General features: G+C 60.1%; 42 protein-coding genes. 20 read left to right on the plus strand and 22 right to left on the minus strand.

Going from position 1 to position 48,371, the window contains the following annotated elements:
* Positions 1-541: 541 nt before the first annotated feature.
* Genes entH through entC form a run of 5 tightly spaced genes read right to left on the minus strand, consistent with a single transcriptional unit; the run spans position 542 to position 5,374 of the window.
* Complete coding sequence (entH, locus tag RTX96_RS11545) at positions 542-955, minus strand: proofreading thioesterase EntH (RefSeq protein WP_103819904.1); 414 nt, start codon at positions 953-955, stop codon at positions 542-544.
* A gap of 2 nt (positions 956-957) precedes the next feature.
* Positions 958-1,713 (minus strand): 2,3-dihydro-2,3-dihydroxybenzoate dehydrogenase EntA, encoded by a 756-nt coding sequence (entA, locus tag RTX96_RS11550; RefSeq protein WP_312671030.1) that lies wholly within the window; start codon positions 1,711-1,713, stop codon positions 958-960.
* Positions 1,713-2,564 (minus strand): isochorismatase, encoded by an 852-nt coding sequence (locus tag RTX96_RS11555; protein ID WP_312671032.1) that lies wholly within the window; start codon positions 2,562-2,564, stop codon positions 1,713-1,715. Before RTX96_RS11555 ends, entA begins: the two co-directional genes overlap by 1 nt.
* Positions 2,565-2,578: 14 nt before the next feature.
* Positions 2,579-4,189, minus strand: coding sequence for a (2,3-dihydroxybenzoyl)adenylate synthase EntE (entE, locus tag RTX96_RS11560; RefSeq protein WP_312671034.1), 1,611 nt, complete (start codon positions 4,187-4,189; stop codon positions 2,579-2,581).
* A gap of 9 nt (positions 4,190-4,198) precedes the next feature.
* Positions 4,199-5,374 carry an isochorismate synthase EntC gene (entC, locus tag RTX96_RS11565; protein WP_312671036.1) on the minus strand — a complete coding sequence of 392 codons (1,176 nt, stop codon included), beginning with the start codon at positions 5,372-5,374 and terminating at the stop codon, positions 4,199-4,201.
* A 185-nt stretch (positions 5,375-5,559) separates the two neighbouring features.
* On the opposite strand from entC, the gene fepB reads away from it, so the two are divergent.
* Positions 5,560-6,519: a Fe2+-enterobactin ABC transporter substrate-binding protein gene (fepB, locus tag RTX96_RS11570; protein ID WP_312671038.1), complete on the plus strand. Its 960-nt coding sequence runs from the start codon at positions 5,560-5,562 to the stop codon at positions 6,517-6,519.
* On the opposite strand, the gene entS is transcribed toward fepB, so the two are convergent.
* Positions 6,512-7,753, minus strand: coding sequence for an enterobactin transporter EntS (gene entS, locus RTX96_RS11575; protein ID WP_103819910.1), 1,242 nt, complete (start codon positions 7,751-7,753; stop codon positions 6,512-6,514). The two genes, fepB and entS, sit on opposite strands and share 8 nt — an antisense overlap.
* Before the next feature lie 111 nt (positions 7,754-7,864).
* On the opposite strand from entS, the gene fepD reads away from it, so the two are divergent.
* Genes fepD through fepC form a run of 3 tightly spaced genes read left to right on the plus strand, consistent with a single transcriptional unit; the run spans position 7,865 to position 10,658 of the window.
* Positions 7,865-8,872 (plus strand): Fe(3+)-siderophore ABC transporter permease, encoded by a 1,008-nt coding sequence (gene fepD / locus RTX96_RS11580; protein ID WP_103819911.1) that lies wholly within the window; start codon positions 7,865-7,867, stop codon positions 8,870-8,872.
* A 56-nt stretch (positions 8,873-8,928) separates the two neighbouring features.
* Positions 8,929-9,861, plus strand: coding sequence for an iron-enterobactin ABC transporter permease (gene fepG / locus RTX96_RS11585; protein ID WP_409418565.1), 933 nt, complete (start codon positions 8,929-8,931; stop codon positions 9,859-9,861).
* Positions 9,858-10,658: an iron-enterobactin ABC transporter ATP-binding protein gene (gene fepC / locus RTX96_RS11590; protein WP_312671041.1), complete on the plus strand. Its 801-nt coding sequence runs from the start codon at positions 9,858-9,860 to the stop codon at positions 10,656-10,658. Before fepG ends, fepC begins: the two co-directional genes overlap by 4 nt.
* Before the next feature lie 226 nt (positions 10,659-10,884).
* On the opposite strand, the gene wzz(fepE) is transcribed toward fepC, so the two are convergent.
* From wzz(fepE) to fes, 4 genes are all read right to left on the minus strand, one after another.
* Positions 10,885-12,024, minus strand: coding sequence for an LPS O-antigen length regulator Wzz(fepE) (wzz(fepE), locus tag RTX96_RS11595; protein ID WP_312671043.1), 1,140 nt, complete (start codon positions 12,022-12,024; stop codon positions 10,885-10,887).
* Between the two features lie 138 nt (positions 12,025-12,162).
* A complete protein-coding gene (gene entF / locus RTX96_RS11600; protein ID WP_312671045.1) occupies positions 12,163-16,050 on the minus strand; it encodes an enterobactin non-ribosomal peptide synthetase EntF in 3,888 nt (1,295 codons plus the stop codon).
* Between the two features lie 10 nt (positions 16,051-16,060).
* Positions 16,061-16,264 (minus strand): MbtH family protein, encoded by a 204-nt coding sequence (locus RTX96_RS11605; protein WP_103821420.1) that lies wholly within the window; start codon positions 16,262-16,264, stop codon positions 16,061-16,063.
* A 27-nt stretch (positions 16,265-16,291) separates the two neighbouring features.
* Positions 16,292-17,521, minus strand: a complete 1,230-nt coding sequence (fes, locus tag RTX96_RS11610) for an enterochelin esterase (protein WP_312671048.1) — start codon at positions 17,519-17,521, stop codon at positions 16,292-16,294.
* 202 nt (positions 17,522-17,723) lie between these two features.
* Between fes and RTX96_RS11615 the strand changes: the two genes are divergently transcribed.
* The 8 genes from RTX96_RS11615 (at position 17,724) to RTX96_RS11650 (ending at position 26,790) form a co-directional block, all read left to right on the plus strand.
* Positions 17,724-19,946, plus strand: coding sequence for a TonB-dependent siderophore receptor (locus RTX96_RS11615; protein ID WP_312671050.1), 2,223 nt, complete (start codon positions 17,724-17,726; stop codon positions 19,944-19,946).
* Between the two features lie 348 nt (positions 19,947-20,294).
* On the plus strand, positions 20,295-21,179 hold the full coding sequence (locus RTX96_RS11620) for a transcriptional regulator (protein ID WP_312671052.1): 885 nt from the start codon (positions 20,295-20,297) through the stop codon (positions 21,177-21,179).
* Complete coding sequence (locus tag RTX96_RS11625) at positions 21,157-21,630, plus strand: hypothetical protein (RefSeq protein ID WP_312671054.1); 474 nt, start codon at positions 21,157-21,159, stop codon at positions 21,628-21,630. The genes RTX96_RS11620 and RTX96_RS11625 overlap by 23 nt, the downstream gene beginning before the upstream one ends.
* 163 nt (positions 21,631-21,793) lie before the next feature.
* A complete protein-coding gene (locus RTX96_RS11630; protein ID WP_103821425.1) occupies positions 21,794-23,362 on the plus strand; it encodes an ABC transporter substrate-binding protein in 1,569 nt (522 codons plus the stop codon).
* A gap of 62 nt (positions 23,363-23,424) precedes the next feature.
* Complete coding sequence (locus RTX96_RS11635; RefSeq protein WP_103821552.1) at positions 23,425-24,426, plus strand: ABC transporter permease; 1,002 nt, start codon at positions 23,425-23,427, stop codon at positions 24,424-24,426.
* Positions 24,427-25,260 carry an ABC transporter permease gene (locus RTX96_RS11640; protein ID WP_103821426.1) on the plus strand — a complete coding sequence of 278 codons (834 nt, stop codon included), beginning with the start codon at positions 24,427-24,429 and terminating at the stop codon, positions 25,258-25,260. It begins immediately after the preceding gene.
* Positions 25,253-26,080, plus strand: a complete 828-nt coding sequence (locus tag RTX96_RS11645) for an ABC transporter ATP-binding protein (protein ID WP_312671057.1) — start codon at positions 25,253-25,255, stop codon at positions 26,078-26,080. The genes RTX96_RS11640 and RTX96_RS11645 overlap by 8 nt, the downstream gene beginning before the upstream one ends.
* Complete coding sequence (locus RTX96_RS11650; RefSeq protein WP_312671059.1) at positions 26,077-26,790, plus strand: ABC transporter ATP-binding protein; 714 nt, start codon at positions 26,077-26,079, stop codon at positions 26,788-26,790. The genes RTX96_RS11645 and RTX96_RS11650 overlap by 4 nt, the downstream gene beginning before the upstream one ends.
* 4 nt (positions 26,791-26,794) lie before the next feature.
* Here the strand turns inward: RTX96_RS11650 and RTX96_RS11655 are convergent, their stop codons facing one another.
* Positions 26,795-28,132, minus strand: coding sequence for an aspartate aminotransferase family protein (locus RTX96_RS11655; RefSeq protein ID WP_312671061.1), 1,338 nt, complete (start codon positions 28,130-28,132; stop codon positions 26,795-26,797).
* A 181-nt stretch (positions 28,133-28,313) separates the two neighbouring features.
* On the opposite strand from RTX96_RS11655, the gene RTX96_RS11660 reads away from it, so the two are divergent.
* Positions 28,314-29,081, plus strand: coding sequence for an SDR family NAD(P)-dependent oxidoreductase (locus RTX96_RS11660; protein ID WP_103821430.1), 768 nt, complete (start codon positions 28,314-28,316; stop codon positions 29,079-29,081).
* Between the two features lie 48 nt (positions 29,082-29,129).
* Here the strand turns inward: RTX96_RS11660 and RTX96_RS11665 are convergent, their stop codons facing one another.
* Genes RTX96_RS11665 through RTX96_RS11680 form a run of 4 tightly spaced genes read right to left on the minus strand, consistent with a single transcriptional unit; the run spans position 29,130 to position 32,084 of the window.
* Positions 29,130-29,891, minus strand: a complete 762-nt coding sequence (locus RTX96_RS11665; protein ID WP_103821431.1) for an amino acid ABC transporter ATP-binding protein — start codon at positions 29,889-29,891, stop codon at positions 29,130-29,132.
* A complete protein-coding gene (locus tag RTX96_RS11670; RefSeq protein WP_312671063.1) occupies positions 29,884-30,549 on the minus strand; it encodes an amino acid ABC transporter permease in 666 nt (221 codons plus the stop codon). The genes RTX96_RS11665 and RTX96_RS11670 overlap by 8 nt, the downstream gene beginning before the upstream one ends.
* A 14-nt stretch (positions 30,550-30,563) precedes the next feature.
* The gene (locus RTX96_RS11675; protein ID WP_312671065.1) at positions 30,564-31,205 is read right to left on the minus strand and encodes an amino acid ABC transporter permease; all 642 of its coding nucleotides are present in this window, start codon (positions 31,203-31,205) and stop codon (positions 30,564-30,566) included.
* A gap of 27 nt (positions 31,206-31,232) precedes the next feature.
* Positions 31,233-32,084, minus strand: a complete 852-nt coding sequence (locus RTX96_RS11680) for a transporter substrate-binding domain-containing protein (RefSeq protein ID WP_312671067.1) — start codon at positions 32,082-32,084, stop codon at positions 31,233-31,235.
* A 225-nt stretch (positions 32,085-32,309) separates the two neighbouring features.
* On the opposite strand from RTX96_RS11680, the gene RTX96_RS11685 reads away from it, so the two are divergent.
* The 3 genes from RTX96_RS11685 to RTX96_RS11695 all read left to right on the plus strand — a co-directional run bounded on the left by RTX96_RS11685 (position 32,310) and on the right by RTX96_RS11695 (position 35,323).
* On the plus strand, positions 32,310-33,785 hold the full coding sequence (locus tag RTX96_RS11685; RefSeq protein ID WP_312671069.1) for a PLP-dependent aminotransferase family protein: 1,476 nt from the start codon (positions 32,310-32,312) through the stop codon (positions 33,783-33,785).
* A gap of 93 nt (positions 33,786-33,878) precedes the next feature.
* On the plus strand, positions 33,879-34,997 hold the full coding sequence (locus tag RTX96_RS11690) for a YbdK family carboxylate-amine ligase (RefSeq protein WP_312671071.1): 1,119 nt from the start codon (positions 33,879-33,881) through the stop codon (positions 34,995-34,997).
* Positions 34,998-35,065: 68 nt separating this feature from the next.
* The gene (locus tag RTX96_RS11695) at positions 35,066-35,323 is read left to right on the plus strand and encodes a DUF1158 domain-containing protein (protein ID WP_103821437.1); all 258 of its coding nucleotides are present in this window, start codon (positions 35,066-35,068) and stop codon (positions 35,321-35,323) included.
* Here the strand turns inward: RTX96_RS11695 and RTX96_RS11700 are convergent.
* On the minus strand, positions 35,300-36,868 hold the full coding sequence (locus RTX96_RS11700; RefSeq protein WP_312671073.1) for an alpha/beta hydrolase-fold protein: 1,569 nt from the start codon (positions 36,866-36,868) through the stop codon (positions 35,300-35,302). The genes RTX96_RS11695 and RTX96_RS11700 overlap by 24 nt on opposite strands.
* A gap of 136 nt (positions 36,869-37,004) precedes the next feature.
* Here RTX96_RS11700 and RTX96_RS11705 point away from each other — a divergent pair, with 136 nt between their 5' ends.
* The gene (locus RTX96_RS11705) at positions 37,005-39,152 is read left to right on the plus strand and encodes a TonB-dependent siderophore receptor (RefSeq protein WP_312671074.1); all 2,148 of its coding nucleotides are present in this window, start codon (positions 37,005-37,007) and stop codon (positions 39,150-39,152) included.
* 46 nt (positions 39,153-39,198) lie between these two features.
* Here RTX96_RS11705 and RTX96_RS11710 read toward each other — a convergent pair whose 3' ends face one another.
* Entirely contained in the window at positions 39,199-39,543 is a 345-nt protein-coding gene (locus RTX96_RS11710; protein ID WP_103821440.1) for a RamA family antibiotic efflux transcriptional regulator, read from the minus strand.
* A 174-nt stretch (positions 39,544-39,717) separates the two neighbouring features.
* Here RTX96_RS11710 and RTX96_RS11715 point away from each other — a divergent pair, with 174 nt between their 5' ends.
* Both RTX96_RS11715 and nfsB read left to right on the plus strand, forming a co-directional pair.
* Positions 39,718-40,302, plus strand: a complete 585-nt coding sequence (locus RTX96_RS11715; protein WP_103821441.1) for a TetR/AcrR family transcriptional regulator — start codon at positions 39,718-39,720, stop codon at positions 40,300-40,302.
* A gap of 88 nt (positions 40,303-40,390) precedes the next feature.
* Positions 40,391-41,044 carry an oxygen-insensitive NAD(P)H nitroreductase gene (gene nfsB / locus RTX96_RS11720; protein ID WP_312671077.1) on the plus strand — a complete coding sequence of 218 codons (654 nt, stop codon included), beginning with the start codon at positions 40,391-40,393 and terminating at the stop codon, positions 41,042-41,044.
* A 111-nt stretch (positions 41,045-41,155) separates the two neighbouring features.
* On the opposite strand, the gene RTX96_RS11725 is transcribed toward nfsB, so the two are convergent.
* Positions 41,156-42,010: a helix-turn-helix transcriptional regulator gene (locus RTX96_RS11725; RefSeq protein ID WP_103821553.1), complete on the minus strand. Its 855-nt coding sequence runs from the start codon at positions 42,008-42,010 to the stop codon at positions 41,156-41,158.
* Positions 42,011-42,137: 127 nt separating this feature from the next.
* Between RTX96_RS11725 and RTX96_RS11730 the strand changes: the two genes are divergently transcribed.
* A complete protein-coding gene (locus RTX96_RS11730) occupies positions 42,138-43,565 on the plus strand; it encodes an MFS transporter (protein WP_103821443.1) in 1,428 nt (475 codons plus the stop codon).
* A gap of 2 nt (positions 43,566-43,567) precedes the next feature.
* On the opposite strand, the gene RTX96_RS11735 is transcribed toward RTX96_RS11730, so the two are convergent.
* The 4 genes from RTX96_RS11735 to RTX96_RS11750 all read right to left on the minus strand — a co-directional run bounded on the left by RTX96_RS11735 (position 43,568) and on the right by RTX96_RS11750 (position 48,094).
* Positions 43,568-44,548: a LacI family DNA-binding transcriptional regulator gene (locus RTX96_RS11735; RefSeq protein ID WP_103821444.1), complete on the minus strand. Its 981-nt coding sequence runs from the start codon at positions 44,546-44,548 to the stop codon at positions 43,568-43,570.
* A 77-nt stretch (positions 44,549-44,625) separates the two neighbouring features.
* Entirely contained in the window at positions 44,626-45,777 is a 1,152-nt protein-coding gene (locus RTX96_RS11740) for a Gfo/Idh/MocA family oxidoreductase (RefSeq protein ID WP_312671079.1), read from the minus strand.
* A complete protein-coding gene (locus RTX96_RS11745; protein WP_312671081.1) occupies positions 45,774-46,838 on the minus strand; it encodes a sugar phosphate isomerase/epimerase in 1,065 nt (354 codons plus the stop codon). Before RTX96_RS11745 ends, RTX96_RS11740 begins: the two co-directional genes overlap by 4 nt.
* A gap of 14 nt (positions 46,839-46,852) precedes the next feature.
* Positions 46,853-48,094 carry an MFS transporter gene (locus tag RTX96_RS11750; RefSeq protein WP_103821447.1) on the minus strand — a complete coding sequence of 414 codons (1,242 nt, stop codon included), beginning with the start codon at positions 48,092-48,094 and terminating at the stop codon, positions 46,853-46,855.
* Positions 48,095-48,371 lie beyond the last annotated feature (277 nt).

Here is a 48,371-nt window from a genome sequence, read left to right on the forward strand (position 1 = left end):
AATGGAGATCACTTATGCGGGATGAAACACGTGCGGATTTGTAGGCCGGGCAAACGCAGTGCCGCCCGGCGTGGCAGCGTCAGCAGAGTCATGCCCGGTGGCGCTTCGCTTACGCGGGCCTACCAACCCGCACGGTGCCCACCGTAGGCCGGGCAAACGCAGTGCCGCCCGGCTTGGCAGCATCAGCACAGTCACGCCCGGTGGCGCTTCGCTTACGCGGGCCTACCAACCCGCACGGTGCCCACCGTAGGCCGGGCAAACGCAGTGCCGCCCGGCGTGGCAGCATCAGCAGAGTCACGCCCGGTGGCGCTACGCTTACGCGGGCCTACCAACCCGCACGATGCCCACCATAGGCCGGGCAAGCGCAGCGCCGCCCGGCATTACAACTTCAGCACAGTCATGCCCGGTGGCGCTTCGCTTACGCGGGCCGACCAACCCGCACGGTGCCCACCGTAGGCCGGGCAAACGCAGTGCCGCCCGGCTTGGCAGCGTCAGCAGAGTTATACCCGGTGGCGCTACGCTTACCGGGCCTACACGAGGATTAACCTAAAACTGCGGTACTCAGACGGCAGGTGCAGCAGCGCCGTCCCTGCTCGTCAAACACCACGATCTCCCAGCTCTGGCTCTGGCGGCTGAGGTGCAGCGGCTGGCAGACGCCACGCACTTTCCCCTGCGACACCGGGCGGTGGTGGGTGGCGTTCAGCTCGGTACCGACCACGCACTGGCCATCGCGGGTCATCAGGTAGCCCGCCATTGAGCCAAGGGTCTCAGCCAGCGCCGCCGATGCCCCACCGTGCAGCAGGCCAAACGGCTGATGGGTGCGGGCGTCGACGGGCATCTCCGCCTCAAGCAGATCGTCGTCCAGCCGGGTATAGACGATCCCCAGATGGGCCACCAGAGTGTTGCTGCTGGTGGCGTTAAGCTCATCAAGCGTGAGATGACGTTTCCAAATCATACTCAGGCTCCCAGCGTCGAGCCGCCATCCACCACGATGTCCTGCAACGTAATATGGCTGGCGAGATCGGAGGCGAGAAACAGAATGGTATTGGCGATCTCCTGCGGACGGGCAATTTTGCCCAGCGGGATCCCCAGCTTGAACTGCTCCCCAAAGCCGCGAATGCGCTGCTGCTCGGCGTCTGGGCTGGTCCACAGCGTTCGCTGCATATCGGTATCGGTGGAGCCCGGTGAAACGATGTTGCACCGCACGCCGCTGGTGGACAGCTCCAGCCCTACGGTCAGGGCAAGGCTCTTCAGCGCCGCCTTCGAAGCTCCATAGGCGCTCATGCCGATGCGCGGCGTATGGGCAGCGTCAGAGGCGACGGTGACAATCGCCCCGCCCCGCTGGGCGCGGAACTGAGCCATGGTCTGCTGGAAGAGATTAAACGCGCCGCCGACGTTGACCGCCAGCGTCTGCTGCCAGTCGTCAAGCGACAGCTGATCGGTGGCCCCCATGCGGAGGATCCCTGCCGCGTTTACCAGCACGTCGAGACGCGCAGTGGCTGCCAGCCGGCGCTGGCACACCGCCGCCACCTGGTCAGCGTTGGCGATATCCAGCGTCTCACAGGCGAAGGGATAGTCGGCCTGGCTGAAGTCACGATCGAAGCCGGTGACCTGCGCCCCCGCCTCGACAAAGGCCAGCGCCGTCGCGTAGCCGATGCCCTTCCCTGCACCGGTGACCCACACCGTCTTGCCGCTAAAATCCAGCCCGGCCACTATTTCACCTCGCGGGTGAGCAGCGCCCACCAGGCGTCGATGGTGGGATTTTTCGCCAGCATGACAAAATCGATATCGCCGTAGACTTTGCGCCAGCGCGCGGCCAGCGCCATCATCCGTACCGAATCGAGGCCGTAGTCAATCAGGTTCTCATCATCCATCGGCTCGTCGGACTCGTCGAGCAGGGGCAGCACCACGGCACGCAGCGCCGCCTTGCTGACCGGCACCGGAAGCAGATCCTCGGTCATCACTACCCGTCCGGAACGCCCGGCCACGTAGTTGAGGGCCATCAGGTGCTCGTCGCGGCTAAAGTCCGCCAGCGCGTCGGCCACCATAAAGGGCTTGATGTCGCGCATAAAGGCATCGGTGGCGGTGGTCATGCAGCCGATATGGGCATAGACGCCGGTGATGAGAAGCTGGTTGCGCCCGCTCTCTTTCAGCATCTGCTCCAGCGGCGAGCGGTGGAAGGCGCTATAGCGCCACTTCACCAGCACGGTGTCATCTTCGTCCGGGGCCAGGGCGGCAACCACCTGCTGCTCTTCCGGCTTGCGGGTCAGGCCCGGCCCCCACATGTCGTTCAGCAGGGCGCGATCTTCATCGCTCTGCTCTTTCGGCTGGGCGGTGTAGTAGACCGGGATATTGTGCTGCTTGCAGAATTCACGCAGGGCGACGATGTTCGCTATCACCTGGGCCATCATCGGGCAGTCTTCGCCCCAGAAGTTGATGAAATAGTCCTGCATATCATGGATTAACAGCGCGGCGCGCTCGGGTTCAAAGGCCCAGCTGACCTTATTCTGCGGGATCTCGGTGGCCGCAGGCAGCGCGTAGCCGGTTAATTTTGGGATTGCCATACTTCTCTCCTTTGTTACGCCTGAGACCGTTCGGCCAGCCGCAGGCGCAGCTCTCTCTTATCGACCTTGCCGACCGGCGTCAGCGGCAGCGCATCCACGCACTCCACGCGATCGGGCAGTTTAAATTCAGCGACGCCCTGCTCACGCAGGAAGCGGCGGATCTCCACGGCGCGCACCGGCTGGGAGACCACCAGAAATGCACAGCTCTTCTCGCCGAGCAGGCTGTCCTCCATGCTTACCAGTGCGGCATGGATAATAGAGGAGTGGCGCAGGAGCAGGTTCTCGACCTCTTCTGCAGCAATCTTCTCGCCCCCGCGGTTGATCTGATCCTTCTCGCGCCCCTGAACAGTGATGTAGCCCTGCTCATCGATAGCGATCAGATCCCCGGAGCAGTAAAAACCGTTCTCGTCGAAGGCACTGGCGTTGTGCTGCGGGCTGTTGAAATAACCCCGGAAGGTGTATGGCCCACGCGTCATCAGGCGACCCACCTCGCCGCGCGGAAGCGGATTGCCGTCGGCGTCCGCCACCCACACTTCGTCATCCGGGCACATCGGGCAGCCCTGAGTATTATTGATGCGCTCAATGCTGTCATCGAGGCGGGTGTAGTTCACCAGCCCCTCGGCCATGCCGAACACCTGCTGTAACTGACAGCCTATCTCGGCCGGAATGCGTGCGGCGAGGGTCGCGGAGAGCCGCGCTCCGCCTACCTGCAACAGCTTAAGAGAGGCCAGCTGGGCGTTGCTGCACCACTCCTGGATCGCCTGTAGCCAAAGGCTGACGGCGGGCGGCACCAGCGCGGTGACGTTGATCCGGTGCTTCTCAATCAGCGGGAAGCAGAGGGTGGCACTGGGATCGGCGGCCAGCACTACGCAGCCTTCGGCCAGAAAAACGCCAAGCGCGCCGGGGGAGCTCATCGGGTAGTTGTGCGCCGCTGGCAGCGCGCAGAGGTAGCGCGTCTGGTTATCGAAATGGCAGATCTCATTGCTGCGGCGGATGCTGTAGTAGTAGTCGTTATGCGTGCGCGGGATCAGCTTCGGCGTGCCGGTGCTGCCCCCGGAGAGCTGGAAGAACGCCACCTCATCGGCAGGCGTCGGTGCGTTCACCGCGTGCTCCGCTGGACGGTCGATGGCCGCCGCCAGAGCACGATCGCCGGTCTCATTACGCAGCAGCACGACCCGCAGCGAGCCGTGCTCCTCTACGAAACCAGTAAGAAACCGATCGTCGTTAAACAGGGGATGATCGCGGTCGGCCACCAGCAGCGCCGGTTTGATCTGGGCCGCGTAGGCGTTCAGCTCGCTGCGCTGATGGCTGAACAGGGCGTTCACCGGCGCAACGCCGATTTTCAGCAGGGCAAAGAGGGTGATGTAGAACTCCGCCACGTTGCCCAGCTGCACCAGCGCGGTGTCGCCTGCGCGCAGCCCTTTCGCCTGCAGTGAGGCGGCCAGGTTATCCGCCGCCTGATTCAGCTGGCGATAGCTCAGTTCGCGATCGCCGTCGATCACCGCCAGCGCATCGCTCTGGGCGTGACGGGTCAACACATCGCTCAGGGGCAGATCCTGCCAGTAGCCTTTCTCACGGTAGCGCCGGGCAAATTCATCGGGCCAGCGGGTAAAGGGAATTGTCATGACTGCTCCTTAATTCAAGCCAAAAACGTTGAGCATGGTGGTGAGTTTTACGCCGGTCTCACGCCATTCGGCTTCCGGCGACGAGGCCGGGACGATCCCGGCCCCGGCAAACAGGCGGACCTGATTTTCGTGCAGACGTGCGCAGCGGATAGTGACTACCCACTCGCCATTGCCGTCGGCGTCGCACCAGCCAACGATGCCGCCAAACAGATCGCGATTAAATGGCTCCAGTCCGGCAATCAGCTCTTTTGCGACCTGATGCGGGAAGCCGCTCAACGCTGGGGTCGGATGCAGCAAACAGGCCAGCGTCAGAGCGTTCTCCTCCGCCTGGGCTACCCCCTCAATGGGGGTTGCCAGATGCCAGAGCGTCGGGGTGTTGACCAGCTGCGGCGAGTCCGGCAGCGTCAGTTCACGGCTGCGGGGAGCCAGCACGGTTTTCATCGCCTGGGTCACCAGCTCATGCTCGTGGCGATCTTTCTCCGAGGCCAGCAGCTTGTTGCCCGCCTCGCGGTCCAGCATGTCATCCGGCTGGCGGCGAGCAGAGCCGGCCAGCGGCAGCGAGCTAAAGTGTGATGCCTCTTTGCGCAGCAGCAGCTCCGGGCTGGCCCCCAGCAGCACGCCACCGTCGGGCAGCGGCACGTGGAAGTTAAAGCTGGCCGGGTTCTGTGCAATCAGCCGCTCCAGCAGCGCTCCGCCGTCAATGCGTTTGTCGGTGGTGATATCGATCAGGCGCGAAAGCACCACTTTATCCACCTGCGGGGTGGCGGTCAGGGCGGCGGCGCGGGCCACCATATCGGTAAAGACCGGGTGATCGGGGATCGCCTTGCGGGTCAGCACGTTGAGGGCATCGCCCCCCTGGAAGTAGCGCGCGGAGTGCTGCTTCGCCGGACGAGAGAAGCTCTCCCAGGCGCGGGGGATAAACAGCGCGGAAGGCTGAGTGGTATCAAACGGAATAGCGCCCACTACAATCGGCTTCGCGATCCCCTGTTTTTTGGCCTCGCTGAACGCCTGAGCCAGCTTCTGCTGGAACGCGCCGTTGAGATCGTCCCCGCCGTTAGCCGGTTCGCTGATGCGCATAAAGCAGCCCGATGTGCTGAAGCTGCGATACGGCGACATAAAGAAAAATTGGTCTGATGCCAGCGTGTTCACGGTAAGCCGAGTCTCCTCCGCCATTGACGAATCCATATCCTTCTCCGAAAACGATAAAAGTAGTAAGAATTATTATCATTTATATTTTGGTCGGTAAGCTAAGAGTTATCCCGAGCGATGTCAACCTCAGAGGGCGCAGTTTTGTGCGGCTAAAAACTTGCATCCGGCGGCGCAATGATGAAAATGAGAAGCATTAGCCGCACAATAACAGGATGCACGCCGTGAGATTCTCCCCCCTTTCGCTTAGATCCCTGCTAACGCTGGGCCTTGTAGTTTTAGGAATTTCTGTAGCCCAGGCCGCTGACTGGCCCCGACAGGTTACCGACAGCCGGGGCGTGCATACGCTCGATCATAAACCCCTGCGCATTGTCTCGACCAGCGTCACGCTCACCGGCTCGCTGCTGGCGATTGACGCCCCGGTGGTGGCCAGCGGCGCAACCGCGCCGAACAACCGCGTTGCCGATGAGAATGGCTTCCTGCGCCAGTGGGGGGAGATCGCCAAAGCACGCAAGCTGGCCCGGCTCTATATTGGCGAGCCGAACGCCGAGGCCGTCGCTGCTCAAATGCCGGATTTGATCCTGATTAGCGCCACCGGGGGTGACTCTGCGCTGGCACTATACGATCAGCTTTCTGCTATTGCCCCGACCCTGATCATCAACTACGACGATAAGAGCTGGCAGACCCTGCTCACCCAGCTCGGGGAGATCACCGGCCAGGAGCAGCAGGCCAAAGCCCGCATTAGCGACTTTAATCAGCAGTTGGCGAAGGTGAAACAGCAGATGAAGCTGACGCCGCAGCCGGTGAGCGCCCTGGTCTATAATCCGGCGGCGCACAGCGCTAACCTGTGGACGGCTGATTCAGCCCAGGGGCAGCTGCTCTCGCAGTTGGGCTTTACCCTTGCCGCGCTGCCTGACGGGCTGCACGCCAGCCAGAGCCAGGGCAAGCGGCACGATATCGTCCAGCTGGGCGGGGAAAATCTTGCCGCCGGACTGAATGGCGAAGCGCTATTCCTCTTTGCGGGCAACGAGAAAGACGCCGAGGCTATCTATGCCAATCCGCTGCTGAGCCATCTCAGCGCGGTGCAGAACAAACGCGTCTACGCCCTTGGCACCGAAACCTTCCGCCTCGACTACTACAGCGCCACGCTGCTGCTTAAGCGCTTCGCCACGCTGTTTAGTTAGCGCCTGCCGGTGGGCTCTGGTGGAAACGCCGCAGCTCACCGAGAAGCAGGATCAGTACTGCCCCCGTCACCGCCAGCACCGCCCCGCCGACGCTGGCCGAGGCGGCGGGCGTCATCGCCACGCTCATCCCACCCAGCAGCGCCGCGCCTATTGCATCCCCGGTAACGTTCTGCGCCGTCCACAGGCCGTTGATCCTGCCCAGCATCGCCTCCGGCGTCTGGGTTTGCAGCAGCGTGTACTGGAGCAACGAGCTGATGGCGCTGAGCCAGCCCGCCAGGGCAAGGAAGAGTACGCCCAGCGGCCAGATTGGCATCAGGCTAAACAGGGCGATGGCGACAAAGGCCCCGAGGGTAGAGAAGAGGATAATCGCCCCGGGACGCGGACGCTGGACCAGGTTGCCGCTGGTGAGCGCCCCCAGCGCGGCACCGAGCGGCAGGGCCGCGTAGAGGATGCCGATCTCGGCGGCTGACATCTGCCAGTGGATCGCCAGCGCCGGATAGAGAACGCGCACGGCGCTAGCCATCGTCAGCAGGCCGCCCAGCAGGGCGATGCCGCCGATCAGCGGGCTGTGCAGCAGGAAGCGAAACGCCGCCAGCAGCGATTTAAGGGGATGCTCACGCGGCTGGGGCGGCGGAGGCAGCTGCGGCAGGCGCAGCAGGGTCAGGGTCGTAATAAAGGTCCCCGCCGCCGCCAGGGCATAGTTCCACACCACGCCTCCGGAGGCGAGCAGCAGGCCACCAAGCATTGGCGAGATAACCGATCCGAGGCGCACGGTAAGCATAGTGATCGCCCCGGCCTGCATCAGGTTCTCCCGCCCTACCAGCGCCGGGGTCGCAGCCAGCAGCGCCGTCACCCCCAGCGCGCCGAAAAAGCCGTCCCACAGGCCGAGCAGATAGATCGCCAGCAGCGAGGGCTCAGGCAGGGCAGCATTGAGGCAGAGGCCAATAAAGCCGATACCGCAGGTGCCGCGCGCCAGCAGGATCAGGCGCTTGCGCTCGTAGCGGTCCGCCAGCACGCCGCCGACCATCAGTCCAACAAACATCGCCCCGCCGGTAAGGGTCACCGCCAGCCCTACCAGCCAGCTGGAGTGGGTCATGGCCTGGATCTGCACCGGCACGGCGACGCCGAGCAGGCCCAGCGACACAATGGAGATAAAACGGGCAATAAAAACAGCGCGAAACGCGGGATGGGTTCTCAACAGGCTGACGTTGATCAGCCAGGATTGTCGGGTCATTACAGTGCCTTGTGCGAACTTTTGATACCAGTTTTCAAGCCGCACATGCTAACATACCGCAATAAGATCGATAACGATAATTACTATCATTATCACGTCAGGGACGTTGTTATGTCGCTTTCCGTTAATCCGGCGCGCCCGTGGGCCGTGGGCGGATTATTGCTACTGCTGCTGGTTGCAGGCGTGCTTAGCCTGCTGATCGGGGCCAAGCCGCTGCCCCTCTCCGTTGTGATGGATGCCCTCTCCGGCACCTGCCAAAGCGCCGACTGCACGATTGTGCTTGATGCCCGCCTGCCGCGTACGCTGGCTGGCCTGCTGGTTGGCGGCGCGCTGGGTCTCGCGGGAGCGCTGATGCAGACCCTGACCCGTAATCCCCTCGCCGATCCCGGCCTGCTCGGCGTTAACGCTGGGGCAAGCTTTGCCATCGTGCTCGGCGCGGCGCTGCTGGGCATCACCTCCCCCGGCGAGCAGCTAGGGCTGGCCTTCTGCGGTGCGCTGGCAGCCTCGCTGGTAGTAGCGTTTACCGGCAGCGCGGGCGGCGGACAGCTGAGTCCGGTGCGCCTCACCCTGGCGGGGGTCGCGCTGGCGGCAGTGCTGGAGGGTCTCTCCAGCGGGATCTCGCTACTTAACCCGGACGTCTATGACCAGCTGCGCTTCTGGCAGGCGGGCTCTCTCGACGTGCGTACCCTGCATACGCTGCGTATCGTGTTGATTCCGGTGCTAATAGCGGGGGCGATTGCGCTCATGCTGAGTCGGGCGCTAAACAGCCTGAGCCTCGGCAGCGATACCGCCACCGCGCTCGGCAGCAGGGTCGCTCGCACCCAGCTGCTGGGCCTGTTGGCTATCACCGTTCTGTGCGCCAGCGCCACCGCCGTCTCGGGTCCCATCGCCTTTATTGGCCTGATGATGCCGCATATGGCGCGCTGGCTGGTGGGGGCCGACCACCGCTGGTCTCTGCCGGTGACCCTTCTTGCTACCCCTGCCCTGCTGCTGTTTGCCGATATCATTGGCAGGCTGATCGTGCCGGGTGAGCTGCGCGTATCGGTGGTGAGCGCCTTTATCGGTGCGCCGGTATTGATCTTTCTGGTGCGTCGTCACCGTCGGGGAGGTGCGCTGTGATCGCCCCCTCCCGTCGTCTTATTGTTAGCATTCTTCTGCTGGCCTGCGCCAGCGTGATGGTCGCCCTGTGGAGTCTGTGCAGCGGTACGGTACCGCTTGCCCCGGCTCAGGTGCTGGCCGCCTTTACCGGCGATGCGCCGCGCGGCGTTGCGCTGGTGGTCAACGAGTGGCGTCTGCCGCGGGTGCTGATGGCGCTACTCATCGGCGGTGCGCTGGGGGTCAGCGGGGCGATCTTCCAGTCGCTGATGCGTAACCCGCTGGGCAGTCCGGATGTAATGGGTTTTAACACCGGGGCCTGGAGCGGCGTGCTGGTAGCGATGGTGCTCTATGGCCAGGATCTGACCGCTATTGCCTTTGCGGCGATGGCCGGGGGGATCCTCACCTCGCTGGTGGTGTGGGCGCTGGCCTGGCGCAACGGCATCGAGACCTTTCGCCTGATCATTATTGGCATCGGCGTTCGCGCGATGCTGATCGCCTTCAATACCTGGCTGCTGATTAAAGCCTCGCTGGAGACCGCCCTCACCGCCGGGCTGTGGAACGCCGGTTCGCTCAACGGTCTGACCTGGGCTAAAACCTGGCCCTCCGCGCCGATCATGCTGCTGATGTTGGTCTGCGCCACGCTGCTGGTACGGCGGATGCGGCTGCTGGAGATGGGCGATGACAGCGCCTGCGCGCTGGGCGTCAGCGTCGAGCGCTCCCGGCTGATGCTCATGCTGGTGGCCGTGGTGCTGACTGCGGCGGCGACCGCCCTCGCCGGGCCTATCTCTTTCGTGGCGCTGGTTGCACCGCATATCGCCCGACGCATCAGCGGCACGGCGCGCTGGGGCCTGACCCAGGCGGCGCTTTGCGGCGCGCTGCTGCTGCTGGCTGCCGATCTCTGCGCCCAGCAGCTGTTTATTCCCTATCAGCTTCCGGTCGGCGTGGTCACCGTAAGCCTGGGCGGTATCTACCTTATCGTCCTGTTAATCAAGGAGTCCCGCAAAAGATGACCGATTCAACAGCCCGTCTGCGCGGCGACCAGTTAACGCTTGGCTACGGTAAAAAGGTGGTGGCGGACAATCTCTCCGTGGCCATTCCTGACGGCTACTTTACCGCGATCATTGGCCCCAACGGCTGCGGCAAATCGACCCTGCTGCGCACCCTGAGCCGCCTGATGACGCCCAGCCACGGACATGTCTATCTTGATGGCGAGCAGATCCAGCGCTTCAACAGCAAAGAGGTGGCGCGGCGCATCGGGCTGCTGGCGCAGAACGCCACCACGCCGGGGGATATTACGGTGCAGGAGCTGGTCTCCCGGGGCCGCTATCCGCACCAGCCGCTCTTTACCCGCTGGCGACAGGAGGACGATCGCGCCGTACAGCGGGCAATGGAAGCCACTGGCGTGGCGGATCTCGCCTTACAAAGCGTGGATACGCTCTCCGGCGGCCAGCGTCAGCGGGCATGGATAGCGATGGTGTTGGCGCAGGAGACGGCGATTATGCTGCTGGATGAGCCGACCACCTGGCTGGATATCAGCTATCAGATTGACGTCCTGGAGTTGCTTAGCGAGCTGAACCGCGAGCAGGGCTACACGCTGGCGGCGGTGCTGCACGACCTGAACCAGGCCTGCCGCTATGCGACTCATCTAATCGCTCTGCGAGACGGGAAAATTGTGGCCCAGGGTGCGCCGAAGGAGATTGTGACGGCGGAGCTGATTGAGGCCGTCTACGGGTTACGCTGTATGATTATCGACGACCCGGTGGCGCATACGCCGCTGGTAGTGCCGCTGGGGCGTATAGTGATATAAAACGTTTGTAGGCCCGGTAGGCGGTCCACCGGGCATGACGGTGCTGATGTTGCAATGCCGGGCGGCTCTGCGTTTGCCCGGCCTACATTGGGCACGGTGCAGGTTTGTAGGCCCGGTAAGCGGAGCGCCACCGGGCATGACGGTGCTGATGGTGTAATGCCGGGCGGCTCTGCCTTTGCCCGGCCTGCGGTAGGCACGGTGCGGAGTTAGAGGCCCCGCCAGGCATTTACGCTGATTCCAATACCATCTCCGGCGCTACCGGAGGTAAAGTACGTGCCAGCATCGCATTGCGCAGCAGAACGACGCCGCAGGCAATAATCACGCCCACTAATCCCATTAGAATGGTGATAATGGCTTTACCCTGACCGTCTTTTTTTATTGGCAGCGACGGTGAGAGCTGATATTTAAACGGTGAGAAGGCAATATCTTTCACGTTCAGCTTCTGCAACTGTTCAAGATGATATTCACGGTTGCGCAGATCGGCATTCAGATCGGCAATATCCTTCAGCGACTTTTCAATCCGCAGCTTTTCCTGGATACCATCAGCGCCCAGCGTAATTGAGAAATCGGGATCGTCATTCACGACCTGCCCATTGCTGTAGACCGGCTTTTTAATACCCGCAGCGTTGGCGACTTCCAGAGAGTAATTCAAACGCTGGATCTTTGTATCTCGCTGGTTAGTCAGGCGCACACGATCGAGATTCAGCTTCTCTTGCTCAAAGCGCGTTTTTAACGCCAACGTATTACGGATATTCTCTGTGGTCTCGTTCACCACCTTTGCCGCGACATAATCAATATAGCCCTCAAGGACCTCTTTAGCATCGTCAGCCGTTGAGGCAGTAAAGCTAAGCGTCCATGACGTAAAGGGCACTTCAACGTTGCTCTTTGGCGAAGCGTTATCAATAATCTTCACTTTTTCCGTTAGGCGAACAACCGCACGCTGAAACTCTAACGAATCTACATCAAGATCGGGATAATGCGCTTTCATATAGGGTGAATTGCGGAAATACTCTTCCTGCAGAGACTGCGAGCTGAAATTTTTAATAAACTGACCAAAAACATCAACTGGCGTTACCGGTACGTCTATATCCAGCACCTGCAACTCCATCAGCGTTTGCTGTAGCAAGCGCCACTGTGTCTGCTCTGCAGGCGTGATAATCGCTTCGCTGGTCCATTTCTGTGGCAGCACAAATGAGAGTAATAGGCCAGTCACAGCAAAGGCTGCGGCTATGGCGATAATTTGTTTTTTGGCTGCCCATAAAACGTCAAGGAGCGTGAGGAGATCAATTTCGTGAGCACGATGAGGTCCGACTGGATAGGGACGTAACTGTACCTCATTATCCTGTTTAATATCTAACGTTGACATCTTTAAACTCTACCCTATTTTGCTACGAAAGCATTATTTACAACCGACGCTCCTATAATAGTACTTTATAAGATTAATCTGAACAAAGTTTTAAGTCTGGCCGTCACGCCCACCATATCTGGTAGGCGTGACGGTCTATTAATTAAGCAACGCTGTTAATATTGGCCCGATAGATACAAACACTGACGGCGAAATAATATCCACATGCGCGCAGTCTTGACGATGCACCTCTAGCTCATTCACCCACGGCGACCAGACCCGCTGGGGATCCATCCCCGCTGGCAGCGTACGCTCGGCAACAAACAGCGTGGCCTTGCCATCAAACGGCAGGCTATGGGCGGTAGTCAGCAGACGAACCGCATCGCCATAGTTGCCCTCGATCGCATTAAACAGCTCGCCTGACGCCTGGCCCTGCTGGGCAGTAAGGAACGCTTCCCGCTCACGATCGATCTCCGCCAGCACCTCAGGATCGAGACCGTTAGCCTCTTTCTCTGCCCAATTTTGCGTCTCTGGCGGCCAGGTATCCAGCAGCCCAAGGAAGGCAACCGCTTCACCACGCAGCCGCAGGCGAGCGGCTATTCCCTGCGCCAGGGTGCCGCCGAGGGAGTAGCCAAACAGGTAGTACGGACCGTGCGGCTGCTGGGCAAGCAGCGTTTGCAGGTGCGCTTCACACACCTCATCCAGCGTGGCGGCGGTAGCCATCGGCCCGGCCGGACGCGGCGACTGGATGCCGACAATCGACCAGCGCGGATTGAGATAGCGTGCCAGCACGCTAAACTGCCAGGCAAAGCCGGAGGCGGGATGGAAGCAGAACAGCGTTGGACCATGACTCTCCCGCAGGGGCAGAATTGTCTCGTAGCCCAGGCGTTGCAGGCTCCCATCCTGCGCATCGGCCTCCAGCAGTGTCGCCAACTTCGCCACGCTTGAGGCGACCATCACCTGCCCTGGTGTCACCTGACGGGCAAACATCTGGCTAAGCCTCGCCGCCAGCCGCATCGCCAGCAGCGAGTGGCCGCCAAGCGCAAAGAAGTCGGCGCTGACGTCATCTACCTCACAGGCCAGCAGCTCGGCAAACAGCGCGGCGATAGCGACCTCGGTTTCCGTTTCGGGTGCACGTCCGCCTGCTGTCGCCACAGGCGTCGGCAGCGGCAGCGCCTTGCGATCCAGCTTGCCGTTGGCGCTGAGCGGCAGCGCATCAAGCTGTACCAGCGCGGTGGGCACCATATGCGGCGGCAGCTGCGTCTTTAGCTGTTCAATCAGCGCAGCACTCTCCAGCGGCTGGCCCGAGGCCGACACCAGGTAGCCCACCAGCTGACGTGCATCGCCGCCGACCGCTGCCGCCTGGTTAAGCACGCAGGCGTGGGTGACCGCCTGGGCCACGTCCGGCAGCATCTGCATGACCGAGTCAATTTCCCCCAGCTCAATGCGTTGGCCGCGAATTTTCAGCTGATCGTCACTGCGTCCCAGGTACTCCACCGCCCCGTTCTCCAGCCAGCGCGCTACGTCGCCGGTGCGGTACATCCGCTCGCCTGGCGCAAAGGGATCGGCAATAAAGCGGCTGGCGGTCAGATCGGGACGCCCCAGATAGCCCTGCGCCAGCTGAATGCCAGTCAGGTAGAGATCACCCGCCACGCCCGGCGGCAGAGGCTGCATCATGCCATCCAGAATGCGTAGGCCTGTGTTCCAGACCGGATAGCCAATCGGCACGCTGGGCCCGCTGACCCCGGCCAACGCCTCGCCATAAGCTGGATATGCGCTGACATCTACCGCCGCTTCCGTCGGGCCATAGAGGTTATGCAGCGGCACGCCGGTTACGCATTCCCATTCGCGGCAGAGATCTGTTGGCAGCGCTTCGCCGCTGCAAAAGACGTTACGCAGCGTCCGGCAGCTTGCCTGCGCTCTCTCCGGCGTCAGAGAGGCGACAAACGCCGCCAGCATCGAGGGGACAAAGTGAGTAGTGGTCACCCCGTAACGGGCAAAAAAGTCCTGAAGCGCCAGCGGATCGCGGTGCGCCTCCGGCTCAGCCATCACCAGCTTCGCTCCGGCAATAAAGGGCCAGAAGAACTCCCACACCGAGACGTCAAAGCTGCACGGCGTCTTTTGCGCCACCACGTCCTGTGTGCCCAGCGGATAGCTCGCCTGCATCCACAGCAGACGGTTGACGATGGCCGTCTGCCCCACCATTACCCCTTTCGGACGGCCCGTCGAGCCGGAGGTAAAGATGATATAGGCGGTATGCTCTGGCTTTGAGAGCGCCAACGCGGGTGCGTTCGTCACCGGCAGCGGCGCGCTATAGCAGAGGTGGGCGAGCTGCGGGATCGCGCTGAACCGCACCCGCTGATCCTCAGCAGTGATAAGCAGGCGCGGCTGGGCATCCTCCAGCATCATATGCAGTCGGTCATCCGGGTAACCGGTATCCAGCGGTAGCCAGGCGGCCCCTGCCTCGACAATGGCGTGCAGGGCCAGGGTGAGAAAGACTGAACGCGGCAGCGCCACGGCGACGCTGTCCCCAGGTTGAACGCCGTGCTGGCGTAACACCTGCGCCAGGGCGATGACCTGCTCGCGCATCTCGCGGTAGCTGAACTGCCAGCGGGCATCCGCCAGCGCCGGAGCGTCAGGCGTTTTTTCACTCTGAGCGGCGACAAGGGCGCTGAGGGTGGTGGCCGGCAGGCTGATGCGGGTGTCGTTGATACGGGCAATCTTCTCCTGCTCCGCGGGCAGAATGAGCGCCGCCTCGCCGCAGCGCAGGGCCGGATTATCAGCAAACTGGCGCAGCAGCGCGTCCAGCCTGGCGGCATGAACGGTTAGTGAGGCCTCATCATAGCGCTGGCGGTTGGCGAGGATCTCTACCGCCAGGCCACCTTTATCGTCAGGAATAAGCGCAATCTCCAGGTCGTTAACCGGCCCGGTGGCCAGGGTATGGGTGGTTCCCGCCGTCCCGTCAATATTCAGCTGGTAGTCAAACATTTTCACGTTAAATACCGGGCCAAACAGGGCGCGATCGCTTGTTACCTGCCCGCTATCGCGCACGATCTGCTCGGCGTCATAGCGCTGGTGGCGGCGCATCTTTTTCAACCGGGCAGCAAGTTTTTGTGCCAGCGCGTCAAGGCTCTCTGCCGGATCAACGTTCACCGCCAGAGGCAGGACGTTGAGCACCGGGCCGGTGGCGCAGAGCGCAGCGGATCCCATCCGGCGCATAAAGATAAACCCGGCGGCGTAGTCTCTGCGTCCGCAAAGACGGGCGAGCCAGAGAGAGACCAGCGCCAGAGCAAGATCCGGCGGCTGGCAACGGCTGTTCCGTGCAACAAGGCGAGAAAACGCCTCGGCGTCGAGAGTCAGCTTTAGACGCAAAATATCGGCGGTAGAGGCGCGTCCCGGCAGCGGGCTGGTAGAGAGCGATACCGGCGGCGGCAGGCTCTGGCTTACCTCACGCCACCAGGCCGCGTCCCGGCTATAGGCCTCGCTATCGCGATAGCGCTGATACTCTTCCACTACCTCAACGAAGGGGGTAAAAGGCGATGCCGGTGCCGGTTCGCCGCGTCGCCATGCGGTATAGATGGCTGCAATATGGCGGGTGATGGCCGGGAAGCTGAAGCCATCCACCAGCAGGTGGTGATAGCGCTGATACCAGTACCAACGGCGCTCCCCAAGGCGGAGCAGCGCATGGTGAAACAGCGGTTGACCGCCGTCGACGCGCAGATTCTGGGCTAAATCACCCTGCATCACGGCCATTGCCGCGGCATGGGGATCGGCGCTGGCGCGCAGGTCATGGACCGCAGGCGGCATCAGCGGCATGGCTTCATCGATCCACTGAAAAACCTCTCCGTTATCCTCAACAAAGCGGCTGCGCAGGGTATCGGCATGGCCCATACCGGTGACAATCGCCTCGCCAAATAGCGCCTCATTCAGCTCGCTATCTTCGATGACAACATAGTGCGCCACGCTCCAGGCGTTAGGCAACGTGGAGAGCGTTTCCGCCATCCAGATCCCGGTCTGGGCCGCAACCAGCGGCAGACGTTTCGACATGAGGTGCTCCTTAACGCGCATGATACGCTGGGGTGAGGTTCTGCCACTGCGCCGCCAGCCAGGCGTGACACACTGACTGCGGCTGCGGGTCGGCAACGATGTGCCAGCCCGGCGGCAGAGCGCACTGCTGCGGCCACAGGCTATAGCACTGCTGCGCATTTTGCAGAATGTAAAACTGACCCTCTGGATCGTCGAAGGGATTACTGAACTCCATACCACACTCCTGTCGTGGAAAAATGCTTTACGACGCGGCCTGAACCCGCGGCTGCCAGAGCGTCATCAGCCCTGCGGTTAGCCCGCCGCGCCAGCACAGCGCGTCGTGTCCGCCGTCGGTGGGACGCCAAAAAAGCGCCGCTGTCGCCGGCTGTAAAAGAGAGTAGAGCGACTGGTTAACGCGGAAAATGAGCGGTTCACGGGTTCCCGCCTCCAGCACGATGCGTAGTTTCAGCGGCTGCGGCGTGCCGGTTTTGAGCTGCTCGATAATCACACCATCCTGCTGTGCGCCGCGATGCGGCCACCAGTAGGAGCCGGACTGGCTTAGCACACAGCCGAAACGCGCTGGCCAGTTCAGTCCGGCATAGAGCGAGGCCAGGCCGCCAAAGCTCTGCCCGGCCACCACCGTGCGCGATGCCTCATCGCTGAACGGGGCCTGAGCCTTGACCTGGGGGAGCAGCTCTTCCTGTAACGCCTGCCAGAACTGCGGGTTACAGGGCAGCTCGCGGCTACGCTGGGTGTTATCAATCGAGTCAATCAGCAGATAGACCGCTGGCGGTAGCTTGCCTTCACGGGTTAGCGCGGCAAGGGCGGGCCAGATGGGCATACTCTGCGCCCAGAACTGGCCGTCCAGCAGCACCGCCAGCGGGCGTTCGCTAAGTTCGCTAACGTTCTCCTCGCCGGTGGTGTAGATCCAGACCCGCCGTTTGTTGCCCAGTCGGCGGCTGCGCCAGGAAATGCAGGTCGGGGGCGTATAAGGGGTGTCCTGCGGGGCATGCCAGCCTGGCTGCTCTGGTGCATCAGGCATCTCAAGGGCCGAGACCGGATGACCGCGCCCTCCTCGCCACGACAGCGGATTGAGCGGATCGGCAACGGCGTGGGCCAGCAATTTGCGCCAGCCTTCGCGCAGGGCCATACGGTCCGGCACCTCGCCTGTAAACGCCGATTCAGCAAAGTCCTGTGCATTTTCAGAGGGGATGAGGCAGTAGCTGCCGCGCCAGCGGGCGTTGAGCGAAGTCTGCCAGAACCAGACGTCGGTACCGGGGACGCGGCTCAGGGATTGAGGTCTGGCGTTTTGGTGATGATCGGTCACACCGGTGATGTAGATCCATACATGCTGTACAGAAGAGGTCACCTCCGACCCGGCCGGATCGCGCCACCAGAAGGTAACCTGACACCGGTCCTCACCGTCCCGGAACCATTCAGGTCCCTGTTTTGACTCCCACCAGGCATCGCTGCCCGTTGCTCGCATCGTCACCCTAATTAACCCCGTACTTATTGCGGCATTTTTTCAAATGTAAGAAAAATTATCGATAATATTATTGATAACTATTTGCATTTGCAATAGCGTATTGGCGCGCTGTGGGAAGCGCGTCTTTCACATAATCAGGTCATGAGCCGCGTGCGTGCAGGGTACAAGGACAGGTAGGCGGTCTTCTGGCGATAAAACAGGTAACATAATGAATAACAAGATTAAGTCCCTGGCCATATTGGTCAATCTGGGCATTTACGGGGTTGCACTACCGCTTCATGCAGAGGAGGCGCCTGCCGGGGATGACACTATCGTTGTCACCGCCGCCGAGCAGAATCTTCAGGCTCCTGGCGTCTCTACTATCACCGCCGATGAGATCCGTAAAAATCCGCCCGCTCGCGACGTCTCTGAAATTATTCGTACCATGCCGGGGGTCAACCTCACCGGTAACTCTACCAGCGGCCAGCGCGGCAACAGCCGTCAGATCGATATTCGCGGTATGGGCCCGGAAAACACGCTGATCCTGATCGACGGCAAGCCGGTCACCAGCCGCAACTCGGTGCGCCTGGGCTGGCGCGGCGAGCGCGACACACGGGGTGATACCAGCTGGGTACCCCCTGAGATGATCGAGCGCATCGAAGTGATCCGTGGCCCGGCGGCGGCACGCTATGGCAACGGTGCAGCGGGCGGCGTGGTCAATATCATCACCAAGAAGTCCAGCAGCGAGTGGCACGGCGCATGGGACACCTACCTCAACGCACCGGAACACAAATCTGAAGGCTCAACCAAGCGCACCAACTTCAACCTGACCGGCCCGCTGGGGGGCGATTTCAGCTTCCGCCTCTACGGCAACCTGGAGAAAACCCAGGCCGACGCCTGGGATATCAACAAAGGCCACGAATCTGAGCGTACCGGCAGCTACGCGGGCACCATGCCGGCCGGGCGTGAAGGGGTGACCAATAAAGATGTGAATGGTCAGCTACGCTGGGATTTTGCCCCCATGAACTCGCTGGAGCTGGAGGCAGGCTACAGCCGTCAGGGCAACCTCTACGCGGGCGATACCCAGAACACCAACACCAACGCGCTGGTGAAAAAGAACTACGGCAAAGAGACCAACCGTCTCTATCGCCAGAACTACGCCCTGACCTGGAACGGCGGCTGGGATAACGGCGTCACGACCAACACCTATGCGCAGTACGAGCACACCCGCAACACGCGTAATAACGAAGGCCTGGCAGGCGGCACCGAAGGGATCTTCTCTGACGAGAACTTCTCGAATATCGATCTTGCCGACGTGCTGCTGCATAGCGAAGTTAACCTGCCGCTGGATCTGCTGGTCAACCAGACCCTGACGCTGGGCACCGAGTGGAACCAGCAGCGCATGAAGGATCTGGCCTCCAACACCCAGTCGCTGACCGAAGGCGGCACCATTGCCGGGGTAGATCCCACCAACCGCAGCCCCTACTCCCAGGCAGAGATCTTCTCTCTGTTTGCGGAAAACAACATGGAGCTGACCGACAGTACAATGCTGACGCCGGGCCTGCGCTTCGACCATCACACCATAGTTGGCGATAACTGGAGCCCATCCCTGAACCTCTCCCAGGGGCTAACGGATGACATTACGCTGAAAATGGGTATTGCTCGCGCCTATAAAGCGCCAAGCCTCTACCAGACTAACCCGAACTACATCCTCTATAGCCGCGGCCAGGGCTGCTACGCCAGCGCCGGTGCCTGTTACCTGATGGGTAATGACGATCTGAAAGCGGAAACCAGCATCAACAAAGAGGTTGGGCTGGAGTTCAAGCGCGACGGCTGGCTGGCTGGCGTGACCTGGTTCCGCAACGACTATCGCGACAAGATTGAAGCGGGCTATGCGCCAATTGGCAAAGCCTCTAAGGCATCCACGGATATTTACCAGTGGGAGAACGTGCCGAAAGCGGTAGTGGAGGGGTTAGAAGGGACGCTCAACGTGCCGGTGACCGATACGGTGAACTGGACCAACAATCTGACCTATATGCTGCAAAGTAAGAATAAAACCACCGGCGATCGCCTCTCTATCATTCCGGAGTATACGCTGAACTCGACGCTGAGCTGGCAGATCCGCCAGGACATCTCCGTGCAGTCCACCTTCACCTGGTACGGCAAGCAGCAGCCGAAAATCTACAACTACAAAGGTAACCGCGCCACAGGCAGCGAAACCGATGAGGTGAGCCCGTACAGCATCGTTGGCCTGAGCGGCACCTGGGACGCAACCAAAAACGTCAGCCTGACGGCAGGCGTGGATAACGTCTTTGATAAACGCCAGTGGCGCGCGGGTAACGCCCAGACCACCGGTAACGATACGACGAAGTCCTATATGTATGGCGCAGGCGCAGCGACCTATAACGAGCCGGGCCGCACCTGGTATATGAGTGTCAATACGCACTTTTAATCATTAGCAGTACAGCATCATGCGCCTCCTTTTGTAAGGGAGGCGCACTCTCCTTCCCTTTTTTGTTATCCTGTCAGCGAATAGAAGAAACGATAATTTACAATTTAAGAAAATTCTTAGATTGCCCCACTATTGCGCTTTCGCTACATTTCCCTCTTTTATCGTATTTATACAGATCACGTTTTGGCCTTTTAAAAAATAATTATTCATAAAACGCTGGTATTATTAGGATAATTGAAACAGGGACTACCTTGGTAAATTTTGTTATGGAAATGATAAAAAATAATCAACCGCAGCAAATCTTAAGCGCTGCTAATCTTTTTAATTCTCTTCTTTAAAATCTATACTATGCATATGCTTATCAATAAGTGGCGGCTTGATCCCTCGCTGAATGCGCTTGTTCATACGGAAACAGGTGAAATTCAGCGCCTGGGTGAATTTCATTACATTCTGCTGGAGACGCTGGTAAACCATCCTGGAGAGGTATTATCCCGCAATTTTCTTATCAATGCGGTTTGGAAAAACCGGGTAGTGGGTAATAACAGCCTACCGACGGCTATCTATGCCTTACGGGCAGCACTGGGCGATGACGGGCGGTTGCAGGAAATCATAAAAACGGTGCCGAAAAAAGGCTATGTTTTTAATAAAGATTTTATTACGTACCCTAACGAGCCGTTGATAACCGAAACGGTAGATGAGAAAGATAACCAGGCGCCGTCGCCAGGATTGCCTCATGCTCCGCCCATGAGGGGCCTGCGGCCTGTTATCACGTCAAAAATATTTATCAGTATATCTCTTGCTATCATCCTGTTGATATATCTATCAATAACGTATTATACGCACCCTGCTCAGGACAACCGGCGTGTCTCCCTTTCAGCAGAGGGGAGTGAGTTAACGTTAAAAAACGAAACGATTAAAGATTACTCACGCATTAGGATCTATCACCTGCATTCAGGCAGCGATCCCGGCCATGCCGCACAGCTGGCGAAACATATGCCCACTGCCCTGCAATCTATTAACGCAAAGTTACAGAGCCAACAAATGAGTGCCGTTTTTTATTACAGTGAGTCGGTCGCAAAATTATCGATAACCTTACTCGTCCAGGATAATTGCCATCACCAATATCAATTAATGATGGGTATTTTAAACTGGCAGTCTGGAATGCAAGATTTGAATTCTATTATTTATCAAGCAGCTGAGAAAACTATAAATGAAATACCAGCATGTCAGTGATCTTTTTTGCTATTTGATATTCACACTATCAATAATTTGCCTTTCGGCATCCGCATCGGCCGCCATTGTGCGAACAGACTTAGTTTTTTATGATTTAGCGACGGTAAGCCAGCGTAGCTATACCTTGCATATGCTTCCCAACGCAAACGGCGCACGGGTTATGCTGCACCGTAAAGACAATCAGTTCTCTTTATCAACGCTCGTCGCGACCTGTATTAATAGACAATCGACTACCCATGCGCAGGGGTATCTGTGGTTGAACGAGACCGCACTGCAACATGCCGATCCCGCTCTTTTACCGATCCTCAATTTTACTCAGGATAATCGACTGCGTGTGGCGATAAAGCCCCTGGAGAATGCGCAATCGGTTCTGCTGGATAGAGACAGCCTCACCGTAATGATCGTTGATCCTGCCATGATGACGCTGGGCACGGCGGGCTGCCAACGTTAAGCCAGCTGATTTTTCGGCCCGAATAAAAGCGGCTTTTAACCTGCGGCTATACGTTATGCGTTTATCGCATAAGTTAAGTTGAATTATGACTTTCGGCAAAACGCTAACCCCCCTAACGTAGCGGGATAACGCCTTTAATGACATAACTTTACAGGGATTGCCGATGACCAAGAAATTGCTGCCGTTACTGGTGCTGGCCGCGCTGTCTGCGACCAGCCACGCCGCTACACCGCCGGATACCCTCGTCGTGGCCCAGGGCCTGGACGATATTGTGAGTCTCGATCCCGCCGAGGCGAACGAGCTCTCCAGTATCCAGACGGTGCCCAGCCTCTATCAACGGCTAGTGCAGCCCGATCGCGACAATCCTGAAAAAGTTAATCCTGTGCTGGCGGAGAGCTGGAAAGCCGATCCGGCTGCGAAAACGCTCACCGTCACGCTGAAGCACGATGCCAAGTTTGCCTCCGGCAACCCGCTGCGCCCGGAAGATGTCATCTTTTCCTATAAGCGCGCGGTGACGATGAACAAATCACCGGCGTTTATTCTTAACGTGCTCGGCTGGCAGCCAGACAATATCGATAGTCTGCTGAAGAGAGTCGATGAGCATACCCTTGAGCTGCACTGGACGGCTGACGTCAGCCCGGCGGTGGCGCTGAATATTCTCTCTACGCCTATCGCCTCTATCGTCGATGAAAAATTAGTCACCCCGAACGTGAAAGGCGACGACTTCGGTAACGCGTGGCTGAAGCTACACTCCGCCGGCAGCGGCGCGTTTAAGATGCGCGTCTACCAGCCGCACCAGGCCATCGTGCTCGACGCCAACCCCTCTTCACCAGGCGGCGCGCCGAAGCTTAAAAACATCATCATTAAAAACGTGCCGGACCCGGCCTCCCGCCGCCTGCTGATTCAGCAGGGCGACGCCGACGTAGCGCGCGATCTGGGAGCGGATCAGATCGCTGCCCTACAGGGCCAAAAAGGCGTTGAGGTACTGAGCATCCCCTCTGCCGAGCAGAACTATCTGGTATTCAACGCCGGGAACAGCGCTAACCCACTGCTGAACAATCCAGCCTTCTGGGAAGCCGCCCGCTGGCTGGTGGATTACGAGGGCATTACCCGCGATCTGCTGAAGGGCCAGTACTTTATCCACCAGAGCTTCCTGCCGGTCGGCCTGCCGGGCGCGCTGGAAGATAACCCGTTTAAGTTCGATCCAGAGAAGGCGAAGGCTATTCTGGCGAAAGCCGGGATTAAGGATGCGCACTTCACGCTGGACGTGGAGAATAAACCGCCGTTTATCACCCTTGCCCAGTCGATGCAGGCCAGCTTTGCCCAGGGTGGCGTAAAAGTGGATCTGCTGCCGGCGGCAGGCAGCCAGGTTTATGCTCGCGTGCGTGCTAAGCAGCACCAGGCGGCGATCCGCCTGTGGATCCCGGACTATTTCGATGCCCACTCTAACGCCAGCGCTTTTGTCTATAACGACGGCAAAGCCAGCACCGTGGCCGGACTTAACGGCTGGAAGATCCCCGAACTCAGCCAGCAGACGCTGGCGGCGGTGGCTGAACCGGATGCCGCTAAGCGCCTGGATCTCTATAAGAAAATGCAGGAAACCCTCCAGCATAACTCCCCGTATGTCTTTGTCGATCAGGGCAAAACGCAGATTGTGGTGCGCGATAACGTAAAAGGCTATCAGCAGGGGCTGAATGCGGATATGGTCTGGTATGACCGCGTAACCAAATAACCTTCAAGGTATTAACGTCTGTGTTTTTACAAAACAGCGCAGAGCGGCGTTTATCGCGCCCTCTGCTTACCCTATTTCAGGGACTCTTTACCCTCGCCCTCACGCTCTTCGGCCTGCTGCTGGTCACCTTTGCCCTCTCGGCGCTGTCGCCGGTTGACCGGGTGCTGCAGATCGTGGGAGATCACGCCAGCCAGTCAACCTACGATCAGGTGCGCCACCAGCTCGGGCTGGATCAGCCGCTGCCGGTGCAGTTTTGGCACTACGTGGTTAATCTGGCTCATGGCGATCTCGGCATCGCCAGCGCCACCGGCCAGCCGGTTCTCCAGGATCTGCTCTCGGCGTTTCCCGCTACCCTGGAACTGGCTACCCTCGCGCTGATCCTCGGCGCGCTACTGGGCGTTATCGCCGGGGTGCTGTGCGCCCGCTATGCCGGTACGCCGTGGGATCTGCTGGTGCGCACCTTTACTCTGCTGGGGAACTCGGTGCCGATCTTCTGGCTCGGCTTGCTGCTGTTGGCCCTGTTCTATGCGAAGCTGCAGTGGAGCGCCGGGCCAGGCAGGCTGGATGATATCTATCAGTATACCGTGACGCCGCAGACCGGCTTTGTACTGATTGACACCTGGCTCTCAGGCGATCCGCAGGCGTTCAGAAACGCCATCAGCCACCTGGTGCTGCCGGTGCTGCTGCTGGCCTACTACTCTCTCGCCAGTATCACTCGCCTGACCCGCTCCGCCTGCCTGAGCGAAATGAACAAGGAGTATATTTTGCTGGCGCGAGCGAAGGGTGCGGGAGAGATGACCATCCTGCTGCGCCACGTGCTGCCTAACATTCGTGGAACGCTGCTGACGGTAATTGCGCTGGCCTACACCAGCATGCTGGAAGGGGCGGTGCTGACGGAGACCGTCTTCTCCTGGCCAGGAATTGGACGCTATCTTACCACCGCACTGTTTGCGGGAGACACCACGGCAATTATGGGCGGTACCCTGCTGATCGGCGTGAGCTTTGTGGCTATTAATAACCTCACCGACCTGCTGGTTCGCGTGACCGATCCGAGGGTGCGCTAAATGCCGGCTTCTCTTTTTCTGCAGCGGTTACGCCGCTCTCCGGCCGCCTTTAGCGGACTGCTGATCGTCATAGTGTTGCTGCTGGTGGCGCTGTTTGCCCCCTGGCTTGCTCCGCTCGATCCCAACTGGCAGGACGCCGCGGCCCGTCTGCAGGCGCCGAGTAGCGCCCACTGGCTTGGCACGGACAGCTATGGCCGCGACCTGCTCTCCCGGCTGATCTACGGCACCCGTCCGGCGCTCGGTCTGGTGGCGCTGGTCACCGCTATCACCCTGCCCGCCGGACTGCTGATCGGCATTTTGAGCGGCTACTACGGCGGCTGGCTGGAGCGGGTGCTGATGCGTTTTACCGACGTGGTGATGTCGATGCCGCGCCTGATCCTCGCTTTTGCTTTTGTCGCCATGCTGGGGCCGGGGCTGGTTAACGGCGCGCTGGCGTTAGCGCTCACCACCTGGCCCGCCTATGCCCGTCAGGCGCGCAGCGAGATCCAGCGCCTGCGCCACAGCGACTATCTGGCCGCGGCGGAGATGATGGACATTCGCGGCTGGCGGCTGCTGGTGGGTCATATCCTGCCTCTGTGTCTGCCTTCGGCGATTGTGCGCCTGGCGCTGGATCTGGCGGGCATTATCCTGGCCGCCGCCGGGCTGGGTTTTCTCGGCCTTGGGGCCAGGCCGCCGATGGCCGAGTGGGGAGCCATGATCGCCGACGGGATGCAGGTCATTTTTGACCAGTGGTGGATTGCCGCTGCTCCCGGCAGCATCATTCTTCTCGCCAGCCTGGCGTTTAACCTGCTGGGCGACGGCCTGCGCGATGTACTGGAGCCACACCATGACTGATACCGCCATTGCCGTCGAGGCACTTAATATTGACTACCCCGGCGCCCGGGTGGTGAACAATCTCAGCTTCCGGCTTGGCAACGAGCGTCTGGCGCTGGTAGGCGAGTCCGGCTCCGGCAAGTCGATGACCGCCCGGGCCTTGATGGGGCTGGTGCGCAAGCCGGGTGTGGTCAGCGCCGCACAGCTGAACGTGCTAGGTAACGACGTGCTGACCCTGAGCAGCCGGGGCTGGCAGCGGCTGCGCGGCAATGACATCGCCATGATTTTGCAGGATCCGCGCTATGCTCTGAACCCCGTGAAAAGCATTTACGCCCAGCTTGAAGAGGCGCTCACTCTGCATCAGCGGGTTGGGCGCAGGGAGCGCGCAGAGCGTATCCGCGATGTGGTTGCCGCCGTGGGGCTACAGGATACGGTGCTAACCCGCTACCCTGGCGAACTCTCTGGCGGAATGGGGCAGCGGGTAATGATCGCCATCGCCCTGATCAATAATCCCCGGGTGCTGATTGCCGATGAACCCACCTCGGCGCTTGACGCCCGTCTGCGCAACCAGATCCTGGAGCTGCTGGTCACCCAGTGCGAGCAACGTAGCATGGCAATGCTGCTGATTAGCCACGATCTGCCGCTGGTAGCCCAGCACTGCCACCGGGTACTGGTGATGTATCAGGGGGAAAAGGTGGATGAGATGCCAGCCCATGCGCTGCCGCAGGCGACGCATCCCTACACCCGTACGCTCTGGACCTGCCGCCCGAACGCCGCGACCTGGGGCCAGATGCTGCCGGTGCTGGATCGGAGCCAATCTTATCAGGGAGGTGCGGCATGAGCATCGTTGATATCAGTAACCTGGGCGTAAGCTTTGGCAGCAAAACCGCCGTTGCCGCCGCCAGCTTTAACGTGTCGGCCGGAGAGACCTTTAGCCTGATTGGCGAGTCCGGCTGCGGCAAGTCGACGATTCTGCGCGTGCTGGCGGGCCTGCAACGTGACTGGCGAGGCAGCGTCAGTTTGCTTGGCAACGCCATTACGCCGGGCAGGCGCTATCAGGGGGTGCTGCGGCGCAACGTGCAGATGGTGTTTCAGGATCCCTACGCTTCGCTGCACCCTAACCACACGGTATGGCGCACGCTGTGCGAGCCGCTGACGATCCACGGTGAAACGCAGATAGCGGAGCAGGTTACGGAAGCGCTGGAGCAGGTTGGTCTCTCCGCCGCTGCCGGAAAGCGTTACCCGCATCAGCTCTCCGGCGGCCAGCGCCAGCGCGTAGCCATTGCCCGGGCGCTGCTGCTGCGTCCACAGATCCTGCTGCTGGATGAGCCCACCTCAGCGCTGGATATGTCCGTCCAGGCCGAGATCCTGAACCTACTGAACCGGTTGAAGCGCGACCATCAGATGACCTACCTGCTGGTCAGCCATGATGCGGATGTGATCGCCCATATGTCGGATCGCGCGGCATTGATGGCCGAGGGTGTGATAAAGCAATTTTACGACCGGGCCGCGCTGGCTCGGGGCGAGCATACCCAGCCCGGTCTCGCTTAAGGGCTTACTTCACCAGTCCGCTAAACTGCCCCAGCACGTGGTCAAAAATCGCCAGCCCCTGCTGGATCTGTGCCGCGTTGATGGTACACGGCGGCACCACGTGAATGCGGTTCTCTACCACAAACGGCAGCAGCCCGTTGTCGATCAGCGCCTGCTTAATGGCAGCCATGTCGGCGGCGGCCACCGGCGTTTTGCGCTGGCGATCGGTCACCAGCTCGATGGCCTGGAACAGCCCCCGGCCGCGCACGTGGCCAACGAGCGCGTGCTTTTCCGCCAGCGCCAGCAGGCCTGGCTGCAGGACGCCATCGCCCATTGCCGCCGCGTTCTCCACCACCCTCTCCTCCTTCATGGCGTCGAGGGTGGCGACAATCGCCGCCATCGCCAGCGGGTGACCGGAGTAGGTTAACCCCCCGGCAAAGAAGTGGTCGTCAAAGTAGCGGGAGATGGGCTCAGAGATCAGCACCCCGCCCGCCGGAACGTAGCCTGAATTCACTCCCTTGGCGAAGGTGATGAGGTCCGGCACGATGCCGTCATGTTCAAAGCCAAACCAGCGCCCGGTGCGGCCAAAGCCCGCCATAACCTCATCAAGGATTAAAATGATGCCAAACTCGTCTGCCAGCGCGCGTACGCCCTGCATATAGCCCTTCGGCGGCACCAGGATGCCCGCCGTGCCGGGGATCGACTCCAGCAGAATGGCGGCAATCGCGCTGGGGCCCTCTACTTCGATCATCCGACGCAGGTGCGCCAGAGCACGCTCGCACTCCTCCTCTTCCGTGGCGGCGTTAAACTCGCTGCGGTAGAGGTAGGGGTTGAAGAAGTGAACGTGGCCGCGGGAGTACTCGTTCGGCACGCGACGCCAGTCGCCGGTGGCCGCGATGGCGCTGCCGGTATTGCCGTGGTACGAGCGGTAGGCGGAGAAAATTTTATCTCGCCCGGTATAGAGCCGGGCCATACGAATGGCGTTCTCGTTGGCGTCGGCCCCCGCGTTGGTAAAGAACACCTTGCTGAACCCTTCCGGTGCCAGCTCCACGATACGCTTTGCCGCTTCGCCACGCGCCAGGTTGGCGGTGGCCGGGGCAATGGTCACCAGCGACTCAAGCTGGGCCTTCATCGCCGCCAGCACGCGGGGATGCTGATAGCCGATGTTGACGTTGACCAGCTGGCTGCTGAAGTCGAGCCAGCTATTGCCGTCATAGTCCCACAGCTCACACCCCTCCGCTCCGGCGATCGTTAACGGGTTCAGGTTGCCCTGAGTTGACCATGAGTGAAATACATATGAACGGTCCAGCTGACGTACATCACTATTCGTTATCGCCATCTCGCTCTGAAGTGCCAGTTTCATGCCCTGCTCCTTTCATACCGTTAATGTTGAATTCATCATGCGGTGGGCGAACGGGTGAGAGATAGAGCCAGTCCTGCTATCCATCTGTGACAAGGGTGTCACAAAATGCAGGCGCAACTGGCCCTGTGTCGGGCTGGCCGCTGTTTCTATAGTGGTCTCCTGAACTGAACAGGAGAACGAGATGACAACAGCAACGAAAGTGGCGTTTATTACCGGAGCAACATCAGGTTTTGGCGCAGCCGCAGCGCATGTCTTTGCCCGCGCGGGTTGGGGCGTGGTGTTAAGCGGGCGGCGCATGGCCCGGCTGGAGGCGCTGAAAGCCGAGCTGGAGGCGCACGTGCCGGTGCATATTATCGAGCTGGACGTGCGCGATAACGCGGCGGTGAAAGCGGCCGTGGCGAACTTGCCAGACGCGTTCCGGGACATTACCGCGCTGATTAACAACGCCGGGCTAGCGCTGGCTCCGCAGCCCGCTCAGGCCGTCGAGCTGCAGGACTGGCAGACGATGATCGATACTAACGTTACCGGGCTGGTTAACGTCACCCACGCCCTGCTGCCGACGCTGATCGCTCACGGCGCAGGAGCGAGCATAATTAACATCGGCTCCATTGCCGGGCAGTGGCCCTATCCCGGTAGCCACGTCTACGGGGCGACGAAAGCCTTTGTGAAGCAGTTCAGCTACAACCTACGCTGCGATCTGCTCGGCACCGGCGTGCGGGTGACCGATCTCGCGCCAGGGATTGCCGAAACGGAGTTTACCCTGGTGCGTACCAAAGGCGACCAGGCCGCCTCGGACAAACTCTACGGCGGCACCACGCCGCTCACGGCGCAGGATATTGCCGAGCAGATGCTCTCTATCGCGACCCTGCCGGACCACATAAATATTAACCGCGTCGAGGTCATGCCGGTGCGCCAGGCCTGGCAGCCGTTTGCGATTGATCGGGATTGAGGTGAGATGACACCCCGGTGGCGCTGCGCTTACCGGGGCTACAGTACCTCAACGGCTGGTCTGCAAAAACTTGCGTACCCGCTCGGAATCCGGGTCGGTAAAGAACTTCTCCGGCGGGGCCTTCTCGATCAGCAACCCCTTCTCCAGAAACACCACCTCATTTGAGACCTGACGGGCAAACTCCATCTCATGGGTAACCACCACCATCGTATACCCTTCAGCAGCGAGGGATTTCATTACTCCCAGCACCTCGTTAACCAGCTCCGGATCGAGCGCTGAAGTCGGCTCATCAAACAGGATCACCTCCGGCGCCATCGCCAGCGAGCGGGCGATGGCTACGCGCTGCTTCTGCCCTCCGGAGAGGGTGATCGGGTAAACGTCCGCCTTATGCCCCATGCCCACCTTTTCCAACTGCTGGCGGGCAATCTCATTGGCTTCGTCGCGCTTCATCCCCTTCACATGCAGCAGCGCCTCGGTGACGTTCTGCTGCACGGTCAGGTGCGGCCAGAGGTTGAAGCTCTGGAATACCATGCCGACGCGCTCGCGAATGCGCGACAGCTCCCGGTGCGACATCGCTTTGCCGCTCTGCTCGTCCACGCCGATGCGCTGGCCGCTGATGCGTACCTCGCCGCGGTCCGGCTGCTCCAGCCAGTTCATGCAGCGCAGCAGGGTCGACTTGCCGGAGCCGGAGGAGCCCAGGATACTCACCACCGTGCCCTTCTCCACCGTCAGGTTGATGTCTCGCAGCACCTCCACGTTATCAAACTGCTTGGAGAGATTTTTAACGCTTACCGCCGTTGTCTCATGCATGGGTCATTCCTCTTCTGGCACCGTAGACGCTCAGTCGCTTAATCAGCAGCTCCAGCAGAATGCTGATGGCCCAGTAGAGGCCAATCGCGACAATAAAGGCATTAAACGGAATAAAATAGGTGGACTGCACACCGTTAGCCGCCGCGGTAATTTCCTGCACAGTAATAATACTCAGGAATGCCGTATCCTTCAGGCAGATAATCAGCTGATTGCCTATCAGCGGCAGCGAGGATGAAAACAGGTTGGGCAGTATAATACGCCGGTATATTTTATAGCGGGAGAATCCCTGAGAGACCGCCGCCTCAATATAACCGGGAGAGAAAATGCGTCGCTGGCTACGCAATATTTCAAAGAAGTAGGCGCCATGATAAATAACCAGCGCCAGCAGTCCCGCGCTCCAGGCCTCCATGCTGATGCCCAGCTCCGGCAGGCCATAATAGAGCAGATAGGCGAGGATTAAAAAAGGGATCGCCCGCATCAGGCTGACGAAGCCAATAATAAGGCGATCGACCACCCGATTCTGATGCTCCATGATGTAGCAGAGCACAATACCTATCGCCAGGCCAACAACCGCGGCAATAATAAATAGCTCCAGCGTCGCCAGCAGACCGTTAAAGAAACTCTCCCGCGCCGACCATACGATACTCCACTGATTCATAGATCCTCCTGCAGTTAACGCGCCAGGCGCTTAGCTTTGCGTTCCGCCATGCTTTGCAACTTGAGCAGCAGGCCGATAATCACCACGTAGAGCAGACCGGCGGCGAGGATGGGCGACAGCGGCTCATAGGTTACCGATGAGATACGGTTGGTGACCCGGGTCAGATCCACGACGCCGATAACCGCAATCGCCGGGCTGCCTTTGATCAAAAAGGACATTTCGTTAACCAGCGCGGGCAGGCTCTCAATCCACATCTGCGGCAGCATGATGTAGCGAAAATAGGTCCAGCGCCGCATCCCCACCGACTCGGCGGCCTCACGCTGGGCGCGAGGGAAGTTGCGAAACGCGTTGCGCCAGATTTCGGCGTTAAACGCCGAGGTGTTGAGGGTCAGGGCAACGATCGCCGCCAGGGTTTTATCCAGGTTGATGCCCAGCGTCGGCAAGGAGAGGAACAGAAACAGCACCAGCGTCACCAACGGCGTCGCACGGGCCAGGCTGATGTAGATCACCAGAATCTGATCGACGACGGGGATCTTCATCATGCGGATAAAAGCGATGAGCAAGCCTATCACCACGCCAAAGACGATCGCCAGGCCTGAGATCCAGAGGGTCGTCCATGCGCCTTCAATCAGTAACTGCCATGCCATTGAATCCATGTTGCCCTCCTCTCTATTTTTAAGCGCTTATAACCCGGCGAGCTTATGGAACTGCTCGGCGCTGGTGATCGGCTCGTTGGGCAGATCGTCATAGGTCTCACCAAACCACTTCATCTGCAGCGCTTTCAGCCTGCCGGTTTCATGCAGGTGGTTAATAAACTTCGTCATGTAGGCCAGCAGCTCCGGCGAGTTTTTCGGGATTGGCCAGGCCATATAGCCCGGACCAGACACCGCCAGCCCCTTGGCGAAGACCTTCGGCTTGGCCTTCACCAGGTCGTTAACCGAGATCACCACGTTGATCACGTAGTCGAGACGCTTATTCGCCAGATCGGCATAGGCTTCCGGATAGGAGGGATATTCAACCACCGGGCCGAGCTTGCCGCCCTCTTTCTCCAGCATCGCTTTCAGCTCCGGCAGACGGGCAAGCAGCGCGCTCCCGGCCTGCACGCCTACCTTTTTACCGCTGAGATCTTTAATGGAGTTTAAACTCTCATCGCCTGCGCGCTTAACGAAATAGTGCTGGGCAGAGGCCCAGGGCGGTGTGAAATTAAAAACGTTTAGCCGTTCATCGGTAATGACCGCCCCGGTGAGGGCCATATCGTATTGTCCGGTAGAGACAGCAGCCAGCAGGCCGGTCCAGGGTAAAATACTCTGGTCGATATTGAATTTGGCATATTTTTTTAGCTCCTCGAGCATATCTTTGTTAAAGCCGTCACTCTTGCCGTCGGTCATAAAGTTAAACGGCGCGTAGTCATCTTCGGTGGCGACTTTAAACGTTCCGGACTTTTCAATTTCAGGTAAATCTCTGGCTACCGCATGGTGTGAAAATGCCATTACCAGAATCGCTGCAAGACAATGTTTGCCGATAAATTTTTTCATCGTTCCACCTTAAATAATATGCCAGGCCGTTGCCGCTGCGATGGTGAGATCGCTGCAATAACCGTGCCGAATTAACGTTACGCCCGGTTGCTTGGGGTGCGTTTTTACAATAGGGAGGCTTTGCGCATTCTGAATAGAGCCAGATCCGGCGAGTGCCTGTGTCAGCGCAAAATAAGCTGGTACAAAATTTGCTGGGTTCCGTTAAAGGGCCTGGAGGAGCGCACGATGATTCGACACCTACTGCATATTAATTTCGACGGCAAGCGTGGTTTGCAGGAGCAGGTGCGTGAGTCGCTGATCGACGCCATTCTGAGCGGCATTTTTCCGCTTGATGCGCCGCTGCCCTCCTGCCGGGCATTAGCCGCGCAGCTCAACGTCTCTCGCAATACCACGGCGCTGGTCTTCGAGGGGCTGGTCAACGAAGGCTACCTGATCAGCCGTCCGCGCAGCGGCTACTATCTGCATCCGGACTACCATACGCCACAGCCCGCTGCAGCGACGCGGGGGCCAGCGTCACCTGCACCGGAATGTATAAAAAACGCACCATGCTGGGGCGAAAGGTTAAAAATGCAGCCCAGCCAGCAGGAGTCGATCCTCAAACCCGCCGGCTGGATGCACTATCGCTACCCCTTTATTTACGGCCAGCCCGACACCCACCGCTTCCCGCTCACCACGTGGCGCGCGGCGGCGAACTGGCTGCACGGTGGCGTACGCGACCCGGCCTGGGTGGTCGATCATATCGATCAGGACGTGCCGATGCTGATTGAGCAGATCCGCACCCGCGTACTGCCCAAGCGCGGCATCGTTGCGGCACCGGATGAGATCCTGATTACCCTCGGATCGCAAAATGCGCTCTACCTACTGACCCGACTGCTGATGTCTCGCCAGACGCGGGTGGCGGTAGAGAATCCCGGCTTTCGCGAAGCGATCAATACTTTTTTACTCAGCGACACCGCGATTGTGCCGCATGCGGTAGATGAAGAGGGGCTGGTGCTCGGCGACGCGCCCTGTGATTACTACTACGTGACGCCTGGCCATCAGGTGCCGACGGGGGTGACGATGAGCCAAGCCCGCCGCACGCAGCTGCTGGCACACGCTGCCTGCCACGACGCGGTGATTATTGAAGACGACTATGACTCGGAGAGTAACTTTATGCAGAACCCGCTGCCGGCGCTGAAGGCCAGCGATCGCAGCGGGCGGGTGATCTACGTCAGCAGCCTGTCGAAGGCGCTCTCCCCTGGCCTGCGGCTGGGGTTTATGGTGGCCGATCCGGATCTGATCGACGAAGCCCGCGCCCTCAGGCGTCTGATGTACCGCCATCCACCGGCCAATATCCAGTATCAGATGGCGCACTTTCTCGCCCAGGGCTACTACGAAACCCATCTGCGCCGCTACCACGACGACTCCGCCCGTCGTTGGGAGATGCTGGCCGCCGCGCTACGCACCTCACTGCCGGAGTGCACGCTGATGGTCGGAAGCGAGCACGCCAACGCCTTTTGGCTACGAACCCCGCCGTCGGTGAATACCCAGCAGCTGACGTGGCGAGCGGCCCACGCGGGGGTGCTGATTGAGCCGGGCGCCCGCCATTTCCTTGACGCCGCGCCGCCGGAGAACTTCTTTCGCATGGGCTTTCACGCTATCAATCCGGATGCCATCGCGCCAGGCGTCGAGGTGCTACAGAGACAGCTGCATCAACTGTAATTGTCTGATAAATAGCCTGTTGCCCGGCTGCCGCCTCGGTTGGGGCCAAACTCGCTCTATACTGAATAAAAACAGACTACAGCGAGTTTACCTATGCCCCTACCCGACTTTCATCGATCTGACGCCTTTACCCTGGGTATCGAACTGGAGCTGCAGGTGGTTAACCCGCCGGGATACGACCTCAGCCAGGACTCCTCCACGCTGATTGACGCCGTTAAGGCCGAAGTCAAAGGGGGCGAGGTGAAGCACGACATCACCGAAAGCATGCTGGAGATCGCCACTGGCGTCTGCGGAGATATCCACCAGGCCGCCGGACAGTTCTCTGCCATGCAGCAGACCATCCTGCGCGCCGCCAGCGAACACCATCTGCAAATTTGCGGCGGCGGCACGCACCCGTTCCAGACCTGGCAGCGTCAGGAGGTGTGCGATGACGAGCGCTATGCGCGCACGCTGGAGATGTTTGGCTATCTGGTGCAGCAGGCGACGGTGTTCGGCCAGCACGTTCACGTGGGCTGCCCGAGCGGTGACGATGCCATCTATCTGATGCACGGCCTGTCGCGCTTCGTGCCCCACTTTATTGCCCTTGGCGCCGCCTCGCCCTACATCCAGGGCACCGACACCCGCTTCGCCACGTCGCGGCTCAATATCTTCTCCGCGTTTCCGGATAACGGTCACGCCCCTTGGGTCAGCAACTGGTCGGAATTTGAGGGTCTGTTCCGCCGCCTGAGCTACACCAGCATGATTGACAGCATCAAAGATCTGCACTGGGATATTCGCCCCAGCCCGCACTTTGGTACGGTTGAGGTGCGAGTGGTGGATACCCCGCTGACCCTCGGCCATGCGGTGAACATTGCCGGGTTCATCCAGGCGATCTCCCACTGGCTGCTGGCCGAGCGACCGTTCAAGATGCAGGAGCGCGACTATCTGCTCTACAAGTTCAACCGCTTCCAGGCCTGCCGCTACGGCTTTGCCGGGGTGCTGACCGACGTGCATACCGGTGAACAGGTCACCATCGGCGAGGATATTCAGCGCCTGCTGGACAAAATTGCCCCCTACGCCGACAAGCTGAACGGCAGCAGCGCCCTGGAAGCGCTGGCCCAGTTTGTACGGCGTGGTAAAAGTGAGGACCAGCTGATGCGCGATTTCGTAGCCGACGGCGGCTCGCTGATTGGGCTGGTGCAGAAACACGCAGAGATCTGGGCGGCCAATTAGGCCGCTTGCTGTTGCGCCCCTATAGCAAATGGCTGACAATATCGTTTTAACTGACGATTAACATCACCATGACGCACCCGTTTGAATCCCTGATGACGGCCGCAGGTATCTTACTGCTGGCCTTCCTCTCCTGCCTGCTGCTGCCTGTGCCCTCCCCAGGCGGCGCGCTGACGCAGCAGCTCATCGCCACCTTTCATCTGGTTGATGCCAGCCAGCTCTATACCCTGCTGTTTTGCGCCTGGTTCCTGCTGCTCGGGACCATCGAGTACTACGTGCTGCGCTTTATCTGGCGGCGCTGGTTTTCACTGAACCACTCGTCCCGTTAAGTCTCGCAGGCCATAGACCAACGCCTCGGTCCAGGCGGCATAGTCGTGGCCGCTTGACCAGGGATGAAAGCTGACGCGGTAACCTTTCTCGTTCAGCATTCGGGCAAACTCCAGGCTGTCGCGGTAGATCCCGCCCCCTTTACCTTGCGTCTCAAAACGTCCGGCCTCTACCCAGAAGCGCACCGGGTAGCGCGGCGACTGCTGGTACTGACGCGCCAGCCAGCCAGGGGCTTCGCCTTTCGGCGACCACCAGTAGGAGCCGGAGAGGCTCAGCACGTTGCCAAACAGGCGCGGGTAGCGCAGCGCCACCCAGGAGGAGGCCAGCCCGCCGTAGCTTGCCCCACCGACCACCGTTTTATTGCGCGTTAGCGCCACGCCGCGCTGGCGCAGCCACGGCACGAGTTCGTGAGCCATAAAGTCGGCGAAGGCCGGATTAGGCGGCAGCTCCCTGCCGCGCCGCGCCGCATCGAGGCTGTCAACAAACACCACGTTAACCGGCGGTAGCGCGTGGCGAGCGATCAGCGCATCCAGCACGCTGGCGGTGTGGTAATCCCCCTGCCAGGTTTTGCCATCAAACAGGATCAGCGTCCAGCGTGCGGGCTGAGCCGTGCGCGGCCGGTAGAGGGTTATCTCCCGGCTGTTGTTCAGCCGCTCGCTGTGCAGCCGATGGCGGGTCAGCGTGCCGTGGCGCACCGGCTGGGCCATCGCTGCGTTGCTGAAGTAGCGGGCCGGGGTAAGATCGAGCAGCGAAGCGCGTTTCCAGCGATCGCTGTGCGGTTCGCTGAGGGAGTGTGGATTGAGGGGATCGGCCTGGGCGCTTACCAGAATGGCGCGACGCTGCGGCACGGCGGTCCCGGCAAGCTGAGGCACGTCCGGTGCCAGCTTATACTGCATCACCGTATCGTTCGGCACCACGTAGCTGCGGAACCAGACGTCGGAGTGGCCCAGCCGGAAGAGCGGATCGTGATCGCCTCCCGGTGAACCGAGAATAAAGACGTTGCTGCGCGCACCGCGCCACAGGAAGGTGACGCGCTTGTGGCTGGCGTCCACCGGCTCGATCAGCGGGGTTCCTGCCAGCTGGCGCGCCTGCCAGAAGGTCTCGCTGGAGCCTCCGGCAGCAAGCTGGGCCGCCAGCCGCTGTAGTGCCGGGCTGACCGGCTCCAGCACCTGGGTTCGACGCAGCGGCGTCGCCTCGTGCATCTGCCAGCTAAAACGCCAGCGCATCCCCTCCTCCCCGTGCAGCACCAGCGACGAAGGCTGCTGCACCGGGAGGGCGAAGAGCAGCGACTGCTCGCCGTCGGGTGGGCCATCCTCCAGCAGCGTGCGCAGGCGACGGTTATTACCATCCAGCAGGCGGGCATCGGTCACGCCATAGAGGGTGGCCGCCACATAGTTCTCCTCTAAACGCGGCAGCTGAAAACAGACCTCGCCGCTGGCATCGAATTTCCCCTGCTGCTCACCCTGCATCGCTGGCGCATGACAGGTCGCCGCCAGCGCGGGTAATGCACTCAGGCCTATCAATAAACCGCCTACCGCCATCTTCATTATTCGCGTTTCCCTACCAAAATTTGCCAATAACGCTAATACAAATGGTAATAATTTGCAATATCATTCAGCGCGTTAATGATAGCGCCCCTGCTCTGCTGGCAGGGCTCTCAAACAGGCAAGGGAACAGATAAAAATGCTTAAAAATAATAAGATAATGCAGACGTGGTTACTGAGTTTGGCGGCTGCCGGGGCGGCAACGCCTGCGCTGGCCAACGAGGAGACGCTGGTCGTCACCACGGGCGCGGCAGAGGATCCTACCGCGCCGCTGAAAGGTATCGTGGCGACCAAAACGCTGTCGGCAACCAAAACCTCAGCCGAGCTCGTGAAGACGCCGCAGTCGGTGTCGGTGATCACCCGCGATCAGATGCAGGCCCTGGACGTTACCTCTGTCTCTCAGGCGCTGCGCTACTCGGCAGGGGTCTTTACCGAGTATCGTGGCTCCTCAAACCGTAACGATGAGGTATTCGTGCGCGGCTTCAGCTACGTGCCGAAATTCCTCGACGGCCTGAGCTTCGGGGCAACCGCCTCGTCGCAAACCGGCACCGTCGATCCCTGGCTGCTGGAGCGCGTCGAGCTGGTGCGCGGCCCCGCCTCGGTGCTCTTCGGTCAGGTCAACCCTGGCGGTCTGATCAGCATGACCAGCAAGCGCCCCACCAGCGAAGCGATCCATCGCGTCCAGTTCCGCACCGGCAACGATGATCTGGCGGAGGGGACATTCGATTTCGGCGGCACGCTGAGCGACGATGGCCGCCTGCTCTATCGCCTGAACGGGATCGCCCGCACCCAGCACAGCCAGGTAGAGGACTATAAAGAGGAGCGCGTGGCTATCGCCCCGGCCTTGACCTGGTACCCTAACGATCAGACGCGCTTTACGCTGCTCACCAGCTACCAGAAGGATCCGGACGCGGGCTACCGCAACTTCCTGCCCGCCTACGGTACGGTACGGAGCGCCAACGGCCAGCACATTCCGCTGGACTTCAACGTCAGCGATCCGAACTATAACCAGTCGTGGCGCGAGCAGACGATGGTAGGCTATGAGTTCGAACATCAGTTCGATGACGTCTTTACCTTCCGCCAGAATGCACGCTACGCCACCATCAAGCAGAAGTACCGCTACCTCGTCTATGCCACCAGCGCGCCGAACAGTACCCTCCTGACCCGCCGCGCGCAGCATGAGGAGCGTCAGACCGACGAGTTTGGCATCGATAACCAGCTGGAAGCGCAGTTTACGACCGCAGAGGTGAACCATACCCTGCTGGGCGGCCTGGATTACAAATCCAGCCGGGACGATCAGAGTCTGAAGCGCGGTACAGGTGCACAGTACAATCTGAACTGGCTAAATCCGGTCTACGGCATTAACGTTGACGAAAGCACCTTCAGCACCGCCTCCGATGAGCAGCAGGATCTGGACCAGATGGGTCTCTATCTGCAGGATCAGCTGAGCTGGAACAGCTGGGAGCTGCTGCTCTCTGGCCGCTACGACTGGGATGAGGTGCGCACCAGCGACTTCACCTCCGATGCTGGCAGCGTGCAGCAGAACGATAATAAGTTCACCTGGCGGACCGGGCTGCTCTACGCCTTTGATTTTGGTCTCTCGCCCTATATCAGCTACAGCACTTCGTTTGAGCCAAACCTGCAAACCAACCGTGCGCCCGGCCTGGCCCCGTTCAAACCCACCACCGGCAAGCAGACCGAGGTGGGCGTGAAGTATCAGCCGGTGGAGAGCACCCTGATGACGCTGGCGGTCTACGATCTCAAGCAGAGCAACGTCCCGACCTATAACAGCTCGCTGGGCTGGTTTGAAAACGCCGGGGAAGTGCGATCGAAAGGCGTTGAGACGGAGATCCACTCTACCCTGTTTGATAGCCTGAACCTGATTGGCTCTTACACCTACACCGATGCCGAGACCGCCAGTACCACCGTGGCAGGCACCCAGGGGAAAACTCCGGCGCGGATCCCAACCCATATGGCCTCGGCCTTTGTCAGCTACACGCTGCCGTCCGGCCCGCTTAAAAGCCTCACCGCAGGCGTCGGTATGCGCTATATCGGCACCAGCTACGGCGACGCGCGTAACACCTTCAACGTTCCGGCAGTGGATCTCTACGATGCAATGCTGAGTTACGATCTGGGGGAGGCAAGCAGCAGCCTGAAAGGCGCTACGGTGCAGCTTAACGTTAATAACGTGGCGGATACCAAATACGTGGCGTCATGCGCCAGCGACAGCGCCTGCTTCTGGGGCATCGGACGTACCGCCACCGCTACGGTTAGCTACGCCTGGTAAGATGTCATTCCGCCCGGCGGCGCAGACCTGCCGGGCCAACAGAAATCTAATGCCGCGCCTGGCCGTGGTTCTCCTTGCGGTAGGCCCCCGGCGGCTGGTTAAAGGTGCGGGTAAAAATGCGCGTAAAGGTCTGCTGCGAATCAAAGCCATACTTTACGCAGATATCAAATACCTTCTGATCGGTATCCAGCAGCTCCTGGGCGGCCAGCCGCAGCTTGCGCTCGCGAATATAGCGCCCCAAACTCTCGCCTTTATATTGCATAAACAGCCGCTGCAGATGCCATTTGGAGTAGCCCGCGTGCCGGGCAATCTCTTCTATACGCAGCGGCTGGTGCAAATTGTCGTCGATCCACTCGACAATCGTATCGATAACCTGAGCGGAAATGTTCATACGTGGTTCCTCTCTGCTCTTTAAGCGCGGAAGCTTGATTATGAGTGAGTAAGCACTCATTATAGAAAGAGGCAGAAAGTCGTCAAGATGATTTTCGATCTTTGACACAGGCCGTTGCGGAGCGGCAGATGTCATGTTTCAATCAGGGTTTAACAGCGTGTGAGGTAAAGTGTAGTGGCTCGTCCGAAGAGTGAAGATAAAAAACAGGCGTTACTGGAAGCGGCAACCGAGGCGTTTGCCCAGTCAGGTATCACCGCATCCACCGCCCTGATAGCCCGTAATGCGGGCGTTGCGGAAGGCACGCTTTTTCGCTACTTCGCCACTAAAGACGATCTGCTCAATGCAGTGTATCTCGCGCTGAAAACCGACCTTTGCCACGCCATGCTCGACGGCCTCGATCGCTCCGTCAGCGAAGCCAAGGCGCTGACCTGCTATATCTGGAACAGCTATATCGACTGGGGCATTCTGCACCCCGTCGGCCACCGTGCGATCCGCCAGCTGGCGGTATCGGGGAAAATCACCTGCGCCACCCAGCAAAATGTCGATGAGCTCTTCCCGGATCTCCATACCCTTTGCCGTCGCTCGGTACTGCCGATTTTCCTGACCGAGGCCTTTCACGCCTTTGGCGATGCGCTGTTTCTCTCTCTTGCCGAAACCACCATCGAGTTCGCCAGCCGCGAGCCGGAGAAGGCTGACGATTTCAAAGCCCACGGCTTCGAAGCGATGTGGCGCGCCCTGGCAGACAGCAGCGACAGCTAAAGCGCACGTTTTTCACTTACTCTTTTTTCGCTGAATCTGTACGCTACAGCGCAGCCCAACTCATCCCAAAAATTTATCAGGAGTATTTATGGATATCGTTTCCATTGCCTTGCAGCGCTACTCAACCAAGGCTTTTGACGCCAGCAAAAAACTGACTGCCGACGAAGCGGAGAAGATCAAAACGCTGCTGCGCTATAGCCCGTCGAGCACCAACTCGCAGCCGTGGCACTTTATCGTTGCCAGCAGCGAAGAGGGCAAAGCGCGAGTGGCAAAATCCGCAGCAGGCGGCTACTCGTTCAACGAACGTAAAATGCTGGATGCCTCCCACGTCGTGGTGTTCTGCGCGAAAACCACGATGGACGACAGCTGGCTGGAGAAGGTCGTGGATCAGGAAGATGCCGACGGCCGCTTTGCCACGCCAGAAGCCAAAGCCGCTAACCACAAGGGCCGCACCTTCTTTGCCGACCTGCACCGTAAGGATCGCCAGGATGATCATGAGTGGATGGCGCGTCAGGTCTACCTGAACGTCGGTAACTTCCTGCTGGGCGTGGGGGCAATGGGCCTTGATGCGGTGCCGATCGAAGGTTTTGACGCCGACGTGCTGGACGCCGAATTTGGCCTGAAAGAGAGAGGCTTCACCAGCCTGGTGGTCGTCCCGGTCGGCCACCACAGCGTAGAAGATTTCAACAAAGCGCTGCCAAAATCCCGCCTGCCAGAAGAGACCGTGGTAACTGAGATCTGATCAGATTTCAGCCTACTACCCGGCGGCGCTGCGCTTGCACGGGCCTACAGTTTTGTATTTTTTGTAGGCTGGGCAAGCGCAGCGCCGCCCGGCATAAATAAAAACGTCACGTTACAACCTTGCCAGCACCTGCTCGCCCGCTTCATCGACCGGTAGATAGACCAGCAGACGCGAACCGTTACGCGGCGCGGAGTACCAGTACATCTGCTGAAGCTGGAATTCGCCTAAATCAGGATGACGGAAGGTTTTAATCTGGTTCTCGACGCCGCGCACCTCATAGCGCTGATGCCAGAGCGCCTCAAACTCCTCGGAGGCAGCGAAAAAGCGCGCCAGCTTGTTCTCCCACGCCGCTTCCCCCCGGTGCTCCGCCATCGCCGCGCGGAAATAGGAGACGAAGGTGGGCAGCACGTCCCGGTTTGCCAGGCGGCTACGCCAGCCCGGATGGGTCAGATAGAGGTAGATACAGTTGCGATCGTCTTCCGGTAGCGTGGCAAAATCGACGCCCATCAGCCGACAGAAGGCATCATTCCACGCCACGATATCAAAATTGGGTTTCTGAATGCTGGCCGGCTGCGGCAGCAGGCTGTCCAGCATCCGCCGCGTGCCGGGGCTGATCCCCTCGCAGGGCAAGATGTTTGCTGACTCCACCGGCGGCAAGCCCGCCAGCAGAAACAGATGCCGCGTCTCCAGCGGGCTGCACTGCAACGCATCGGCCACCGCCTGCATGACCACGGCCGAAGGATTGACCTCCCTGCCCTGCTCAAGCCAGGTATACCAGGTTACGCCGACGTCAGCCAGCATCGCCACCTCTTCCCGACGCAGGCCCGGCGTACGCCGCCGTCCGCTGCGTGGAAGGCCCAGCCGCTGCGGATCCAGACTCTCCCGTCGCGCCCGCAGAAAAGCGCCCAGCTGTTTACGGCGATCGTCCTGGCGTATCTGCGCGGCATCCAGCTCGCTGTGGCTCATCAGGCTCATGGTCTCTCCTACACATCTTCAGCATGGTAGTGTCAGTACCAGTATAATCAGGAACTGGTACCCGTTTATTCAATCAGCGATGCTACGTCCATTCGCTGAATGACGCAATGGAGCTACCATGAAAACGTCACCTGTTTCACCCGGCTGTGCGGGCCTGGTCCTGCTGCTAACCGGTCAGATGCTGCCCCTGATCGACACCTCGATCACCAACGTCGCCCTCGACGCGATCACCGCATCGCTGCACGCCAGCGCCACCCAGCTGGAGCTGATTGTTGCCCTGTACGGCGTGGCTTTTGCCGTCTGCCTGGCGATGGGCAGCAAGCTGGGCGATAACTATGGCCGCCGCCGTCTGTTTATGTGGGGCGTGGCGGTGTTTAGCGTCGCCTCTCTGCTGTGCGGCATGGCAAACTCGATTACCGCCCTGCTGGCAGCCCGCACATTGCAGGGCGCGGGAGCGGCGCTGATTGTTCCGCAGATCCTCGCGACCCTGCACGTCACCCTCAAAGGCACGGCCCACGCGCGGGCGATCAGCCTCTACGGCGGCATCGGTGGTATCGCGTTTATCGTCGGGCAGATGTGCGGCGGCTGGCTGGTGTCGGCAGATATTGCCGGGCTGGGCTGGCGTAACGCCTTTTTCATCAACGTGCCGATTGGCCTGCTGGTGCTGGTGTTGAGCCGTCGCTACGTGCCGGAGACCCGCCGAGATGAACACTCGCCTGTCGACTGGCAGGGTACCTTTATCCTCGCCCTGATCCTCTGCTGCCTGCTGTTTCCGATGGCGCTGGGGCCGGAGCTGCACTGGCCCTGGTCGATGCGGCTGATGCTGCTGGCGACGCTTCCGCTGCTGGTGTGGATGCGGGCGAGCGCGCTGGGCAAGCAACGGCGCGGTGAACATCCGCTGCTGCCGCCGCGCCTTTTGCAGCTCGCCAGCATTCGCTTCGGCATGGTGATCGCCCTGCTGTTCTTTAGCGCATGGTCCGGGTTTATGTTCTGCATGGCGCTGACCATGCAGTCCGGTCTGGGAATGGCGCCCTGGCAGTCGGGGAACAGCTTTATTGCCCTCGGCGTGGCCTATTTTCTCTCGGCGATGTATGCCCCGAAGCTGATTGCCCGCCACAGCATGGGACGGATCCTGCTCTCTGGCCTGGCGGTACAGATCGGCGGCCTGCTGCTGCTGATGCAGACCTTCCACTACTATGGGCAGGCTACCACGGCCCTGGCGCTGGTGCCGTCCACCGCGCTGATTGGCTACGGCCAGGCGCTGATCGTCAACTGCTTCTATCGGGTGGGAATGCGTGATATCACCGCTAACGATGCCGGGGCGGGCAGCGCCCTGCTCAGTACCCTGCAGCAGGCGACGCTGGGTCTGGGTCCTGCGGTGTTTGGTTCGCTGCTGTTAGTGCTAATGCGTCACCAGCATGGCAGCTATCCTCAGGCGATGATCGGCTTCCTCGCCGTTGAGGCGGTAATGATGCTGCTGCTGGCGGCGCTTGCCATTGGCCTGCGCCACCATCTGAACCGCAGTCCGGCCATCGCGACGTCGTGATCTCAGGCGCTGGCGCGTTCGATAAAGCGCCAGTCCATCATCACCCGCTCCGCCGGGGTATCAGGATTGTCGATTTTGTTGAGCAGGAGCGCTACGGCTTTACGGCCAATCTGCAGGGAGGGTTGCGCCACGGTGCTAAGCTGGGGCGAGACCATCTCGGCCAGCGGCGTGCCGTCAAAGCCGACCACGGCGATGTCGTCCGGCATAGTGAGGCCCGCCTGAGCTATCGCCAGCAGCGCGCCTGCCGCCAGGGTATCGGAGACGGCAAACACCGCATCCGGACGCTCATCGGCCCGCAGCAGCGTCTCCATCGCCGCTCGGCCTGCATCAAAGCTCAGCTCGCTGGCGTACTCCACCGCTCTCCAGCCGTGGCCGTTCTCCTCCAGCACGCTGTTATAGCCCCGCTCACGCAGACGGGCGTATTTATAGCTGAGATCGTGGTTAATCAGCGCAATACGCTGGCGGCCGCGGTTAATCAGATGCTGGATCACGTACTGGGAGGCGTCAATATCGTTAATCCCGACGCAGGAGACGCTTCCCTCATCGGCATACTCGGCGCACTGTACCCAGGGGGCCTGGCCAATCATGGTCGTCAGCTCCGGCAGCTTGGAGAAGGCGTCCATAGTGATAATGCCATCGACAATTTTTCCTGATAGCAGGGTCAGCGCCGATCGGGAGCGCGCCATGTCCGAGCCGGTATTGCACAGCAGAATGCGATAGCCGTTCTTCTCCGCCTCCTCTTCAATGCCCTTGACCACCTCGGCACAGAACGGGTTAGCGATATTCGACACCAGCACAAGGATCATATTGCTGCGGGCAGTGCGAAGCTGGCGGGCCAGCAGGTTAGGCTGGTAGTTGCTCTCTTCAATCGCCGCCAGCACGCGCTCGCGGTTTTGCGGCTTCACGGTCCCGCTGTGGTTGATGACCCGGGAGACCGTCGCCACTGACACTCCTGCCAGGCGGGCGATTTTTTGAATTGACATAACGACGACACATCCTGCGGTTAACGCTTATTACAGCAGGCTACCATAAAACCGCTGCCCGGCGAACCGGCAGCGATCTAGCGTGCCACCCGTACCCAGCGCTGCTGCTGATGACTTTTTATAATGGCATCAATGATAAACATCACGTCAGCGCCATCATAAAAAGAGGCAAACGAACAGGCGCTGGCCTCCGGCATCGTTTCGGCCCGCACCGCCTGGTAGAAGTTTGCCATCATGTTCTTAAAGGCGTCGGGCCAGCCCTCGATATGCCCGCCGGGAAAGTGCGCGCTGCCAGCAACGTCGGGCGTCATCAGCCCCGGATCGTCGGTGAGGATCTCGTTGGGGCGCTGACGATGGCCAATCCACAGCTGCTGGGGGATCTCCTGGTCCCAGCCCAGCGAACAGCGGCTGCCGTTAATCTCAAAGCTGAGGCGGTTTTTGCGTCCCGCGCTCACCTGCGAGACGCTAAAGCAGCCTTTGCTGCCGTCGGCGAAGCGCACCAGCACCGAGCCGCCATCCTCGGTGGTGACCGGGCGATCCTCATACTGCGCCTCGCCATCATCAGCGCTGAAGGTCGCCCCGCCGTCCAGCCGCGCTTTGCGGGTCGGCCAGACAATCGCCAGATCGGCCATCACCTCGACAATTCTTTGCCCGGTGACAAACTGCAGCGTATCGCACCAGTGCGAGCCGATATCGGCCACCGCCCGCGACGCGCCGCCCAGCGCGGCATCCACCCGCCAGTTATAGTCCGTCTCCAGCAGCATCCAGTCCTGAAGGTAGCTGCCGTAGACCGAGAAGAGCCGCCCGAGCCTGCCGTGGCGTTGCAGGCTTGCCGCCTGCTGAACCATAGCAAACTGGCGATAGACAAAGCTGACGCCGTGCACCACGCCCATCTGCTCTGCCAGCGCTACCAGCTCCGTGGCCTCCTCCGGCGTCATACAGAGCGGCTTCTCCGAAAAAACGTGCTTACCGGCGCGTAAAATCCGTCGGTTAATGTCGGCATGAAGATGATTAGGAGTGCAGTTATGCACCACATCAATATCGGGATGGGCCAGCAGGGCGTCGATGTCACCAAAGGCAAAGGGCACGTTGAGCGCGGCGGCCTTCTGCTGCGCTGATTCAAGAGAGCGATCGCAGAGGGCCACCACCTGTACATCCCCCAGACGACGCAAAGCTTCAATGTGCGCCGGACCAATAAACCCGCTGCCAATAATGCCTACGCCGATCATAACGCATCTCCTAATCCCAGCATGGCCCGCACGCTGGCCCGGTCGCTGCTGCCCGCCGCGAAATCATCAAAGGCCCGGTCAGCCACTGGGATAATGTGGCGGCGGATAAATTCGCTGCCCTCTCGTGCGCCGGCGTCGCCCTGCTTCAGGCAGCACTCCCACTCCAGTACCGCCCAGCCGTCGTAGCCATACTGCGTCAGCTTGCTAAAGATCGCCCCGAAGTCTATCTGCCCATCCCCCGGCGAGCGAAAACGCCCGGCACGATCGATCCACTGCTGATAGCCGCCGTAGACACCGCTGCGCCCGTTTATACGGAACTCCGCATCCTTAACGTGGAAGGCTTTAATGCGGGAGTGGTAGATATCGATAAAGGCCAGATAATCTATCTGCTGGAGCAGAAGATGGCTGGGATCGTAGAGAATGTTGCAGCGGGGATGGTTATCCACCGCGGCAAGGAAGCGCTCGAAGGTCACGCCGTCGTGGAGATCTTCGCCCGGATGGATCTCAAAGCAGAGATCGACCCCGTAGCGATCGAAACGATCCAGGATGGGCCGCCAGCGGCGAGCCAGCTCGGCAAAGGCTTCATCGAGCAGCAGGGCGTTGTGCGGCGGCCACGGGTAGAACCAGGGCCACGCCAGCGCCCCGGAGAAGGTGGCGTGGGTGCGCAGGCCCAGCCTTTGTGAAGCCACGGCGGCCTGGGTCAATTTCTCCACCGCCCATGCCTGGCGCGCGGTGGGGTTGCCCCGCAGATGCTCGGGTGCAAAGTTATCGAAGGCGGCATCATAAGCCGGATGCACGGCCACCAGCTGGCCCTCAAGATGCGTTGACAGCTCGCTGATGACCAGCCCGTAAGTTGCCAACGTGCCAGCGATCTCATCGCAGTAGGTCTGGCTCAGCGCGGCCAGCTCCAGGTCGAAAATATGCCGATGGTTGCAGGGAATTTGCAGCGCCTTGTAGCCCAGCCGCGCTGCCCACTCCGCCAATCCCTCCAGGGTATTAAAGGGTGCCTCTTCTCCGATAAACTGCGACAGAAAAATCCCCGGTCCCTGAACTGTTTTCATACTATCCTCCACAATTAAGCCCGCTCGTTGTCGTCATATTTGAATGTAAAAAGGAAAACCAGTGCGATGACGGCAGCGGCGACGGCCGGGATCCACCAGAAGGTGACCCACGCCTGGGGTACAGCCTGCCCGGCGACCAGCCGGTTATAGAGTGCCCCGGAGATCTGCGAGCCGAGCAGCATCCCGATGCCGTAGGTAAACATGACGATCATACTTTGCGCCTGGCCTTTCACTTTTTCCCCGGCCACGCGATCGGTATAGATAAAGCCTACGACAAAGAAGAAGTCATAGCAGACCCCGTGCAGCAAAATACCGAGATAGAGCAGGAAGCGCGTCTCCTCGCTCACGCCGAGGGCGAAAAAGGCGTAGCGTACGAACCAGGCAAACATACCGATGAGCAGCATGTACTTCACGCCGAGGCGGCGGAACAGCAGCGGGATCACCAGCATGAAGACGATCTCAGACATCTGGCCGAAGGACATCGCGGTGCTGACGTCCCCTACTCCAGCGTCAGCGAGGTACGAGGCGGTGTAGGCGTAGTAGGTGCCGAGCGGCACGGAGATGAGCATGGCGCAGAGGGAGAAGACAAAGAAGTGGCGCGTTTTTAACAGGGCAAACGCATCGGCGCAGAAGAGATCGCGTACCGCCACCGGCAGCCCTTTGGCGGGCGCAGGGGTATGCGGCAGCGTCAGGCTATAGAGCGCCAGCAGCACCGAGCAGGCCGCCGCCACCATAAAGATATTGACGCTCGCCGCGATGCCGGTAACGCCGATAAACACCCCCGCCACGATCCAGCCGATGGTGCCAAACACGCGCACCACCGGGAAGGTCTTATCGACGTTTGCCAGGCTATGGAAGGCGATGTTGTTGGTGAGCGCCAGGGTGGGCATATAGCAGAGCGTATAGCCAAAGAGCAGGCCAATCAGCAGCGCGCCGTTCTGGGCAATGAGCGCCTGAGGAACAAACCAGAGAATGGCCGCCCCGGCGAGGTGCATCACCGCCATCACCTTCTGCGAGGCGAAGAAGCGATCCACCAGCATTCCCAGCACAAAAGGCGAGAGAATCGAGGCGATCGGCCCGGCTGAAAAGGCGTCGCCAATCAGCAGGGCCATGTTGTGCTGGGTCATGACGAGGCCCAGCGTGACGGACCAGCTCCCCCAGATAAAGAACTGGAGGAACATCATCAGGGACAATCTTGGCACGAGCAGGCGATGATGTACCTGCCCTTTTCCGCTACTTTCGGTTGTTGACACCATTTTATCGCCTCACCTGTAAAAAGTAATCGATTACAAAACGCGGTTACTAGAAAAGTAATCGATTACAAAACAGTTTGCCTGCGGGTTAGATGAGATCTGGGAGAGGGGTCACGATAAATAGTATCCAGAATGCCGGGTGGCGCTGTCGCTTACCCAGCCTACAAAGGCAGTTGGGCACCCTGTAGGCCCGGCAAGCGGAGCGCCGCCGGGCAATAGCAGAACGCCGGGTGGCGCTGTCGCTTACCCAGCCTACAAAGGCAGTTGGGCACCCTGTAGG

It is taken from the genome of Pseudescherichia sp., from assembly GCF_032052675.1.
GTDB lineage: Bacteria > Pseudomonadota > Gammaproteobacteria > Enterobacterales > Enterobacteriaceae > Pseudescherichia.

Excerpts from the sequence above, each read along its gene's own strand:
- RTX96_RS11680 (WP_312671067.1), bottom strand. The coding sequence starts at position 32,084 with ATGAAAAAATTTATCGGCAAACATTGTCTTGCAGCGATTCTGGTAATG.
- RTX96_RS11710 (WP_103821440.1), bottom strand. The coding sequence starts at position 39,543 with ATGAACATTTCCGCTCAGGTTATCGATACGATTGTCGAGTGGATCGAC.
- RTX96_RS11630 (WP_103821425.1), top strand. The coding sequence starts at position 21,794 with ATGACCAAGAAATTGCTGCCGTTACTGGTGCTGGCCGCGCTGTCTGCG.
- RTX96_RS11660 (WP_103821430.1), top strand. The coding sequence starts at position 28,314 with ATGACAACAGCAACGAAAGTGGCGTTTATTACCGGAGCAACATCAGGT.
- RTX96_RS11725 (WP_103821553.1), bottom strand. The coding sequence starts at position 42,010 with ATGAGCCACAGCGAGCTGGATGCCGCGCAGATACGCCAGGACGATCGC.
- RTX96_RS11655 (WP_312671061.1), bottom strand. The coding sequence starts at position 28,132 with ATGAAACTGGCACTTCAGAGCGAGATGGCGATAACGAATAGTGATGTA.
- RTX96_RS11745 (WP_312671081.1), bottom strand. The coding sequence starts at position 46,838 with ATGAAAACAGTTCAGGGACCGGGGATTTTTCTGTCGCAGTTTATCGGA.
- RTX96_RS11675 (WP_312671065.1), bottom strand. The coding sequence starts at position 31,205 with ATGGATTCAATGGCATGGCAGTTACTGATTGAAGGCGCATGGACGACC.
- RTX96_RS11750 (WP_103821447.1), bottom strand. The coding sequence starts at position 48,094 with ATGGTGTCAACAACCGAAAGTAGCGGAAAAGGGCAGGTACATCATCGC.
- RTX96_RS11740 (WP_312671079.1), bottom strand. The coding sequence starts at position 45,777 with ATGATCGGCGTAGGCATTATTGGCAGCGGGTTTATTGGTCCGGCGCAC.
- entF (WP_312671045.1), bottom strand. The coding sequence starts at position 16,050 with ATGTCGAAACGTCTGCCGCTGGTTGCGGCCCAGACCGGGATCTGGATG.
- RTX96_RS11695 (WP_103821437.1), top strand. The coding sequence starts at position 35,066 with ATGACGCACCCGTTTGAATCCCTGATGACGGCCGCAGGTATCTTACTG.
- RTX96_RS11620 (WP_312671052.1), top strand. The coding sequence starts at position 20,295 with ATGCATATGCTTATCAATAAGTGGCGGCTTGATCCCTCGCTGAATGCG.
- entC (WP_312671036.1), bottom strand. The coding sequence starts at position 5,374 with ATGGATTCGTCAATGGCGGAGGAGACTCGGCTTACCGTGAACACGCTG.
- entH (WP_103819904.1), bottom strand. The coding sequence starts at position 955 with ATGATTTGGAAACGTCATCTCACGCTTGATGAGCTTAACGCCACCAGC.
- RTX96_RS11735 (WP_103821444.1), bottom strand. The coding sequence starts at position 44,548 with ATGTCAATTCAAAAAATCGCCCGCCTGGCAGGAGTGTCAGTGGCGACG.
- entE (WP_312671034.1), bottom strand. The coding sequence starts at position 4,189 with ATGACAATTCCCTTTACCCGCTGGCCCGATGAATTTGCCCGGCGCTAC.
- fepC (WP_312671041.1), top strand. The coding sequence starts at position 9,858 with ATGACCGATTCAACAGCCCGTCTGCGCGGCGACCAGTTAACGCTTGGC.
- RTX96_RS11640 (WP_103821426.1), top strand. The coding sequence starts at position 24,427 with ATGCCGGCTTCTCTTTTTCTGCAGCGGTTACGCCGCTCTCCGGCCGCC.
- nfsB (WP_312671077.1), top strand. The coding sequence starts at position 40,391 with ATGGATATCGTTTCCATTGCCTTGCAGCGCTACTCAACCAAGGCTTTT.
- RTX96_RS11605 (WP_103821420.1), bottom strand. The coding sequence starts at position 16,264 with ATGGAGTTCAGTAATCCCTTCGACGATCCAGAGGGTCAGTTTTACATT.
- entS (WP_103819910.1), bottom strand. The coding sequence starts at position 7,753 with ATGACCCGACAATCCTGGCTGATCAACGTCAGCCTGTTGAGAACCCAT.
- fepG (WP_409418565.1), top strand. The coding sequence starts at position 8,929 with ATGGTCGCCCTGTGGAGTCTGTGCAGCGGTACGGTACCGCTTGCCCCG.
- fepD (WP_103819911.1), top strand. The coding sequence starts at position 7,865 with ATGTCGCTTTCCGTTAATCCGGCGCGCCCGTGGGCCGTGGGCGGATTA.
- RTX96_RS11685 (WP_312671069.1), top strand. The coding sequence starts at position 32,310 with ATGATTCGACACCTACTGCATATTAATTTCGACGGCAAGCGTGGTTTG.
- RTX96_RS11690 (WP_312671071.1), top strand. The coding sequence starts at position 33,879 with ATGCCCCTACCCGACTTTCATCGATCTGACGCCTTTACCCTGGGTATC.
- RTX96_RS11615 (WP_312671050.1), top strand. The coding sequence starts at position 17,724 with ATGAATAACAAGATTAAGTCCCTGGCCATATTGGTCAATCTGGGCATT.
- RTX96_RS11670 (WP_312671063.1), bottom strand. The coding sequence starts at position 30,549 with ATGAATCAGTGGAGTATCGTATGGTCGGCGCGGGAGAGTTTCTTTAAC.
- RTX96_RS11665 (WP_103821431.1), bottom strand. The coding sequence starts at position 29,891 with ATGCATGAGACAACGGCGGTAAGCGTTAAAAATCTCTCCAAGCAGTTT.
- RTX96_RS11625 (WP_312671054.1), top strand. The coding sequence starts at position 21,157 with ATGAAATACCAGCATGTCAGTGATCTTTTTTGCTATTTGATATTCACA.
- RTX96_RS11700 (WP_312671073.1), bottom strand. The coding sequence starts at position 36,868 with ATGAAGATGGCGGTAGGCGGTTTATTGATAGGCCTGAGTGCATTACCC.
- RTX96_RS11705 (WP_312671074.1), top strand. The coding sequence starts at position 37,005 with ATGCTTAAAAATAATAAGATAATGCAGACGTGGTTACTGAGTTTGGCG.
- RTX96_RS11555 (WP_312671032.1), bottom strand. The coding sequence starts at position 2,564 with ATGGCAATCCCAAAATTAACCGGCTACGCGCTGCCTGCGGCCACCGAG.
- RTX96_RS11650 (WP_312671059.1), top strand. The coding sequence starts at position 26,077 with ATGAGCATCGTTGATATCAGTAACCTGGGCGTAAGCTTTGGCAGCAAA.
- RTX96_RS11645 (WP_312671057.1), top strand. The coding sequence starts at position 25,253 with ATGACTGATACCGCCATTGCCGTCGAGGCACTTAATATTGACTACCCC.
- RTX96_RS11730 (WP_103821443.1), top strand. The coding sequence starts at position 42,138 with ATGAAAACGTCACCTGTTTCACCCGGCTGTGCGGGCCTGGTCCTGCTG.